The 45,115-nt window shown below is 69.3% G+C and carries 38 protein-coding genes and 1 pseudogene; 25 read left to right on the plus strand and 14 right to left on the minus strand.

What is annotated here, in order from left to right:
* Window positions 1–55: 55 nt before the first annotated feature.
* Both ILP86_RS15160 and ligD read left to right on the plus strand, forming a co-directional pair.
* Complete coding sequence (locus ILP86_RS15160; RefSeq protein WP_193762344.1) at window positions 56–1,294, plus strand: SseB family protein; 1,239 nt, start codon at window positions 56–58, stop codon at window positions 1,292–1,294.
* 86 nt (window positions 1,295–1,380) lie between these two features.
* Window positions 1,381–2,454 (plus strand): non-homologous end-joining DNA ligase, encoded by a 1,074-nt coding sequence (ligD, locus tag ILP86_RS15165; protein ID WP_193762345.1) that lies wholly within the window; start codon window positions 1,381–1,383, stop codon window positions 2,452–2,454.
* Window positions 2,455–2,507: 53 nt separating this feature from the next.
* Here the strand turns inward: ligD and ILP86_RS15170 are convergent, their stop codons facing one another.
* On the minus strand, window positions 2,508–3,551 hold the full coding sequence (locus tag ILP86_RS15170) for an ATP-dependent DNA ligase (RefSeq protein ID WP_193762346.1): 1,044 nt from the start codon (window positions 3,549–3,551) through the stop codon (window positions 2,508–2,510).
* A gap of 44 nt (window positions 3,552–3,595) precedes the next feature.
* Entirely contained in the window at window positions 3,596–5,047 is a 1,452-nt protein-coding gene (locus tag ILP86_RS15175) for an NAD(P)/FAD-dependent oxidoreductase (RefSeq protein ID WP_193762347.1), read from the minus strand.
* Between the two features lie 72 nt (window positions 5,048–5,119).
* Between ILP86_RS15175 and ILP86_RS15180 the strand changes: the two genes are divergently transcribed.
* A complete protein-coding gene (locus ILP86_RS15180) occupies window positions 5,120–5,608 on the plus strand; it encodes a hypothetical protein (RefSeq protein ID WP_193762348.1) in 489 nt (162 codons plus the stop codon).
* 2 nt (window positions 5,609–5,610) lie between these two features.
* Window positions 5,611–6,141 (plus strand): GNAT family N-acetyltransferase, encoded by a 531-nt coding sequence (locus ILP86_RS15185; protein WP_308431953.1) that lies wholly within the window; start codon window positions 5,611–5,613, stop codon window positions 6,139–6,141.
* On the opposite strand, the gene ILP86_RS15190 is transcribed toward ILP86_RS15185, so the two are convergent.
* A complete protein-coding gene (locus ILP86_RS15190) occupies window positions 6,126–6,923 on the minus strand; it encodes a helix-turn-helix domain-containing protein (RefSeq protein ID WP_127011899.1) in 798 nt (265 codons plus the stop codon). The genes ILP86_RS15185 and ILP86_RS15190 overlap by 16 nt on opposite strands.
* A 54-nt stretch (window positions 6,924–6,977) precedes the next feature.
* Here ILP86_RS15190 and ILP86_RS15195 point away from each other — a divergent pair, with 54 nt between their 5' ends.
* Window positions 6,978–8,267: an MFS transporter gene (locus ILP86_RS15195; protein WP_193762349.1), complete on the plus strand. Its 1,290-nt coding sequence runs from the start codon at window positions 6,978–6,980 to the stop codon at window positions 8,265–8,267.
* A 22-nt stretch (window positions 8,268–8,289) separates the two neighbouring features.
* Here ILP86_RS15195 and ILP86_RS15200 read toward each other — a convergent pair whose 3' ends face one another.
* Window positions 8,290–9,525: an acyl-CoA dehydrogenase family protein gene (locus ILP86_RS15200; RefSeq protein WP_193762350.1), complete on the minus strand. Its 1,236-nt coding sequence runs from the start codon at window positions 9,523–9,525 to the stop codon at window positions 8,290–8,292.
* Window positions 9,526–9,587: 62 nt separating this feature from the next.
* Window positions 9,588–10,250: a TetR/AcrR family transcriptional regulator gene (locus ILP86_RS15205; RefSeq protein WP_046748814.1), complete on the minus strand. Its 663-nt coding sequence runs from the start codon at window positions 10,248–10,250 to the stop codon at window positions 9,588–9,590.
* Window positions 10,251–10,310: 60 nt separating this feature from the next.
* Here ILP86_RS15205 and ILP86_RS15210 point away from each other — a divergent pair, with 60 nt between their 5' ends.
* The 3 genes from ILP86_RS15210 (at window position 10,311) to sucD (ending at window position 12,876) form a co-directional block, all read left to right on the plus strand.
* On the plus strand, window positions 10,311–10,664 hold the full coding sequence (locus ILP86_RS15210; protein WP_193762351.1) for a DUF2510 domain-containing protein: 354 nt from the start codon (window positions 10,311–10,313) through the stop codon (window positions 10,662–10,664).
* A 115-nt stretch (window positions 10,665–10,779) separates the two neighbouring features.
* A complete protein-coding gene (sucC, locus tag ILP86_RS15215; RefSeq protein WP_045263776.1) occupies window positions 10,780–11,946 on the plus strand; it encodes an ADP-forming succinate--CoA ligase subunit beta in 1,167 nt (388 codons plus the stop codon).
* 27 nt (window positions 11,947–11,973) lie between these two features.
* Window positions 11,974–12,876, plus strand: coding sequence for a succinate--CoA ligase subunit alpha (sucD, locus tag ILP86_RS15220; RefSeq protein WP_046748816.1), 903 nt, complete (start codon window positions 11,974–11,976; stop codon window positions 12,874–12,876).
* A 270-nt stretch (window positions 12,877–13,146) separates the two neighbouring features.
* On the opposite strand, the gene ILP86_RS15225 is transcribed toward sucD, so the two are convergent.
* Entirely contained in the window at window positions 13,147–13,725 is a 579-nt protein-coding gene (locus ILP86_RS15225) for a TetR/AcrR family transcriptional regulator (protein WP_046748817.1), read from the minus strand.
* A gap of 76 nt (window positions 13,726–13,801) precedes the next feature.
* On the opposite strand from ILP86_RS15225, the gene ILP86_RS15230 reads away from it, so the two are divergent.
* Window positions 13,802–14,203 carry a VOC family protein gene (locus ILP86_RS15230; protein ID WP_113681391.1) on the plus strand — a complete coding sequence of 134 codons (402 nt, stop codon included), beginning with the start codon at window positions 13,802–13,804 and terminating at the stop codon, window positions 14,201–14,203.
* Between the two features lie 148 nt (window positions 14,204–14,351).
* On the opposite strand, the gene ILP86_RS15235 is transcribed toward ILP86_RS15230, so the two are convergent.
* Window positions 14,352–15,827 (minus strand): NCS2 family permease, encoded by a 1,476-nt coding sequence (locus ILP86_RS15235; protein ID WP_046748819.1) that lies wholly within the window; start codon window positions 15,825–15,827, stop codon window positions 14,352–14,354.
* A 90-nt stretch (window positions 15,828–15,917) separates the two neighbouring features.
* On the opposite strand from ILP86_RS15235, the gene ILP86_RS15240 reads away from it, so the two are divergent.
* From ILP86_RS15240 to ILP86_RS15280, 10 genes and pseudogenes are all read left to right on the plus strand, one after another.
* Window positions 15,918–17,294 (plus strand): DUF6350 family protein, encoded by a 1,377-nt coding sequence (locus ILP86_RS15240; protein WP_061018552.1) that lies wholly within the window; start codon window positions 15,918–15,920, stop codon window positions 17,292–17,294.
* Between the two features lie 62 nt (window positions 17,295–17,356).
* Window positions 17,357–17,944 carry a phosphoribosylglycinamide formyltransferase gene (gene purN / locus ILP86_RS15245; RefSeq protein WP_193762352.1) on the plus strand — a complete coding sequence of 196 codons (588 nt, stop codon included), beginning with the start codon at window positions 17,357–17,359 and terminating at the stop codon, window positions 17,942–17,944.
* Between the two features lie 34 nt (window positions 17,945–17,978).
* The gene (gene purH / locus ILP86_RS15250; protein WP_193762353.1) at window positions 17,979–19,586 is read left to right on the plus strand and encodes a bifunctional phosphoribosylaminoimidazolecarboxamide formyltransferase/IMP cyclohydrolase; all 1,608 of its coding nucleotides are present in this window, start codon (window positions 17,979–17,981) and stop codon (window positions 19,584–19,586) included.
* A gap of 168 nt (window positions 19,587–19,754) precedes the next feature.
* Window positions 19,755–21,266 carry a DNA-3-methyladenine glycosylase 2 family protein gene (locus ILP86_RS15255; RefSeq protein WP_058632671.1) on the plus strand — a complete coding sequence of 504 codons (1,512 nt, stop codon included), beginning with the start codon at window positions 19,755–19,757 and terminating at the stop codon, window positions 21,264–21,266.
* Entirely contained in the window at window positions 21,263–21,760 is a 498-nt protein-coding gene (locus ILP86_RS15260) for a methylated-DNA--[protein]-cysteine S-methyltransferase (protein WP_046748824.1), read from the plus strand. Before ILP86_RS15255 ends, ILP86_RS15260 begins: the two co-directional genes overlap by 4 nt.
* Before the next feature lie 154 nt (window positions 21,761–21,914).
* Window positions 21,915–22,094, plus strand: a pseudogene (locus tag ILP86_RS20030) (membrane dipeptidase); the annotation flags it as partial.
* 58 nt (window positions 22,095–22,152) lie between these two features.
* Window positions 22,153–22,884, plus strand: coding sequence for a membrane dipeptidase (locus ILP86_RS15265; protein WP_308431955.1), 732 nt, complete (start codon window positions 22,153–22,155; stop codon window positions 22,882–22,884).
* 311 nt (window positions 22,885–23,195) lie between these two features.
* Complete coding sequence (locus ILP86_RS15270) at window positions 23,196–25,127, plus strand: ABC transporter ATP-binding protein (protein ID WP_193762354.1); 1,932 nt, start codon at window positions 23,196–23,198, stop codon at window positions 25,125–25,127.
* Window positions 25,124–26,938 (plus strand): ABC transporter ATP-binding protein, encoded by a 1,815-nt coding sequence (locus ILP86_RS15275; RefSeq protein WP_046748826.1) that lies wholly within the window; start codon window positions 25,124–25,126, stop codon window positions 26,936–26,938. The genes ILP86_RS15270 and ILP86_RS15275 overlap by 4 nt, the downstream gene beginning before the upstream one ends.
* 94 nt (window positions 26,939–27,032) lie before the next feature.
* The gene (locus ILP86_RS15280; RefSeq protein ID WP_058632673.1) at window positions 27,033–27,851 is read left to right on the plus strand and encodes a hypothetical protein; all 819 of its coding nucleotides are present in this window, start codon (window positions 27,033–27,035) and stop codon (window positions 27,849–27,851) included.
* Window positions 27,852–27,945: 94 nt separating this feature from the next.
* On the opposite strand, the gene ILP86_RS15285 is transcribed toward ILP86_RS15280, so the two are convergent.
* Window positions 27,946–28,404, minus strand: a complete 459-nt coding sequence (locus tag ILP86_RS15285) for an N-acetyltransferase (RefSeq protein WP_046748828.1) — start codon at window positions 28,402–28,404, stop codon at window positions 27,946–27,948.
* A 175-nt stretch (window positions 28,405–28,579) separates the two neighbouring features.
* Here ILP86_RS15285 and ILP86_RS15290 point away from each other — a divergent pair, with 175 nt between their 5' ends.
* The gene (locus ILP86_RS15290) at window positions 28,580–30,799 is read left to right on the plus strand and encodes an NADP-dependent isocitrate dehydrogenase (protein ID WP_058632675.1); all 2,220 of its coding nucleotides are present in this window, start codon (window positions 28,580–28,582) and stop codon (window positions 30,797–30,799) included.
* Window positions 30,800–30,883: 84 nt separating this feature from the next.
* Here ILP86_RS15290 and ILP86_RS15295 read toward each other — a convergent pair whose 3' ends face one another.
* Window positions 30,884–32,374, minus strand: a complete 1,491-nt coding sequence (locus ILP86_RS15295) for a L,D-transpeptidase family protein (protein WP_308431956.1) — start codon at window positions 32,372–32,374, stop codon at window positions 30,884–30,886.
* A gap of 108 nt (window positions 32,375–32,482) precedes the next feature.
* Complete coding sequence (locus ILP86_RS15300; RefSeq protein ID WP_193762356.1) at window positions 32,483–32,887, minus strand: RidA family protein; 405 nt, start codon at window positions 32,885–32,887, stop codon at window positions 32,483–32,485.
* A gap of 25 nt (window positions 32,888–32,912) precedes the next feature.
* Between ILP86_RS15300 and ILP86_RS15305 the strand changes: the two genes are divergently transcribed.
* From ILP86_RS15305 to nagB, 5 genes are all read left to right on the plus strand, one after another.
* Window positions 32,913–34,130 (plus strand): alanine racemase, encoded by a 1,218-nt coding sequence (locus tag ILP86_RS15305; RefSeq protein WP_227751282.1) that lies wholly within the window; start codon window positions 32,913–32,915, stop codon window positions 34,128–34,130.
* A complete protein-coding gene (locus tag ILP86_RS15310) occupies window positions 34,121–37,408 on the plus strand; it encodes a family 20 glycosylhydrolase (protein ID WP_193762357.1) in 3,288 nt (1,095 codons plus the stop codon). The genes ILP86_RS15305 and ILP86_RS15310 overlap by 10 nt, the downstream gene beginning before the upstream one ends.
* Before the next feature lie 79 nt (window positions 37,409–37,487).
* Entirely contained in the window at window positions 37,488–38,675 is a 1,188-nt protein-coding gene (locus ILP86_RS15315) for an ROK family transcriptional regulator (protein WP_058632679.1), read from the plus strand.
* Between the two features lie 43 nt (window positions 38,676–38,718).
* Window positions 38,719–39,684, plus strand: a complete 966-nt coding sequence (locus ILP86_RS15320) for an ROK family protein (RefSeq protein WP_171010998.1) — start codon at window positions 38,719–38,721, stop codon at window positions 39,682–39,684.
* Entirely contained in the window at window positions 39,677–40,456 is a 780-nt protein-coding gene (gene nagB, locus ILP86_RS15325; RefSeq protein WP_046748834.1) for a glucosamine-6-phosphate deaminase, read from the plus strand. Before ILP86_RS15320 ends, nagB begins: the two co-directional genes overlap by 8 nt.
* 28 nt (window positions 40,457–40,484) lie before the next feature.
* Here the strand turns inward: nagB and ILP86_RS15330 are convergent, their stop codons facing one another.
* The 4 genes from ILP86_RS15330 to ILP86_RS19810 are packed head-to-tail and all read right to left on the minus strand — an operon-like array spanning window position 40,485 to window position 44,719.
* The gene (locus ILP86_RS15330; RefSeq protein ID WP_046748835.1) at window positions 40,485–40,892 is read right to left on the minus strand and encodes an NUDIX domain-containing protein; all 408 of its coding nucleotides are present in this window, start codon (window positions 40,890–40,892) and stop codon (window positions 40,485–40,487) included.
* Window positions 40,885–42,249, minus strand: a complete 1,365-nt coding sequence (locus ILP86_RS15335; RefSeq protein WP_058632681.1) for an FAD-binding oxidoreductase — start codon at window positions 42,247–42,249, stop codon at window positions 40,885–40,887. The genes ILP86_RS15330 and ILP86_RS15335 overlap by 8 nt, the downstream gene beginning before the upstream one ends.
* A 10-nt stretch (window positions 42,250–42,259) precedes the next feature.
* Window positions 42,260–42,631 carry a YrdB family protein gene (locus tag ILP86_RS15340; protein WP_046748837.1) on the minus strand — a complete coding sequence of 124 codons (372 nt, stop codon included), beginning with the start codon at window positions 42,629–42,631 and terminating at the stop codon, window positions 42,260–42,262.
* Window positions 42,632–42,640: 9 nt separating this feature from the next.
* The gene (locus tag ILP86_RS19810) at window positions 42,641–44,719 is read right to left on the minus strand and encodes a sigma-70 family RNA polymerase sigma factor (RefSeq protein ID WP_193762358.1); all 2,079 of its coding nucleotides are present in this window, start codon (window positions 44,717–44,719) and stop codon (window positions 42,641–42,643) included.
* Window positions 44,720–45,115: the final 396 nt, after the last annotated feature.

Genomic DNA, 45,115 nt, shown 5'->3' on the forward strand with positions numbered 1-45,115 from the left:
GTCGGCGGAGCATCGGGAGGGAGCGCCGTGCGGATTGCCGGTTAGGCTGGCTCATATGGCCCTCTTCTCCCGCCGCAAGAAGTCCGGTGACGATGCCGTCGCCCCCACCGCCGAGGCCGTCGAGCCCCGCACAGCGCAGGGGGATGACCATCCCGCCGAGAGTGCGCTCTCCGAAGGCACGGCGTCAGAGAGCGCGACGTCCGACAGCGTGACGTCCGACAGCGTGACGTCGAACAGCGTGACGTCGGACAGCACCGTCGACGAGCAGCCCGCTGCGGCGCCGTCGATCGGGATCTCGGTGCAGGCGTTCCGAGGCGTCGGTGCGGAAGCGGGTCCTGAGGTCGAGCTGCCGTCCTCCGACGCGCCGTCGAACCCGCAGACGCCGCCCGCAGCTCCGGCCGCGCCGCAGACCCCGCCGCGTCCTGCCACCCGGCCCGAGGCGCCCGAGGAGCGGCGCCTGCCCCTCGCGTCCGCGCTGCCGCCGGAGCAGACCGAGACGGTCCCCGGCATGAAGGACAACGTCCTGCTGCGTGAAGCGCTCACCGAGATCGAAGCCGGCGCGACCAACGATCAGCTGCTCGGGGTCATGCGTCAGGCGCTCCAGGGGCACCTGTACATCCGCGTGAACGGCGACGCGCGTGCACAGATCAGCGAGGGCAAGGCCCTTTCGGTCGCGGTCGTCCGAGACAGCGAGGACCGCCAGTACATGCTGGCGTTCAGCTCGGCGGGCGCCGTGCGTGATTCCGTGCAGCTCGAGGCCGACCCCTCGTCGACCTCGGCGGTCGCTCAGCCGGTCACCTCGGTGCTGCAGCAGGTCGTGTCCGGTGACTTCGCCGGCCTCATCGTCGACAACGCCTCCGCTCCGCACCGCGTGGTCTTCCCGACCGAGCTCCTGCAGAAGACTCTCGAGCAGGCCGACGTCGACATGACGGTGAAGAGCATCCTCGCAGCCCCTCGCGAGCAGGACTCGGCCGTCAAGGTCGGGGAGGCACTCGCGACCACGCGGATGTGGGTCGCCGTCAACGACGGTTCCGGCGGCGGCCCCGTCGGCATCGCCGAAGCCCAGACGACGGACGGACGCCGATTCCTGCAGCTCTTCTCGCACCCGCTCGAGGTCATCGCCCTCGGCCGCGGCGACCGACCGCTCCCGTTCGCACCCGAGCAGCTCGCGAAGGTGCTCACCAGTCACTCCGACATCGCCGGGGTGATCGTCGACTCGGCCGGTCCCTCCATCGTCGTCGAACGGGATGCGCTCACGCCGGTCCTGGTCCTCGCCGTCGACCTCGGCGACTGACCCAGATCTGCTGACCTGATCCGGCCCCCGCGCGCTGCGGAGCGAGCGGGGTTCCGTCCGTCCTGGCTGCACCCTAGGGTCGGAACATGGCCTCAGAACGCGTGACCCTGACCGTCGCCGACCTCGACGGAGAGCGCGAGGTCGCGCTCTCCAGCCCGAATCGTGTGGTGTGGCCCGACCTCGGCATCACCAAGGCGGAACTGGCCGAGTACGTGCAGCTGGTCGTCGGCCCTTTCCTGGCCGCCAACGGCAACCGTCCGGTGTCGCTGGAACGGTTCCGTGACGGTATCGGCCCCTCCGGAGGGGCCAGAGCGGAGGGCTTCTTCTCGAAGAACCCGCCCAAGGGGACGCCGGATTTCGTCGATGCCGTGACGGTCACCTACAACAGCGGGCGTCGACACCCGCAGATCGTCCTGAACCGCGCCAGCGCGATCGTCTGGGCGGTCCAGATGAACACGATCGTGTTCCACCCGTGGGCATCGCTCGCCACCGACCCCGACGATCCCGTCGAACTGCGCATCGACCTCGACCCGCAGCCGGGCACCGACTTCGCAGACGCCGTGACAGCCGCCCACACGCTGCGCGAGGTGCTCCGCGAGGCCGGACTCGAGGCCTTCGCCAAGACGAGCGGCAACCGCGGGCTGCACGTGTTCGCGCCGATCGAACCGACTCACGAGTTCCTGGATGTGCGTCACGCGGTGATCGCCGCCGGACGCGAGCTCGAGCGGCGGATGCCCGAGCAGGTCACGACGAACTGGTGGAAGGAGGAGCGGGGCGAGCGCATCTTCGTCGACTTCAACCAGGCCAACCGCGACCGCACGATGGCGGGCGCCTACAGCCCGCGTGCCCTGCCGGGAGCGACCGTCTCGACACCGGTGGCGTGGGAGGAACTCGACGGCCTCGACCCGACGGCGTTCACCGTCCGGAGCATTCCGAAGCGCCTCGATGACATCGGCGATCCGTGGGCATCGCTGCAGGACAGCCCAGGACGCATCGACACGCTGCTGGAGTGGTGGGAGCGCGACAAGGAGAACGGGCTGGGCGAGCTGCCCTTCCCGCCGGAGTTCCCGAAGATGCCCGGCGAGCCCCCGCGGGTGCAGCCGAGCAAGAAGGTCGCGGCGAACTGGGACGACGACGGCACCCCGGCCGAGAAGGGCTGACCCCCGCCGTCGAGTCGGGGATCTCAGCGCACGACGGTTTCAGCTAGCGCTTTTCAGCTCAGGACGTCTGCGAGGTCGTAGCCCGCGACGGTCTCCAGCTGCTCGTAGGTGCACGAGCGGGCATCGCGATCGGGCCGCCAGCGCTCGAACTGCACGGTGTGACGGAAGCGAGCGCCTTCGAGCTGGTCGTATCGCACCTCGAGCACGCGCTCAGGACGCAACCGCACGAACGAGACATCCTTCGATCCGCTGAACCGCGATCGCTCGCCCTCCGCGGTCACGGCTTCGCCCGCCTCATCGCGCTCGACCAGCGGGGCGAGCTCCTCGACGAGTTCTTGCCGACGGGCATCGCTCCACGCCGCCACACCGCCGACCTGGCGAAGAGTCCCGTCCTCGTCGTACAGCCCGACCAGGAGGGAGCCGACGCCCGAGCCGGACTTGTGGACGCGGTAGCCGAGCGCGACCACGTCGGCTGTGCGGGCGTGCTTGATCTTGAAGAGCGTGCGCTTGCCGGGTGCGTAGGGCTGATCGAGCGGTTTCGCCACGACGCCGTCGAGTCCGGCTCCCTCGAACTCGGCCAGCCAGCGCACCGCGGCTTCGCGATCGCGGGTCGCGCGGGTGAGGTGCAGCGGGTGCTCGACGGTCTCCAGGAGCGTCTCGAGGCGCGCTCTCCTGGTCTCGAACGACTGGGTGAGCAGATCGTCCTCGCCGGCGGCGAGCAGATCGAAGGCGATGAACATCGCCGGTGTCTCGACGGCGAGCTTCGCCACGCGCGAGGCGGCGGGATGGATGCGCTGGCTCAGCGCCTCCCAGTCCAGTCGCTGCGATCCGTGCGGACCGGTGGCGACGACGATCTCCCCGTCGAGCAGACACGGTTCAGGCAGCAGCTGGGGGATCGCATCGACCAGTTCGGGGAAGTAGCGGGTCAGCGGTTTGGCGCCCCGCGAGCCGATCTCCACCGTCTCGCCGTCCCACGCGATGAGTCCGCGGAAGCCGTCCCACTTCGGTTCGTACAGCAGCCCACCCGGGGTCTTCGCGGGGTCGGGCACCGCGGGCACCGCTTTGGCGAGCATCGGCGCGGGGATGTCGTAGCGCATGCTCCCATCCTGGCTGCGCGTGATCGGCGAGGGAAGAGGGGCGGTCAGCCGAACAGGTCGGAGAGCGCCGCGGGTTCTCCCGCATCCCGCAGCGCGGTGCGAGCGGCGTGCCAACCGGCCATCCCGTTCACGGACGGACCGGGGGGCGTCGAGGCAGAGGCCAGATACACGCCGTGCATCGGGGTGCGCCACGGGGCGGGGGAGAGCACCGGGCGACGCAGCGCCTGACGGATGTCGAACACTCCGCCGGAGATGTCGCCGCCGATCTCGGTCGGGTTGATCGCCTCCCGCGACGACGCCGGCACCGCGTGGTGTGCCAGGATCAGGTCGCGGAAACCCGGGGCGTAGCGCTCCACCTGCGCGGTGATGAGCTCTGTGGGGTCGAGGTCGGAGCCCGGAGGGACGTGGATGTAGGCCCAGAACACGGCCTTCCCGGCGGGAGCACGGGAGTCGTCGAGGACAGAGGGCTGCACGGCGAGCACGTAGGGGCGATCGCTCACGTGGCCTGCGGCGACGGCGTTCTCACTCGCCCAGACCTCCGCGCGGGTGCCCCCCAGGTGCACGGTGGGGGCGCCGGCGACGTCGGGGTTCGTCCACGGAACCGGGCCGTCGAGGGCGAAGTCGACCTTCGCGGCACCCGGGCCGTAGCGATAGGAACGGACGGAGCGGGCGTAGCCTGCGGGGACGTCGGGGTGCGTGAGCGCGAGTCGCGGCGAGGTGTTGAGCAGCAGCAGGTCGCCGCGCTGCGGGTCGCCCCAGTTCAGCGTCGCGAGATCGGAGACGGGGGTGCTCGCCTCGATGGTGCCGCCGTGGTGTTCGAGGTCGGCGACCATGGCGTCGGCGATGCGCTGCGCACCACCGCGCGGATAGGGCCAGCCTCCCGCGTGACCGAGTGCGGCGAGCAGCAGCCCTGCGGCAGCGCCCGCCAGCGACGGCTGCGGGGAGTTCGCGTGCGCCACCACCCCCGACATCAGTGCGGCGGCCTCCTCCGTGCGGAACGCCGCGGCGGCCAGGGGCGTGCCCTGATCCAGCATCCGCAGGGCGTAGCGCACGGCGGTCACCGGATCGCGCGGGATCCGGAGCAGCTGATTGCCCGTGAAGTCGACGACCCCCTCGATGTGCCGGCTCAGAGGCCGCAGTCGGGACAGCCAGGCTCCGCCGTCGACGCCGAGCTGTGCCGCGGTGTGATCGATATCGCGCCATGCCACCGCCGCACGTCCGTCGTCGAGGGGATGCGCGTAGGACGCCTCCGGCCGGATCCACTCGATCCGCCGATCGAGACCGAACGCCTGGAAGAACGGAGAGGAGAGGGCAGCGGGGTGCACGGCGGAGCATACGTCGTGCTGGAAGCCGGGGAGCGTGGATTCGCGGGTACGGACCCCGCCGCCGATCGTGTCCGCGCCTTCGAGGACGCGCACCGTGTAGCCGGCACGAGCGAGCGACACCGCCGCCGCGAGGCCGTTCGGGCCGGATCCGATGATCGTCGCCTGAGCCATGACGTCAGTTTGGCACGTATACGAGGAGAAAACGGTCGGCCGCACCCCTCGCGGCGTGGGATCCTGGAAGGGATGAAAGAAGTACAGGGCCCGACCCCCGCAGGCACCTCCCGTCCATACCGTTCGCTCCCGGAGGCGCTGCGCGCGCACCGCATCGACCCGTCGAACCACGCGTTCATCACGGCGATCGTCGAGGCCATCGGGATCAGTTCGTTCATCGACCGCGGTCGATACATCGAGGCGATCCGTCGTGGCGAGGGAGCGTCCCTCCACATCGGCCGCACCTACACGAACGGCTTCGCGGAAGACGAGCGACTCATCGTCGGTTCCGCACCGTTGCGACTGCAGCCCAGCGAGGGGCGCCCGCCGTACTTCTACGTCAGTCACCCGAGCGAGTTCATCCCGCTGACTCCGCAGCGTGCGACGAAGCGTGCGACGACTCCTCGCGTCTCCGCCCCCCGCGCGGAGAAGGCGCCGAAGCCCGTCGAGGAGCGCGACTACGGCGTCTGCGACGTGTGCTTCATGGTGAAGACGCCGTCCGGCGGCTGCGGCTGCGACTGAGCGTGAGCGTCGCGCTCGGACCCGAGGCGGATCGACCGGTGATCCGGCTCGCCGACCTGTCCGGAGCCGATGCGCACGAGGTCGGCGCTGCGGTGCGGGCATATCTGCTGCAGACCGAGCGTGAGAAGAAGCAGGAAGGCGGCAGCGCGCCCGATCCCTCCGGAGCACTTCCCGAGCGCTACCGCCGCGAGATCGATGACCCCTCAGCGGCCTACGCGGGTCACCGCGTGCGTGTGGCCCAGCTCGGCGATCGCGTCGTCGGGGTCGTCGTGCTGTCCGTGAGCGACGACGTGGCCGAGATCAAGCGCTTGTGGGCGGTGCCGGAGGTGCGTGGCCGAGGCGTCGGGTCCGCACTGCTCGACGCCGCGCTCCACGACGCGCGCGACCTCGGCGCCGCGCGGGTGCGCCTGTCGGTCTGGGACTGGCGGGCCGGGCCGGTGCGCCTCTATGAATCGCGAGGCTTCGAACGCGTCCCGTCCTGGGACGAGCGTGCGCGCCTCGTGTGCATGGAGCTGTCTCACACCGCGGGCTGAGACTGTCGGTATCGGCCGGGGGTCATCCCGACGAGCGGCGTGAACTGCTCGATGAACTGGCTCGTCGTCGCCCAGCCGCACGCGGCAGCCGTCCCGGTGACCGAAGCTCCGTCCGCGAGCAGGACGAGTGCGCGGTGCACCCGCAGCTGGAGACGCCATTGCCGATAGCCCATCCCGGTCTCCTGCTGGAATAGGCGGCTCAGCGTCCGTTCGGCCGTACCGGTGCGCATGCCGAGCTCACCCAGCGGCACGGGGCGGGCGAGGTCATGCTCGACGATGCGCGCCGCCCTGCGCAGTCGCGGATCGCGGGGCTCCGGCAGATGCAGCGGCTGCTCCGGCGCCGTCACCGCCTCGTCGACGACGACATGACGCAGATGGTCCAGTGCGCTGGAGCTGCGGGGGCGGTCGGACGTCATCGCGAGCAGCGCCTCCCGCGCAAGAGGCGTGGCGACGAGAACGGCAGGAGCGGAGGGCAGGAGTGCTGCGAGTTCGTCGTCCAGGTGCACGATGCGCATGTCGGTGCGACCGTGCGCACGATGGCGATGCTCGGCGCCGGCGGGCACCCAGGCCATGCGCGTGGAGGGCGCGATCCAGGCTCCGTCGTCGGTGAGCAGGGAGAGCACACCGGAGGCGGCATGCACCAGATGTCCGAGCGGATGAGCATGACGCGGAGATGTCTCGGCGTGCGCGAACCGGTAGGCGCCCTCCAGGGGGAGAGTGGTCAGCGCGTCGAAATCGACCAGGTGCAGGTCGACCATTCGGGATTGGCGGGTATTCGACATCAGACTGCAGTGTACGTGTTTCCTGACGCACGGCGCGGATGCTGGACTCGAAGCATGACCACCATGCAGGAACCGTTCGACACCGCCCCGACCCCACTGACGCCGTCCGTTCGTCGTGGTGGAGTCCTCACCGGGATCTATGTCGGCGTCGGCCTGCTCCTGATCGCGCTGAACCTCCGCATGGGCGTCGCCTCGGTCGGGCCCGTGCTCCCCGCGATGGAGCGGAGCCTCGGGCTCCCGGCAGCCGCGGCAGGACTGCTGACCACGATCCCGGTGTTCGCGTTCGGCGCCTTCGCCTTCCTGACGCCGGCGCTGACGCGCTGGGTGGGCCTGCATCGGCTGCTCGCCCTGACCATGGTCGTCGTGGCGATCGGCATCGGCGTCCGCCTGCTTCCCTCACCCGTGGCGTTGTTCGGCGGCACTGTGCTGGTCGGCGCGGGCATCGCAGTGGCGAACGTGTGCATACCCGCTGTCATCAAGCAGGACTTCGCCCACCGCGTCGGGCTCATGATGGGGCTGTACTCGACCGCGCTCTTCCTCGGTGCTGCGGCGGCTGCGGCCCTCACGGTGCCCTTCATGACCGCTCTCGACGGTTCCTGGCGTGGTGCCCTCGCGGTCTGGGCGATTCCCGCCGTGCTCGCGCTGGTGGTGTGGCTGCCGTGGGCGTTGCGCGGGGTCTCGGGAGCGCCGGTCCGCTCGCCCGCGACAGGCGCTCCCGCGGATGCGATCGTCGAGCCTCGAGACGAGCCGCGGATGTCGGTTCTGCTGCGTGATCCCGTCGCCTGGGCGGTCACCGGATTCATGGGGTTGCAGAGTCTGAGCTACTACGCAGCCCTGACCTGGATCCCGACCATGCTGCAGGACGCCGGCGTGCCGGTGTCCGAGGCGGGACTGCTGCTGTCTTACTCGAGTCTCCCGGGGATCGCCGCCGCGCTGCTCGTGCCGACGATGCTGCGACACCTGCGGCCGAGCTGGCTTCCCGTCCTGCTCTCCGCACTCCTGTGCGCGGCAGGTCTGATCGGCCTTCTGGTCGCGCCGGGCGGAGCCGCGCCCTGGGTGTGGATGACCCTCCTCGGACTCGGTCAGGGTGCGGCCATCGCGCTGTCGCTGACCTACATCGTGCTGCGTGCCCCCGACGCACAGCACACCGCGCACCTGTCGACCATGGCCCAGGGGATCGGCTACCTGCTGGCAGGGCTCGGCCCGATCGGTCTTGGCGTGCTGCACGCTGCCGTCGGAGGGTGGGGCGTCCCCGTCGTGGCGCTGGTCCTGCTGCTCGGCGTCCAGGCCGTGGCCGGGGCGGCAGCGAGTCGCGAGCGCCACGTGCGCGCGCGGCGCAGGTGAACCGGTCCTCGCGGACGGAGGCTCAGGCGAAGGCGCTCATCCCCGTGATGTCGCGTCCGAGCAGCAGGGCCTGCACGCTCTCGGTGCCCTCGTAGGTGTGGATCGCCTCGATATCGGCCAGGTGCTGCATCACGCCGTTCTCGAGCAGGATGCCGTTGCCGCCGAGCAGGTCACGGGCGGTCGAGGCGATCCGGCGCGCGGCACGCGTGTTGTGGAACTTCGCCAGCGACGCCTGAGTCGGACGCAGCTCGCCGGCCGTCTCGAGGTCGGCCATGCGCCGGCAGTACAGCTGCATGGCTGTGAGGTCTTCGAGCATGTGGGTGAGGCGCTCCTGGACCATCTGGAACTTCGCCAGGGGCTTTCCGAACTGCACGCGCTGGGTCGCGTAGGCCAGCGCCGCTTCGTAGCAGGCTGTCGCGTGCCCCAGTGCCGACCAGGCGACACCGGAGCGGGTGGCGTAGAGCACGGTCGATGCGTCCTTGAAGCTCTTCGTCCCCGGCAGTACGGCATCGAGCGGCACCCGCACGTCGTCGAGCTCGATGTGGGCCTGGTGGATGGCGCGCAGCGAGGCCTTGCCGCGGATCACGGTGCCGGTGTAGCCGGGGGTGTCCTGCTCGACGAGGAAGCACCGGACGGCACCGTGATCGTCGGCGCCCTCGTCGTCGACACGCGCCCAGACGAACGTGACACCGCCGGAGGCGCCGTTGCCGATCCACTTCTTCGTGCCGCGGATGACCCAGCTCTCGCCGTCGCGGCGGGCGACCGTCTCCAGCGATACCGAGTCGGAGCCGTGATCAGGCTCGGTCAGAGCGAACGAACCGAGCACCGAACCGTCGGCGAGGGCCGTCAGCCATCGCTCCTGCTGCGTGGAGGAGCCGAACAGGGCCAGGGTGCGCAACGCGAGTCCGCCCTGCACTGCGAGGATCGTGCCCAGCGAGCCGTCACCGCGGGAGATCTCCATGTTCACGAGGCCTGCGGCGAGGGGCGACAGGCTCGTGAGCGACGGGTGCTGGACCCCGTCGACGACGAGGTCCATCTCGCCCATCCGGCGTGCGGCATCGAGCGGGTACTCGGCACGGTCCCAGGCATCCGCCATCTGCGGGGCGACCTCGTCGACGTAGGCCTTCGCGCGGTCCCACGCCTCCCGGTCGGCAGAGGGGATGTCGGTGAAGACCGCGTAGTAGTCGCTGTCCTGACGTCCGGTGATGTCGTACGACGAGACGCGCTCGCCGGGGAAGGGGGAGGCTGCAGTGCTCATGGGGCTCCTTCGTGGCACCAAGTATCGTACTCCTCGATACTGGGTTCCACGACCGGGACGCGTCAGTCGAGCTGGGACTGCAGCCTGCGGCTCACCTCTGCGATGGGCATGGAGCGGGGGAAGACGGCGACCACCATGTCATCCGGAGCGGACGCGGCCTCATCGGCCGCGACACCATAGCGCCGGCGCACATCGACCAGCGCCGTCTGGAGCGTGGACAGCGGCACCTTCTTGCGGCCGCGCAGCAGCTGGCGCAGCACGTGGTTGTGCACCGCTGTGACCAGAGCGGCGAAGCCGACCGCGTCGAGCGGATCGACGCCGGGAAGCGCGCTGCGCAGGTAGTCGTCGAACAGTCGTTCGTAGCGGAAGACCGTGATGATCTCGCGCTCGCGCAGCACGGGGACCTGGCGCACGATCTGGTAACGACGCCTGGCGAGTTCCGGGTCGCGGGCGAAGTGCGCGAAGACGGATTCGGAGGCGGCGCACACGGCACCCCATGGATCGTCATGACCCTCGTCGAGGAACTCCCTGAGCTGCTCAAGGAGCACCTCGTGATCCGCGAAGACGACGTCCTCCTTGCCGCCGAACTGACGGAAGAACGTCGAGCGGGAGACCCCGGCGGCCTTCGCGATCTGCTCCACCGAGGTCTGGTCGAACCCCTGGGCGTTGAAGAGTTCGAGCGCGGCGGCGACGACGCCGGTGCGCAGTTCTGCGGATTCGTGCATGGCGAAAGCCTAGACCGGAGCGCGCGGAGACGCCCAGGCATCGCCGTCATACTGAGGAGCGTGAGAGACGACGGGATCCCGGCCGGCTGGTTCGACACGCGGCGACATGGCACCCGGCGGTGGTGGGACGGGGTGCGGTGGACCGAGCACATCCGGGTGCGGGGGCGGGAGACCACCCTGGCGGACGACGGGGCCTCGGTGCGCCGCCAACTCCTGATGGTCGAGGTCGTGCTGGCCGTCGTCCTCGTGGTCGCGATCCTGGTCGCCTTCGTGGGCGGTCTGCCCGTGGTCGTCGTGCGTCCGCTGATCGTCGCGGTCGGTGCCGCGCTCGTGTTCACGCCGTTCGCGATCAGGCGTCAGCTCCGCTTGGCCGGCGTGCCGGTGCGACGAGTCGGCGTTCCCCCGCTGCGTTGAGGGAGGGCGGCCTCGCGGCCGCAGGAGCGCCCAGGCCGAGGTAGTAGGCTGGGGGACTGGTCGATGTCTCGACATCGAGAGAATTACCAGACAGCAGCCCAGTGAAGGAACCACAGTGGATCTGTACGAGTACCAGGCACGAGACGTTTTCGAAAAGTACGGAGTGCCGGTCCTCGCCGGCATCGTCGCGGACACCCCTGAAGAGGTGAGGGCGGCCGCCGAGAAGATCGGTGGAGTGGTCGTCGTCAAGGCTCAGGTGAAGACCGGCGGCCGTGGAAAGGCGGGCGGCGTCAAGGTCGCCAAGACGCCCGACGAGGCGTACGAGGCAGCGAAGGCCATCCTCGGCCTCGACATCAAGGGCCACGTCGTCAAGCGCGTCATGGTCGCGCAGGGTGCGCGTATCGCCGAGGAGTTCTACTTCTCCGTGCTGCTCGACCGTGCCAACCGCTCCTACCTGAGCCTGTGCTCGGTCGAGGGCGGCATGGAGATCGAAGAGCTCGCGGTCGAGCGCCCCGAGGCGCTCGCGCGCGTCGAGGTCAACCCGCTGACGGGCATCGACAAGGAGAAGGCCGTCGAGATCGCTCGTGCGGCCAACTTCCCCGAAGACCTCGTCGACAAGGTGTCCGACGTCTTCGTGAAGCTGTTCGACGTGTACAAGGGTGAGGACGCGACGCTGGTCGAGGTCAACCCGCTCGTGCGTACCGAAGAGGGCGACATCATCGCGCTCGACGGCAAGGTCACGCTCGACGACAACGCCTCCGAGATCCGCCACCCCGAGCACGAGGCGCTCGAGGACAAGGACGCCGCCGACCCGCTCGAGGCCAAGGCCAAGGAGTCGGGCCTGAACTACGTGAAGCTCGACGGCGAGGTCGGCATCATCGGCAACGGCGCGGGACTCGTCATGTCGACGCTCGACGTGGTCGCCTACGCCGGCGAGAACCACAACGGCGTGAAGCCCGCCAACTTCCTCGACATCGGTGGTGGAGCCTCGGCTGAGGTCATGGCCGCCGGCCTCGACGTCATCCTCGGCGACCCGCAGGTCAAGAGCGTGTTCGTCAACGTGTTCGGTGGCATCACGGCGTGCGACGCCGTCGCCAACGGCATCAAGGGCGCGCTCGAGACGCTCGGCGCCACGGCCTCCAAGCCGCTCGTCGTGCGTCTGGACGGCAACCGCGTCGACGAGGGTCGCGCGATCCTCGCCGAGTACGCGCATCCGCTTGTCACCCTGGCCGCAACCATGGACGAGGGCGCCGACAAGGCCGCCGAGCTCGCCAACGCCTGATCGCCTGAGACACAAGGAACCAGAGCTATGTCTATCTACCTCAACAAGGACTCCAAGGTCATCGTCCAGGGCATCACCGGCGGCGAGGGCACCAAGCACACCGCGCTGATGCTCAAGGCCGGCACCCAGGTCGTCGGTGGCGTCAACGCCCGCAAGGCCGGTACCACGGTCTCGCACACGGACAAGGACGGCAACGCCGTCGAGCTTCCCGTCTTCGGATCGGTCGCCGAGGCCATGAAGGAGACCGGCGCCGACGTGTCGATCGCCTTCGTCCCCGGCGCCTTCACGAAGGACGCGATGATCGAGGCCATCGACGCCGAGATCCCGCTGCTCGTCGTGATCACCGAGGGCGTGCCCGTCGGCGACTCGGCCGAGGCGTGGGCGTACGCGCAGAGCAAGGGCAACAAGACCCGCATCATCGGACCGAACTGCCCCGGCATCATCACCCCCGGTGAGGCGCTCGTCGGCATCACGCCCGCGAACATCACCGGCAAGGGTCCGATCGGCCTCGTGTCGAAGTCGGGCACCCTGACCTACCAGATGATGTTCGAGCTGCGCGACCTGGGCTTCTCGACCGCCATCGGCATCGGCGGCGACCCGGTCATCGGCACCACGCACATCGACGCGCTCGCCGCGTTCGAGGCCGACCCCGAGACCAAGGCGATCGTGATGATCGGCGAGATCGGCGGCGACGCCGAGGAGCGGGCGGCCGACTACATCAAGGCGAACGTCACCAAGCCCGTCGTCGGCTACGTCGCGGGCTTCACGGCCCCCGAGGGCAAGACCATGGGTCACGCGGGTGCGATCGTCTCCGGTTCCGCCGGTACCGCTCAGGCGAAGAAGGAGGCCCTCGAGGCCGCCGGCGTCAAGGTCGGCAAGACGCCGTCCGAGACGGCGGATCTGATGCGCGCGATCATCGAGTCGCTCTGATCTGAGTTACGCTTGATCTGAAGGCCCCGGGCTCCACCCCGGGGCCTTCTTTCATGCCCGGCCGCTTGACCGGCTGCATGACCCGATGCCACCTGCATGACCGAGGACCCCGTGTGGGTCATGCATCCGTGCGACGCTCATGCATCCGGGCGACGGTGCCGACAGCTGCCTCGAGAGGGGGCGTGATGGTCGTGTGGCATGTGCACGCAGCTCCTCCCGGTCGTCGAGCTTCCACCCTTGCGCGGTCGACGGTGGCCGCGCAAGCACCGCTCAGCTTCGGCTGGCAGCTGTGTCCAGAAGCGCGTCGAGTGCGCGGTGGGCCTGTTGTCGTGCCTCCGCGTCGTCCGGGCGAACGGCGAGCCAGAGGGCGAGTTCGTTCATGGCGCCGGACAGGGCTGCGGTCAGGGCGTCGAGGAGCGCGGGCGGGGCTCCTGCTTCACGCAGTCCAGTCCGCAGCTCGCGCTCCGGCCCCTCCGCGTCGAGGCGGCGCCACTCCTCCCAGCCGAGCACGGAGGGTCCGTCGATGAGGAGTACGCGCGCGGCCGTCCTGCCCGTGATGCCGTCGAGGTAGGCATGGCTCCCCTCGCGGAGTGCGGTCTCCGGGGTGCTGTCCCTCGTCGCGGCCACGATCGCCTCGGCGACGCTCTGCTGTTGGCGGGTGGCGACCGCGGCGAACAGTCCCGGCTTCGATGCGTAGTGGTGGTACACGGCCCCGCGGGTCACTCCGGCGGCGCGTGCGAGGTCATCGACGGAACAGGATGCGTAGCCGTGTTCGGCGAAGTGCGCGGTGGCGGTCTCGAGGATGCGTCGCGCCGTCTCGGCGGCGTCGGCAGCGGATGCTCGCGGCATGGGACTTCCTTTACGTGCGACTTGTATGTATTCTAGCCACCGATGTTACAAACACACTGTATGTAAAGGAGAGTTCATGGAGATCACGAGCTTCTACCCGGTTCTGATGGTCGATGACGTCGCCGCTGCCGCGCAGTTCTATCGTGAGGAACTGGGCTTCGAGACGACGTTCGAGGCGGACTGGTACGTGAGCCTGCGCGTCGAAGGAGGAGAGCTCGCGCTCCTCGACCGGGGTCACGAGACGATCCCCGATGGCTTCCGTGAGCCCGTCCGAGGTCTGCTGCTCAACGTCGAGGTCGTCGACGCGACGGCAGCGCACCGTCGGCTCGTGGGTGAGCACGGGTTGGTCGAGCGCCTCGCGCTTCGGGACGAGACCTTCGGGCAGCGTCACTTCATCGTCGAGGCGCCCGGGGGTGTGCTGATCGACGTGATCGAGCCCATCGCGCCGTCAGCGGAGTTCGCCGAGGCCTATTCCTGAGGCCCTGTCGGATGCATGATCGGCCGACACCTGCATGACCGAGGACCCCGTGTGGGCAATGCATCCGTGCGACGGTCATGCATCCGGGCGACGGTACCGAACAGAAAGAGGGGCGGATGCCGCAGCATCCGCCCCTCGTGTTCTCGCGTCAGATCCCGACGCCGAACAGCGCCTCGATGGGGCCTCTCGCGAAGAAGATCAGGAAGCCGGCGCCGACGACCCACAACAGCGGGCTGATGGTCTTCGCCTTGCCCGAGAACGCGTGGATGAGCACCCAGCTGACGAAGCCCGCTCCGATGCCGTTCGCGATCGAGTAGGTGAGCGGCATGACCGAGACGGTGAGGAACACCGGCAGCAGCACGCGGAAGTCGCTGAAGTCGATGTAGCGGATCTGCGCCATCATCATCGCACCCACGATGATCAGGGCCGCGGCCGCGATCTCGGTCGGGACGATGGAGGTCAGCGGGGTCAGGAACATCGCGATCAGGAACACGACACCTGTGACGACGTTCGCGAGTCCCGTGCGGGCTCCCTCGCCGATACCAGCACCCGACTCGATGAAGACGGTGCTGGAGGACGACGAGGTCGCACCACCGGCGATCGCGCCGACGCCCTCGACGACCAGTGCCGACTTGATGCGGGGGAAGTCTCCGTTGTCGTCGGCGAGGTTCGCCTCCTTCGCCAGGCCGGTCATGGTTCCCATGGCGTCGAAGAAGTTCGTGAAGAGCAGCGTGAAGACGATCATCACGATCGCGACCAGGCTGACCTTGCTCAGGTCGAAGCTGAAGTCGACGGCGCCGATCAGGCTGAGGTCCGGGATGCCGACGGGGGAGCCGTTCAGCGCCGGGACCGTGAGGCCCCAGCCGCCGGGGTTGACCACGTTGCCCTCGTCGTCGAAGCCGCGGGCGCCGATGTGCCAGATCGCCTCGACGATGACTGCGAGCACGGTGCCGCCGATGAGGCCGATGAGCATGCCGCCCTTGACCTTGAGGGCGACGAGGATGCCGGTGAGGAGCAGGGTGATCACGAACAGCAGGGTCGGCACGGTCGCGACCGAGCCGTTGACGCCGAGCCCGACCGGAGGGGACGAGGCGCCGGTCGCGGTGACGAAGCCCGAGTTGACGAAGCCGATGAAGGCGATGAACAGGCCGATGCCGACCGTGATGGCGATCTTCAGCTGGAAGGGCACGGCGTCGAAGATCGCCTTCCGCAGCCCGGTGGCCGCGAGCAGCACGATCACGACACCGTTGATCATCACGAGTGCCATCGCCTCGGGCCAGGTCACCTGCCCGACCACGGAGAACGCGACGAAGGCGTTGATGCCGAGTCCTGCGGCGAAACCGAAGGGCAGGCGCGTCACGAGACCGAACAGGATCGTCATGACGCCGGCGGTCAACGCGGTGGCGGCGCCGACGGCGTTGAAGCTGAGCATGTCTCCGGCGACGTCGGGCTTGCCGGAGAGGATGATCGGGTTGAGGATCACGATGTAGGCCATCGTGACGAACGTCACCAGACCTCCTCGGATCTCGGTGCCGATCGTGGATCCGCGCTTGCTGATCTCGAAGAAGCGGTCCAGGGAGTTCTTGGGCTCGGTGGGTGCCGGGGCGGGCGGGGCAGTTGTCATCGGGAAACCTCCGGAGAAACGCTATCGTGTCGCCGACCCCACGCGCGCCCCCGGGGCTTCGTCGGGAACTCGTCGTAGTCTCGAAGCGCTATGCAACGCCTCCTCGTCGCGCTCCTCGCCGCCTTCGACGCCGCCATCGCCGCGGCGGTCGGTCTCGTCGTGCTGCTCGCGCCGTTGACGCTGCTGTGGACTCTCGCCTTCGGGATCAGCGCCGACTGGGGTGCGCTCTGGCCGCTCACCGGCACGCTCTGGGAGTTCGGACACGGGGTGCCGCTGGCGGTGACGATTCCTGACGAGCTTCTGGTCGCCCTCGCGATCCCCGCCCAGGCCGCCTCGTTCGCGGTGTCGATCACCCCGCTGGCATTCCTGCTCTTCACACTGCTGTTCGCCGCGCGCTCCGGAGCCAGAGCCGCCACGGCGGGAACCTGGCTGCTCGGCGTGGTGTCCGGCACCGTGGTGTTCACCGCGATCTCCGCCGGTGTCGCGCTGACGGCGCGGCTGGATGCGGCGCAGACGCCCCTCCTGCTCGCGATCGCCCTTCCCGCGGCGGTCTACTTCGTCGGCGCGCTGTGCGGCGCCGTCCGGATCGCCTGGGAAGAGGGCGACGGCGGCATCCTCGACCGTCTGCACGATCGCATCGACGTCCGCGACGACTGGGCACCGGTCCCCGCCGCCGTCGTTCGAGGCGCGGCCTTCACCCTGATGGGCGTGGTCGGCGCTTCTGCTCTGGCCCTCGCGGTGGTGACGCTGTTCCGGGGAGGTGAAGTCGTCGCGCTGTTCCAGGCCTCGCGCGTCGACGCGCTGGGTGCGACGGTGATGACCCTGGCGCAGCTGGTGTACCTGCCGACCCTCATCGTCTGGGTCGCGTCCTGGCTCGCCGGCCCCGGGTTCGCCGTCGGCGTCGGCACCGCGGTGTCGCCTGCGGGCACCCAGCTGGGAGTCGTGCCCGGCATCCCCGTGTTCGGACTGCTGCCCGAGAACAGCTCGATGTGGATGCTGATCGTGGTGCTCGTCCCGATCGCCGCCGGAGCGTTCGCGGGGTGGGCGGTTCGCTCCCGTCTCGTCTGGGAGGGCACTCCGCTGGGAACGGCGCAGCGTGCCGTCATCGCGGTGGGGATCGCGGTCGTCACCGCCGGTATCGCCGGGATCGCCGCCGTGCTGGCGAGCGGGTCGATGGGACCGGGACGGCTGTCGGACGTCGGACCAGCGGCGCTGCCCTTCATGCTCGCCCTGGGCCTCGAGGTGCTCGTCGGCGCCGCGATCCTGCTCCTGTCCCCACGACATCGCGATGAACTGGCGGAGGAGCGCACCGATCGGTGGATAGCCGAGATGTCCGAGCTCGATCCGAGCGCAGCGTCCGTGGTCCCGGTGCCTGGCATCCCCTTCCCCCACACGCAGGCCTTCGATGACACGGCTCCGCTGGATGATGTCCGCGGTTTCACGCCGCCGAGGGACGACCGCGACTGACGGCTCGCGGTGTGCGTGCGACGCAGGCGGAACGAGCTTCGGCGCCCCGGTAGACTGGGCGCGTGCTCACGGTCGCCGTTCTCATCTCGGGCACCGGCTCGAATCTTCGCGCCCTCCTCGAGGCCGCTCGTCATCCCGATTTTCCCGCCAGGGTGATCGTGGTCGGCGCCGATCGCGAAGCCGAGGGGCTCGCCCATGCCGAGGAGTTCGGCGTCCCCAGTTTCACGGTGCCGTGGCATGAGCACGAGAGTCGCGAGGCGTGGGGTGCGGAACTCGCCGGCCAGCTCGCCGTCTGGAAGCCGGACCTCGTCGTGCTCAGCGGGCTCATGCGCCTGCTTCCGCCGTCGCTCGTCGCACAGTACTCGCCGCGCCTCATCAACACGCACCCGGCGTTCCTGCCCGAGTTCCCCGGCGCCCACGGCGTCCGCGACGCGCTCGCGGCCGGCGTCGCCGAGACCGGGGCCAGCGTGATCGTCGTCGACGACGGCGTCGACACCGGTCCGATCCTCGCCCAGGAGCGCGTCCCCATCCTCGACGGCGACACCGAGCACAGCCTGCACGCGCGCATCAAGCCCGTCGAGCGCCGACTGCTCATCGACGTGGTCCGCGGAATCGCCACCGGCGACCTCGTCCTCAGCTCTTCTTCCTGACCCCCACCCGACGCCCCGCACGAAGGAGCCCATCATGGCCGGCCCCCGCCACGACCCCACGCTCTACCGCGATCGCGACACCGTGCCGATCAGGCGCGCGCTCGTCTCGGTGAGCGACAAGACCGATCTGCTCCTGCTGGCTGCGGCTCTGGCTGAGGCGGGTATCGAGATCGTCTCGACGGGTTCGACGGCGTCGACCATCCGCGAGGCGGGATTCGAGGTCACCGACGTCGCCGCCGTGACCGGCGTCGCAGAGATGCTCGACGGTCGCGTCAAGACGCTGCACCCGAAGATCCACGGCGGCCTGCTCGCCGACCTGCGTCTCGAGGACCACGAGCGCCAGCTCGCCGACCTCGACATCACTCCCTTCGAGCTCGTGGTCGTGAACCTCTACCCGTTCATCGAGACCGTCGCCTCCGGCGCGGTCGGCGACGACGTGGTCGAGCAGATCGACATCGGCGGCCCCGCGATGGTACGCGCCGCGGCCAAGAACCACGCGAACGTGGCGATCGTCGTCTCGCCGCAGTCGTACCCCGGCATCATCGCGGCGGTCGGCGAGGGCGGCACCTCGTTGACACAGCGTCGTGAGCTCGCCGCCCGAGCATTCGCGCACACAGCGGCGTACGACACCGCGGTCGCCTCGTGGTTCGCCGAGGGGACGCTGCAGGACGACGGCGATCTGCCGACGCATCTCACGATCCAGGCTGAGCGGCTCGCGACGCTCCGCTACGGCGAGAACTCGCACCAGCGCGGCGCGATCTACACGCGCGCCGGTGGACACGGCATCGCCCAGGCCACGCAGCTGCAGGGCAAGGAGATGTCGTACAACAACTACGTCGACGCCGACGCCGCCCTGCGCGCGGCATACGACATGGTCAAGCCGGCTGTCGCCATCATCAAGCACGCCAACCCGTGCGGTATCGCGACCACGGCGCCGAACGCGCTCGACCCGATCGCCAGCGCCCACCTGCGTGCGCACGAGTGCGACCCCGTCTCGGCATACGGTGGTGTGATCGCGGCCAACGGCACGGTCACGCTGAAGATGGCCGAGAACCTCAAGGACATCTTCACCGAGGTCATCGTCGCGCCGTCGTTCGAACCCGCGGCGCTCGAGGTGTTCAAGGCGAAGAAGAACCTGCGCCTGCTGCAGCTGCCCGAGGACTGGCAGCAGGAGCGCATGGACGTGCGTCTCGTCTCCGGTGGGCTGCTGCTGCAGGATGCCGACCGGTTCCCCGACGACATCGTCTCCGTCGCGAAGAACTGGGAGCTGGTCTCGGGTGAGCGTCCGACCGACGAGGAGATGGAGAACCTCATCTTCGCGTGGAAGGCCTGCCGAGCGGTCAAGTCGAACGCGATCGTGCTCGCGAAGGACAACGCCACGGTGGGCGTGGGCATGGGCCAGGTCAACCGCGTCGACTCCTGCCGCCTCGCGGTCGAGCGGGCAGGGGACCGGGCGGCCGGATCCGTCGCTTCCTCCGACGCGTTCTTCCCCTTCGCCGACGGCGCTCAGGTGCTGATCGATGCCGGCGTCACGGCGATCGTGCAGCCGGGCGGTTCCGTGCGTGACGAGGAGGTCGTGGACGCGGCGCGCAAGGCCGGCGTCACGATGTTCTTCACCGGTGAGCGCCACTTCTTCCACTGAACGCGCGCCTGCGCATACCTCGAGACCCACTCTCCACGCCGAGACCCACACGCGCCCACTGCGGCGGCGATGGGTGTCGGCGAGGCGGGTGGGTCTCGGCGTTCGTGCCCGGACAGTCATGTCCGATTTCCGCCAGTCGTTGTCGGTGGGGCGTGACACAGTGGAGGCATGAGCTTCCCCGTGACGGACTTCGACGAGCGTTACCGTGCGATCAGCGCGCGCGACACCCGCTTCGACGGGCAGTTCGTGACGGCCGTCCGTTCGACCGGGATCTACTGCCGTCCGAGCTGCCCCGCGCGCACGCCCAAACCCCAGAACGTGACGTTCTATCCGACCAGCGCCGCAGCGCACGAGGCCGGGTATCGCGCCTGCAAGCGCTGCCTGCCCGAGGCCGCTCCCGGCTCGCCGGCGTGGGATATCCGCGGCGACACCGCCGCGCGAGCGATGCGGTTGATCTCCGACGGCGTCGTGGAACGGGAGGGCGTGCCGGGCCTGGCCGCGCGACTGGGCTATTCCGGTCGGCACCTCACGAGGCTGCTGACCACCGAACTCGGCGCCGGGCCGCTCGCACTGGCGCGGGCACACAGGGCGCACACCGCGCGCATGCTCCTCGTCGGCACCGACATGCCCATCTCGGATGTCGCGTTCTCCGCCGGGTTCGCCAGCATCCGACAGTGCAACGACACGATCCGCGAGGTCTTCGGCCTCACGCCGGGGGAGCTCAGGGCGCGGCGACGGCTTCCGGCGTCCGCGGCTCCCGGCTCGATCGACCTCGTGCTGCCCTATCGCGGTCCACTCGACGCGAGCGGCGTCTTCGCCTGGATGGCGGCGCGTGCGATCCCCGGCGTCGAAGAGACCACGGCGACGTCCTTCTCGCGTCACCTCCGCATGGCCGGTGGTCCCGCCTGGTTCGAGGTGCGTCAGGAGGAGGGTGAGCGCCTGCACCTGCGGGCACGCGTCGCGCGGCTGGGGGACCTGGCACCGCTGGTCTCGACCGTGCGACGCATCTTCGACCTCGATGCCGACCCGCTGGCGATCGACGAGGCGCTCTCGGAACACGACGAGATCGCGCCGCTCGTCGCGCGCACCCCCGGCATCCGCGTGCCGGGGTCGGCTGATCCGCATGAGATGCTCATCCGCGCCATGGTGGGGCAGCAGATCACCGTGGTCGCCGCCAGAACCGCGCTCACGGCACTCACCGAGGCGCTGGGGGAGCGCACCGAGAACGGACTGCTCTTCCCGACGATGACGGCGATCGCCGCCCATGGAGCCGAGGTGCTGCGAGGGCCGGCCGCCCGTATCCGCGCGATCACCGGCGCTGCGGCCGCTCTCGCCGACGGATCCCTGACGCTCACGGTCGGAGATGACGGCGTCGACCAGCGTGCTGCCCTGCTCGCGATGCCCGGCATCGGACCCTGGACAGCCGACTACGTGCGCATGCGTGTGCTCGGCGATCCGGATGTGCTGCTCCCGGGAGACGTCGCGCTGCGCGCCGGCGCGGCGGCCTCCGGCCTGCCGGGCGAGCCACGGGCGCTCACCGCCTGGGCCCTGCGCGCGGCACCATGGCGCAGCTATCTGAGCGCGCATCTGTGGCGCGCCGCTCCGGTGCGCCCCGTCGGGCCGCGGCGGGTCCCCGCAGCGCACCGTCCCACCGACATCACGACGAAGGAGAACTCATGACCGCCCTCATCCAGACCATCGAGACGCCGGACGGCGCCTTCACGATCCTCGCCGACGACCATCAGCGCGTGCTGGCCTCGGGCTGGACGTCCGACGTCGAGGCGATCCTCGGGCGGCTGTCGGCGGCGAACCGTCCGGAGGCGCTGCGCGATGGTGCGACGGACGCCGCGGACGCGGTGGTCGCCTATTACGCGGGCGACCTCTCGGCCATCGACGATGTCGCCGTGAAGCAGACCGGCACCGCACTCCAGCTCGCCGGCTGGTCGGCGCTCCGGGAGATCGAGCCGGGCGGGCCGCTGACCTACACCGGTTTCGCCTCACGCCTGGACAACCCCCGGGCCGTTCGGGCTGCGGCGTCCATCTGCGCCCGCAACGCCCCGGCGCTCTTCGTGCCCTGCCACCGGGTGCTGCGCACCGACGGGAGCCTCGGCGGTTTCGCGTGGGGCGTCGATGTCAAGGAGAGTCTGCTGGCCCGCGAGAGTGCCGCGGCGTGAGCCAGGAGCACCAGATCCGGCACCGGTGATGGTGCGCTACGACGAACCGTCCGTTCCGACGCGGCCATAGGCTCGAGCCGTGACCGCCATCGATGCCCTCGATCTCCACCGCCGCGCCGTCGTCGCCGATGCCCACAACGATCTGCTCTGCTCGGTGACGAGTCGTCCGCCCGCCGAGTGGTCGGACTACTTCCGGGCCCAGTGGCTGCCGCAGCTGCGCACGGGTGGTGTCGACCTGCAGGTCCTGCCCGTGTTCGTCGATGACGTCTACCGGCCGGAGGGCGCGCTGCGTCGTACGTTCCGCATGATCGAAGCCGCGCACCGGGTGGCGGAAGGAAACGCGGATGCGGTGGGGCTCTGCCTCGACGGGGACGACATCGACAGGGTGATCGGTGAGGGGGCGCATCGCGTTGGTGCTCGCTCTCGAGGGCATGCCCGGCATCGCCGACGATGTCGAGCTCCTCGAGACGGTGCATCGGCTCGGAGTGCGCGTCGGCTCGGTCGCCCACTTCGGTCGCAGCGCCTTCGCGGACGGAAGCGGAGAAGATGCCGCGGGCAGCCGGCTGACGCGCACGGGCGTCCAGGCGCTGGCCGAGATGGAGCGCATCGGCATGATCTTCGATGTCAGCCACCTCGGAGCGGGCGGCGTCGACCACGTGCTCGAGCTCGCCACGCGACCCGTCATGGCAACGCATTCGTCCGCCCGCGCCCTGTTCGATCACCACCGCAACCTCACCGATGCGCAGATCGCCGGAGTCGCGGAGACGGGGGGAGTCGTGTGCGTCAACTTCTTCGCCCCGTATCTGCATGCGAGCGACTACACGATCGACACCCTGATCGACCACTTCGAGCGGGTGGTGTCCGTCGCCGGGGTGGACCACGTCGGGATGGGACCAGACTTCGTCCGCGAGGTGCTCGCGGACACCACGGCCCCGTGCTGCGTGCAGACGACGATCGAGGGCGTCCCCGCCGATCGGTACCTTCCCGGGCTCGAGGGTCCGGAAGGGCTTCCGCTCGTCACCGAGGCTCTGCTGCGTCGCGGCTGGCGCGACGCCGATGTCCTGGCCGTGCTGGGCGGCAACCTGCAGCGCTTTCTCCGAACCGGGCTCGCTGTCCAGGGGTGAGCCACCCGAGCCACCTCGCCGCGGTCGCCGGGAAAGAGCAGGGCGAATCGGGAATGACTCTTGCTTTCAGCTGGTTCACAGCAATAGGCTGGTGGGCTGTCGCGCCAACCGGACGACATCGCCGAGCCCCTGAGGAGGACACCATGTTCACGATCGCCACCGCGCGGATCGCAGCTCTCGGCTCGACCCCGGCGCGTCCGCTCTCCTAGAGCCACCCCGCCCCTTCTCCGACGGATGCCGGACCCTGTGGGTCCGCTCTCGCATCCGTCCCCTTCCGCAACCGCTGTCCATACGAAACTCGTCTGAGAGACATGTCCTCCTCGCCTTCCGCGCAGAATCCCTCGCCTTCATCGACCCTTTCCACTCCGGCCGCACTGTGGCGCCTGAAGCCCTTCGTGAAGCCGGTCATCTGGCGGCTCGCCGGCGGTGCCGCCAGCGCGCTCATCGCCGCCGTCATCGCCCTGATGATCCCGATCGTCCTCGAGCAGATCATCAGCGGACCCGTCCGTTCGGGTGAGATCAGCGCCATCATCTGGGGTGCTGTCGCCGTGTTCGCGCTCGCCCTGGGCGAGGCCCTCATGGTATGGCTGCGACGTCAGTTCGTGCTCAACCCGGCCACGCAGGTCGAGTACAAGATGCGCACGGAGCTCTACTCGCGCCTGCAGACCCTCCCGGTGTCCTTCCACGACCGGTGGGGCTCAGGACAGCTGCTCAGCCGCATGATGCAGGACATCGGCCTCATCCGCCGCTGGCTCGCGTTCGGCCTCGTGCTACTGGTCGTCAACATCCTCACGATCATCATCGGCTCCGTGCTGCTGTTCCGGTGGCACTGGCTGCTGGGCACGATCTTCCTGGTCACGGCGATCCCGCTGTGGATCCGCGGCTACCTCTTCGAGAAGCGCTACGGCGCGCTCACCCGTCGCAGCCAGGATCAGGCCGGCGACCTCGCCACCAGCGTCGAGGAGAGCGTGCACGGCATCCGCGTGCTGAAGGCCTTCGGGCGCGGCAAGCACGCCCTCAGCCGCTTCAGCCGACAGGCCGAGACGCTGCGTGAGACCGAGATGAGCAAGGCCGGCGCGATCGCGTCGATCTGGTTCTGGCTCGACCTCATGCCGCAGATCGCGTTCGGCCTGAGCCTGATGTCCGGCATCTGGCTGATCTCGGTGGGGCAGATCGACGAGGCGCAGCTGTTCGCCTTCTTCGCGATGGCGGTCGTGCTCCGCTGGCCCATCGAGTCGATCGGCTTCCTGTTCTCGTTCATGCTCGACGCCCGCACGGCGACCGATCGCGTGTTCGACATCTTCTCCGAGACCAACACCATCACCGACCCGGAGAACCCGGTGCACATCGAGAACCCCCGCGGAGAGCTCACGTTCGAGAACGCGCACTTCCGTTATCAGGACGCCGGCGCGCACGAACGCGACCTGCTCGACGGCATCGACCTGGTGCTGCGACCGGGGGAGACCATGGCGCTGGTCGGGCTGACCGGCAGCGGCAAGACCACGCTCACCACGCTGCCCACGCGTCTGTACGACGTGACGGGAGGCAGGGTCACCCTCGACGGCGTCGACGTGCGCGAGCTGCCGCTGGCAGAGCTCCGTCAGCACATCGCCATGGCCTTCGAGGATGCGACGCTGTTCTCGGCGACGGTCCGGGAGAACGTGCTGCTCGGTCGTGCCGAGCTCGACGTGCACGGCGAAGAGGGCGAGCGTGTGCTGCGCGAAGCTCTCGACGTCGCTCAGGCCTCGTTCGTGGATTCCCTGCCCGACGGCGTCGAGACGGTGATCGGCGAGGAGGGGCTCAGCCTCTCCGGCGGTCAGCGCCAGCGGCTCGCCCTCGCCCGTGCGGTGGCGGCGAATCCGAAGGTGCTCGTGCTCGACGACCCGCTGTCGGCGCTCGACGTCGACACCGAGGCTCTCGTGGAGGAGGCGCTGCGGCACGTGCTCGCCGACACCACCGCCCTGATCGTGGCGCACCGCCCTTCGACCGTCGCGCTCGCCGATCGCGTCGCCCTGCTCGAAGCCGGTCGCGTGACGGCGGTGGGCACGCACTCCGAGCTGCTGAAGACCAGTCGGCACTACCGTCATGTCATCTCCAGCCTCGAGGCGGAGGAGGCGGCGCGCACCGGGACGATCCCGGTGATCCGCGATGAGCAGTCCGAGATCGATGAAGAGGTCCGTGCGGGCCTCGGGATGCAGGCCGCCGACGAAGACCCCATCAGCGAGAAGGAGGTGCAGCGATGAGCTCCGCCATCACCGGAACCAGGAACGAGGATCGTTCCGAGTACACCCGCGAGGAGAGCAGGGAGATCCGTCGTCGATCCCTCCGACTGCTCGGATCCCTGGTCAGCCCCTTGAAGCCGAGGATCGTGCTCGCCGCCGCGGTGCTGGTCGTGTCGACCGCGCTCCAGGTCGCCGGCCCCATCCTCATCAGCCTGGGCCTCGACCGAGCGCTGCCTGCGGTGATCGAGCGTGCCGACTGGATGCCGACGTTCATGATCGGAGGCATCTACCTGCTGGCCGGTGCCCTCGCTGCGGTGCTGATCGCCTGGTACGTGATCATCGCGGCCAAGCTCACGCAGGCGGTGCTGCTGGACCTGCGCAAGCGCATCTTCCTGCACACCCAGCGCCTGAGCCTGGAGTTCCACGAGTCGTACACCTCGGGGCGCATCATCTCCCGTCAGACCAGCGACCTCGACTCGATCAAGGAGCTGCTCGACGGTGGCCTGAACGAACTCGTCTCCGGCGTGCTCTTCGGGCTGTTCACCTTCATCGCGCTGTGCTTCTGGGACTGGCAGTCGGGCCTGATCCTGGCGATCGGTGGCGTGCCGCTGTTCTACCTGATGCGCTGGTTCTACTCGCGTTCGCAGCTCGTCTACCGCGAGTCGCGCGTGATCAGTGCGAAGGTGATCGTGCAGTTCGTCGAGACGATGACCGGCATCCGCGCCGTCAAGGCGTTCCGCAAGGAGCCGCGCAACGACAAGGCGTTCCAGGAGATCGCCGGCGACTACCGCGACGTCAACCGTCGCTCGATGCTGCTGTTCGGCACGTTCGAGCCCGGCCTGATGGGCGTCGCGGCCCTCGTGCTCGGCATCGTCGTGCTGTGGGGAGGCATCCGCGTCTCCGAGGGTGCGCTGACCGTGGGTGTGCTGCTGTCGGCAGTGCTCTACGTCCGCAACTTCTTCGCGCCGATGCAGGAGATCGCGATGTTCCTGAACTCCTATCAGTCGGCCACGGCCGCGCTGGAGAAGGTCTCGGGCGTGCTCGAGGAGGTGCCGACGGTTCCCGACCCCGAGAACCCCGTCGACCTGTGGGAGTCCCGTGGGCATGTCGAGTTCGACGAGGTGACCTTCGGATACAACGGAGAGAAGACGATCCTCCCGAACTTCTCCCTCGACATCCCGGCGGGGCAGACGATCGCCCTCGTCGGAACGACCGGCGCCGGGAAGTCGACGCTCGCCAAGCTCATCTCGCGCTTCTATGACCCCTCCCAAGGGCGGGTCACGCTCGACGGCGTCGATCTGCGGTCGCTGCACCCGAAGGACCTTCGCCGCGCGATCGTCATGGTCACGCAGGAGGCCTACCTGTTCAGCGGCACCGTCGCCGACAACATCGCGCTCGGCAAGCCGGATGCGACGCTCGACGAGATCAAGGCCGCGGCACGGGCCGTGGGCGCCGACGGGTTCATCTCGTCGCTGCCCGACGGATACGGCACCGATGTGAACAAGCGCGGTGGTCGGGTGTCGGCGGGGCAGCGTCAGCTCATCTCGTTCGCCCGGGCTTTCCTCGCCGACCCCGCGGTGCTGATCCTCGACGAGGCGACGGCTTCGCTGGACATCCCGTCCGAGCGCTTGATCCAGGATGCGTTGCAGACCCTCCTCAAGGACCGCACGGCGATCATCATCGCGCACCGCCTGTCGACGGTCGCGATCGCCGACAGGGTGCTGGTGATGGAGCACGGCCGCATCATCGAGGACGACACTCCCGCTGCCCTGATCGGCGGTACCGGCAAGTTCGCGCAGCTGCATGCGGCCTGGCAGGAGACTCTCGTCTGATCTGCCTCTTCCGGTCGCGATATGACAGCCGTCTGGCGCAGGTGAGCTGTCATATCGCGACCGGAAGTCGTGTGCGTCTGGGTAGCATCGAGGTATGGACCCCCTGCTGCTCGTCGCCGAGTGGTGGTGGATCGCGCCGACGGCAGTCGCCGCGGGAACGGTGGGTGTGATGGGAATGCGACGTCGCAACAGCACGGTGAGCGGACGCAGGCTCGCGGTCGATGCCGCCCGCCACGATCTGAGAGAGGCGCAGCTGGTCGCCGCCGAGCGGCGCACCGCGTGGAAGATCGCGCGCGCCGACCTGGCTCGCGTCACGGCGGAGCGGGCGGCCCAGCGAGCGACGCCCGAACAGGTGGCAGGGGCTCGGCGGATGCTGAAGGAGCGGGAGCGCGATGCGAAGGCCGCGTCGGCCGATGTGCGCGCGCGCCAGGTGCGGCTGAACGCGGCTCGCGCCGCCGTGCCTTCCGCGGCGGAGCCGCGCCCGATCGAGCGACTCCACGCCGCGCATGACGCGGTGACGGCACGCTGGATGCGTTACGAGACCGACCCCGCTCTGCAGATCTCCTATCCGGCGATGACCGACGTGAAGTCCGCGGAGACGGCCGCATACTTCCGTGCCGCCGGACACGCGACGGAGATGCGCCGCGCGGCCTCCGGACGCATCACCCCGGCTGAGTTCGCCGCCTATCGTGACGCTGTCGCCGAGCTCGAGCGGGCGTTCGAAGCCGCCGAACACGCCGCGAAGGTGCACGCGGGGGAGGCGCCGGCGACGCCGGCGTGGCAGGACGCCGCTCAAGACATGCTGAACCGTTCCGCCGAGGCCATCGATCGCGCTGCCGGAGCGGCCGCGGCCGCTCTCTCATCGTGGACGAGCCGGCGGAAACCCGGGGGCACCCCCGACGACCGTTCCTGAGAACCCGCCAGGGCTGTGAGAGCGCTCCCCCGAAGGGGAGTGAAGGGCGACGAGGTCTCGATGGGGGAGGGGATTCGAGACCCCGCCGCCCGGTCTAGGACGTGACCCGGATCTCGGCGATGACCTCGCCGTAGGCCGTCTCCCCGACGGGGGTGAAGCCGACGCGACGGAAGAAGGCCTCTGGGCCGTCCTCCCCGGCTTCGTAGATCACGTTGACGTGGTCGACTCCGCGTTCACGCGCCTCGTCGATGAGCGCCTCGACGGCGAAGCGGCCGACGCCGCGACCCTGGTCGTCCGCGTCGACGTTGATGCGCCACAGCACGGAGCGGAAGTGCTCCTCCGGGGCCTCGTCGTCGAAGTTGGCGCTGACGAAGCCGACGACCTCGTTGCGGTCCAGGATCACCCGCTGCCAGGAGGTCTGCGGGTTGATGACGGTCGCGGCGATCCCGTAGGAGACCGGAGCGAGGAACTGCTCCTGTCCGGGCTTGAGCGACAGGTTGTTCACGGCGACGATCGTCGCAGCGGAGAGTTCGACCATGCGCAGTTCGGACATGGACCCAGGCTAACCCCTCCGGAGAGGCGGGACACGTTTCCGACGAAGATTTCGCCCCTCTGTGGCCGTTCGTCGACATGGGGTGGTCGGCGGTCGCAGGCGCGGACCACAGGGCCAGACCGGCTCAGGTATCTTGGTATCGAGACAAATTTCCCCGCGAACGGAGTACCTCCCGGTGACCGACGACGCCATCATCTACACGTACACAGACGAGGCACCGGCGCTCGCCACCGCCTCGTTCCTCCCGATCATCCAGGCATATACCGGCCAGGCCGGCATCGAGGTCGAGACGCGCGACATCTCGCTGGCCGGACGCATCCTCGCCGCCTTCCCGCAGAAGCTCACTCCCGAGCAGCAGGTGGGTGACGCTCTCGCCGAGCTCGGTGGCCTCGCCACCCTCCCCGAGGCCAACATCATCAAGCTGCCGAACATCTCGGCGTCCATCCCGCAGCTGAAGGGTGCGATCGCCGAGCTGCAGAAGCAGGGCTTCGACATCCCTGACTTCCCGGACGAGCCGACCTCCCTGGAGGAGAAGGACGTCCGCGCCCGCTACGACCGCATCAAGGGCTCCGCAGTGAACCCCGTGCTGCGCGAGGGCAACAGCGACCGTCGCGCACCGCTCGCGGTGAAGAACTACGCCAAGAAGCACCCGCACCGCAACAAGCCTTTCGCGGACGGCTCGAAAACCCGCGTCGCGACCTTGGGCCACGACGACTTCAAGCACAACGAGCGCTCGTGGGTCGCGGCCCACGACGACGTCCTCTCGTTCCGTCACACGGCGCAGGACGGCACCGTCACGATCCTCAAGGAGGGCCTCAAGGTCCTCCCGCGTGAGATCATCGACGCCACGTTCCTCTCCGCGAAGGAGCTGGACGCGTTCCTCGCGGAGACGCTCGAGGCGGCCAAGGCCGACGACGTGCTCTACTCCGTGCACCTCAAGGCCACGATGATGAAGGTCAGCGACCCGATCATCTTCGGTCACGTCGTGAAGGCGTTCTTCAAGGACGTCTTCGACCAGTACGGCACGCAGCTCGCCGAAGCCGGACTCAGCGCGAACGACGGCCTCGGCTCGATCCTTGCAGGCCTGTCGAATGTCGCCGGTGGCGAGGAGATCGCTGCGGCGTTCGACAAGGCCATCGCCGAGGGGCCGCGCCTGTCGTACGTGAACTCCGACAAGGGGATCACCAACCTCCACGTGCCCAGCGATGTCATCGTCGACGCGTCGATGCCCGCCCTCGTCCGCAACGGTGGGAAGCTCTGGGGCAAGGACGGCGAGGAGGCCGACACGATCGCGGTCATCCCGGACTCGTCCTACGCGAGCGTCTACCAGGCCGTCATCGACGATGTGATCGCGAACGGCCCGCTCGACCCCGCCACGATCGGTACCGTCCCGAACGTGGGTCTCATGGCGCAGGCGGCCGAGGAATACGGCAGCCACGACAAGACCTTCGAGATCGCGGCGGACGGCATCGTCCAGGTGCTCGACAGCGAGGGCACCGTGCTCATCGAGCACGAGGTCGGCAAGGGCGACATCTGGCGCGCGACGCAGACCAAGCACATCCCCGTCATGGACTGGGTCAAGCTCGCCGTGACGCGTGCACGCGCGACCGGCGACCCCGCCGTGTTCTGGCTGGACGCGAACCGCTCGCACGACGCCCAGATCATCGCGAAGGTGCACCAGGGCCTCGCCACGCTCGACACCAAGGGCCTGACGATCACGATCCTCGCGCCGGAAGAGGCCACGCGGTACACGCTCGCCCGCATGCGTCACGGGCTCGACACCATCTCGGTGACCGGCAACGTGCTGCGTGACTACCTGACCGACCTGTTCCCGATCCTCGAGGTCGGCACGAGCGCCAAGATGCTCTCGATCGTGCCGCTGCTCGCCGGTGGTGGGCTGTTCGAGACGGGTGCCGGTGGTTCCGCTCCCAAGCACGTGCAGCAGCTGGTCGAGCAGAACTACCTGCGCTGGGACTCGCTGGGTGAGTTCTTCGCGCTGGCGGCTTCGCTCGAGCACTTCGCCGACCGCACGGGCAACGACAAGGCCCGCGTGCTTGCGGAGACGCTGGACGCCGCGACCGGAACCTTCCTCGAGGAGGACCGCTCGCCCGGTCGTGCGCTCGGCACGATCGACAACCGCGGCAGCCACTTCTACCTCGGCCTGTACTGGGCGAAGGAGCTGGCAGCGCAGACGAAGGATCCCGAGCTCGCTGCGGCCTTCGCGCCGATCGCCGAGAAGCTCGCCGCGAACGAGGAGGCCATCGTCTCCGAGCTCAACGCCGTGCAGGGACAGCCCGCGGAGATCGGCGGGTACTACCGTCCGGACGAGAAGCTGGTCGAGGCCGTCATGCGTCCGTCCACGACGTTGAACACGATCGTCGACGCCCTGCGCTGAGACGAGCGAAGGGGGCGGATGCTTCGGCATCCGCCCCCTTCTTCGTGTTCGGCCCGTCTGCCCGAGCGAGCGCGGAGCGCTTCGTCAGTAGTGGACGGAGACCTCGAGCCCCTTGGGGGACCAGTCGTAGACGTACTTGGCGAGGTCGATCGGCAGGTTGACGCAACCGTGGCTCATGCGCTGGCCGAAGTTGTTGTGCCAGTACGTGCCGTGGAAGCCGATGTTCGGAGCGAACCAGGTGATCCAGGGCACGTCCTTCGTGCAGTACGGGGCGCCCTCGTAGCAGCCCATGTCCTGGATACGCGTGTGCGCGAACACCTTGAAGTTGCCGGTGGGCGTCAGAGTCCCTGGCAGGCCGGTGGACACGGCCCACGAGTTCACGACAGCGCCGTTCTCGTAGAGGACGGCCCGCTGCGAACTGAGGTTGATGTCGATGCGGCGGAACAGGTTCACCGTCTCGAAGGGCGTCTCGGTGACCGAGAGCGCGAAGGCTCCGTTTCCGGCTGCCAGCTGCTCGGCGAACTGGTCCGCGATGCCTGACGTGTCTCCCAGCGCTCGACCGGTGGCACCCTCCTGCTCCGCACGGAGCACGGTGCCGGCGGAGTCGACGATGTTGGTCGCGTTGACCGGCGCGCGGTCGACGACGGAGGGGAGACTGTCCACGGTGGCCTGGATCGCCTGGGGGTCGGCCTTGATGCTCAGCTGTCCGTCGTCATCGACGACCGTGAGCCAGGAGGCGGCGACGGCGGGATCGACCGGGACGGTCCGCTCCTCGCCGACGTAGAAGCCGACGGTGGGAAGCATCGTGTTGAGAGCGGTGGCGGTGGCGGTGGCGTCGTCATCGGAGACGGCCGGCGCGGCTTCCGCGGCGTCTCCCGAGTACTCGAGCGCGCTGCGACCCTCTCCGACCGCTGCCGTGAAGGCGGCGTTGAGGTCGGCGAGGTCGATCCCTGTTCCGGCCTCTGCCGGTGTGATCACGAAGGTGCCGCTGGCGGCATCGAAGACGACACCGGCATCCACCGGGTCGTCGAAGCTGGTCGGCACGGCGCCACGCAGCGCGGCGTCCGCCTTCGCGGTGTCGAAGGCGATCTCTGCGGGGACGGGGTCGCCCATCCAGGCGCCGAGGTTCCACAGCGGGTGCTCCGCGAAAGCCTTGTCGGCGAGAGCGGTGGCGTCGACGTCCGCACCGAGGTCGGCGCCGGTGAGGACGGTGCCGTCTCCCGCGCCGGTGAGCGTGATCTCGGTCTGAGCGAGGCGGGCGTCGATAGCGTCGGCGGCGGCGCCAGGAGTCATCCAGCCGACCGGGATCCCGGCGACCGTGGTTCCCGGTGCGATCAGGATCATCGACGCGGCTCCGGCGCCGAGGGCGACGACTCCCAGCCCGAGGCCGATCCAGAGGCCGAGGCGACGTTTCTTGGGAGACGGTTCGATCGGAGCCCAGGCGAGCGGCTGGTCACCGGTGGTCGGCGGGACGGTCTCCGTGGGAGCGTCGGTCGGCGCGAGCACTGCAGTGGGCGCGGAGTCGTCTCCGCGCGCCTCGGCTGCTGCGCCCGGCGCAGAAATCAGATCGGTCACGAACTTCACCCCCCGGCTCTCAAACGTGTCCTGGCGTCCAATGGTACGGGATGGGAGGTAACGGGGAGGCAACGGTCCGTGATAACGTGCCTCCCCGCAACGCAGACGTCAGTCGATGATGGCGATGCCGTCGATCTCGACGAGCATCTCCTCGCGCGGAAGGCCGGTGAAGACCGTGGTGCGCGACGGCAGGACGCCGTTGGTCGTGTGAGCGGTCACGAAGGCGCCGTACGCGTCGTTCATGATCGGGAAGTCCTCGCGCTTGGTCAGGTAGACGCGCAGCATGACGACGTCGTCGAACGTCGCGCCGGACGCCTCGACGATCGCCTTCACGTTCTCGAGCGTGCGGGTGGTCTGGGCAGCGACGTCCCCGGGGTGCAGGTACTCGTTGGTCTGCGGGTCCACGGGTCCCTGGCCGGAGACCTGCACGAACGGGCCCTTGCGGATACCCTGCGAGAAGGTGTGGGCGGGGGCGGGGGCTGCGTCGGTGGAAACTCGGATCTTCGCGGTCATGCCGCCAGCCTAGTAGCATTGTTAGATGCCTCTACAAATTCCGGATCCCGTTCTCGGCACCTGGACGAAGGGCTTTCCTGCGCACGCAGCGGGACTCCGCCTCTCGCAGGTGGGGGATGCGGATCTGCATCTCTCCGACCTGGTGACGCCGGTGCTGACGGTGCACGAGGGCGCCCTCGCGCACAACGAGGAGACCGTCTTCGCATGGGCGAGGGAGCGCCGGGTGCTCCTCGCACCACACGGCAAGACCACGATGGCTCCGGCCCTCTGGCAGCGACTGCTCGACGCGGGGGCATGGGGGATCTCCGTGGCGACGCCCTGGCAGGCCGAAGTCGCCGTCGACGCGGGCGTCTCGATCGTGCTGATCGCGAACGCGGTCACCGATCTCACTGCGGTGCGTCGCCTGGGGGCACTGCTCGCAGCCGACCCCGACCTGCGCGTGCTGTGCTGGGCGGACTCTCTCGAGGGAGTGGCCATCCTCGCGCGGGGGATGCACGATGCCGCGCGTCCGCTCGATGTCTTGGTCGAACTCGGCGGCGCGCACGGCCGCACGGGCGCACGGAGCGTGGAGGAGGGCGAGCGGATCGGGAAGGCCGTCTCGGACGCATCCGGGCTGCGCCTCGCCGGCGTCGCGGGATACGAGGGGCCCTTCGGTCCCGATCGCTCCGATGCCTCGGTCGCCGCCGTCGACGCGTACCTGCAGACGCTCGTGGATCTGCACGCCCGACTGGAGTACCCGCACGGTCTCCGTCCGATTCTCAGCGCGGGAGGCAGCGCCTTCCCTGATCGGGCGGCCGCCGTCCTCGCAGCCGCCGGGGACGAGGTGGACGTCGTCCTGCGTTCGGGGGCGTTCCAGATCCACGACGACGGCTTCTACTCGCGCATGTCTCCGTTCGGACCGCTCGTCGGCACCGCGCCTCTGCGCTCGGGGATGCACGCCTGGTCGCGGGTGGTGTCGCAGCCCGAGGACGGCCTTGCGCTCCTCGACGCCGGACGGCGCGATGTGCCCTTCGACCTGGATCTGCCGATCCCGCAGGGGCTGCGGGGGGAGATCACGGCGCTGAACGATCAGCATGCGTTCCTGAGCCTCACGGGCGATGACACGGTCGCGGTGGGCGATGTCGTCCGTCTCGGGCTCTCCCACCCGTGCACCGCCTTCGACAAGTGGAGGGTCGTCGCCGTGATCGACGACCCCGATGCCGCCGATCCGCGCGTGATCGGGGCGGTGGCGACGTGCTTCTGAGTGCCGAGAAGGCCGCCGCCGGACAGGTGCGGGTGTACCGCGGAGCCACCGTCATCGACGGGACGGGGGCGCCCCGGTACGTGGCCGACGTCGCGGTGGAGGGCGCGAGGGTCGTCGCCATCCTCCCGGCCGGTGCGGTGAATCCTGAACTCGAGCTCCCCGAACTCGAACTTCCCGAGGGCGCCGTGGAGGTCGCGGCAGAGGGACTCGTCCTCGCGCCCGGATTCATCGACATGCACGCGCACAGCGAGCTCGCAGTGCTGAGCGGCGCGGCGCACGACGCCAAGATCCGCCAGGGTGTGACGACCGAGGTGCTCGGTCAGGACGGCCTGGGCTATGCGCCCCTCGACGATGCGGCGGCGGCGATCATCCCCGCGCAGATCGCCGGGTGGAACGGAACTCCGTCCGACGTGCCGTGGCGGACGATGGGCGACCTGCTCGCGGCGATCGACGCCGCAGCGGTCGCGAACGCCGCCGTCCTCGTCCCCCAGGGGAATCTGCGGATGATGGTCGTCGGCCACGAGAACCGTCGAGCGACCGCTGCGGAGCTCACCGCGATGGGGGAGATCCTGGGTCGCGCGCTGGACGCGGGAGCCTTCGGGATGTCGAGCGGCCTCACCTACACGCCGGGGATGTACGCGGACACGGCGGAGCTCGAAGCGCTGTGCCGCATCGTCGCCGAGCGAGGAGGCTACTGGGCGCCGCACACCCGGAGCTACGGGGGAGCGGCGCTGGAGGCCTACCGGGAGGCGCTCGACATCGGTCGGCGCACCGGGTGCCCCGTGCATCTCACACACGCGACGATGAACTTCGCCCCGAACCGCGGCCGCGCCGATGAGCTCCTGGCCCTGATCGACGAGGCGATCGAGGACGGCGTCGACGTGACGCTCGACACGTACCCGTATCTGCCCGGCGCCACGACGCTCTCCGCTCTGCTGCCGAGCAGGCTGGCGGAATCCGGCGACCTGCTCGCTGCCGTCTCCGCGCTCGACGAAGCGGGCAGGGAGGCCGTCCGCGTGGAACTGGAAGACGTCGGCTGCGACGGATTCCACGGCGAGAGGGCCGATTGGACGCAGATCCAGGTCTCCGGCACCGTGAACCCCGCCCTCTCGGGTCTGATCGGCCGCACGATCGCCGAGATCGCGACCACGACCGGTCGCCGTGCCGTCGATGTGGTGCTCGACACGATCGTGGAGGACGCCGCCGCCACCGGAATCCTCATGCACATCGGAGACGAGGAGAACGTCCGGACGATCATGCGTCACTCGCAGCACACGGGAGGCAGTGATGGGATCCTGATCGGGGCGCGGCCTCATCCGCGTGGGCGGGGTACGTTCCCGCGGTACCTCGGACACTACGTGCGCGAGCTCGGCATCCTCAGCTGGGAGGAGGCCGTCCGACACCTGTCGGGGACGCCGGCGCATCGGCTGGGACTCGACCGGGGTGACGCACCTCGGGGCGTCGTCCGGCGGGGAGCGACCGCCGACCTCGTGCTCTTCGACCCGGAGACGGTCGAGGCGGGGGCCACGTTCGACTCCCCCTTCGCACCGCCGCGCGGGATCATCGAGGTACTTGTCGGGGGAGTGCCGGTGGTGTCGGAGGGCGAGGCGACGGGGCGGACCCCCGGACGCGCACTGCGGATGCCGCCCCCGCCGCATCGCGCCACCGTGCCGCACATCGGTGCCCGCATCGATCCGGTCGCCCCCGGATTCGCGTGGACGGAGCGCACGCCGATCCTCTCGGCCCCTGAGCTCGTCGCCGCTGCCGCCCGGCTCGGCGGTCTCGCCGGCGCGGGCGACGCCGAACTCCCGCCGATCCGACTGATGGTCGACGAGAACCTCGGCGCTGAGGCCGCGGCGCGAGGACGTGTCGGTGACGAGGCCTTCCGGGTGAGCGTGAGTGCAGCCGGAGTCGAGATCAGAGGAGCGAGCCCCGCCGGCGTGTTCCGCGGTGCCACCACTCTGCGGCAGCTGCGGGATCCGGACGCCGCATCGGCCCACATCCCCGCCGGGGTGTGGGAGGGAGCGCCGGCGTACAGCTGGCGAGGGACGATGCTCGACGTCGCCAGGCACTTCCGGACCGTCGACGAGGTCCGTCGTCTGGTCGATCTCCTCGCCGATCATCACCTGAACGTGCTGCACCTTCATCTCACAGACGATCAGGGGTGGCGCTTCGAGGTGCCCGGCTTCCCTCGGCTCACGGAAGTGGGCGCGCGACGGGAAGCCACCCAGCTCGGACACGGCCCCTTGTCCACCGTGGAGCCGGGAGTGCACGAGGGCTTCTACACGACCGCGGAGCTGCGAGAGCTCGTCGCCTATGCGCGAGAACGTTTCGTGACCCTCGTGCCGGAGGTCGAGCTGCCCGGACACATCCAAGCGGGTCTCGCCGCGTATCCGGAGCTCGGCAACGTCGACGTCGGAGAGCCTGTGCTGTCTGCATGGGAGCGCTTCGGGGTCAATCCGCGCACCCTCGCCCCGACGGACGAGGCCCTGGCCTTCGGATTCGCCGCGATCGATGTTCTCTGCGATGCGTTCGACTCGGAGTGGATAGGCATCGGCGGTGACGAGGTGCCGGTGACCGAGTGGGAGCAGAGCGCCGCGGCGGCCGAGCGCATGCGACAACTCGGACTCGAGTCTGCACACGACGTGCAGCCGTGGTTCACGGAGCAGTTCGTCGCGCATGTCCGCGGACGAGGCCGCACGGCACTGGCCTGGGACGAGGTCCTCGAAGGCGACGTGCCCGAGGGCGTGCGCATCCTCGCGTGGCGGGGTCCCGCCGCCATGCGTGAGGCGCTGCGGCTCGGCATCGAGGTCGTCGCGTGCCCCGACCTCGAGGTCTACCTCGACTACCCGCAGTCGGAGTCGGAGGAGGAGCCGATCAGAGTGGGCCCGCCTCTCACGATCGAGCGCGCGTACTCCCTGCGTGTCGAAGACGGCGCTGTGGGCGGGCAGGCGAACGTGTGGAGCGAGCACCTGCCCACCAGGGACCGCGTCGACTTCGCGATGTTCCCTCGACTCGCCGCGATCGCGGAGCGTCTGTGGGACGGCGGGGAGCCGGGACCCTACGCCGACTTCGAGCGGCGTCTGCCGATGCACCTGCGCCGGCTCGCCGCAGCGGGGGTGCGGTATCGTCCCCTTGACGGGCCGGAGCCCGAGCAGCGCCGTCCCGGCGTGCCGGGCAAGCCGCTCACGATCGAGGCGCGGGAGCAGATCGTCGCCGGCCTGGTCGAGCGCCTCATCGGGCGCTCACGCACGGTCGTCGTCGACGATCGAAAGTAATGTAACGTTTCGGTAACCCTGCCAGCGCGTCCGCGGGCAGAGGTTGCGCAAATTTTGTTCGTAAGGTCTACTAACAAACATGTCCGTTTCGGATGAACAGCGTTCCGCATCGCCGTCAGAGTACGCCGGTGCGAATGCGCACGCCTTCGGCCCGGGGCGCCACCTGCGCTCGCGATCAAAGGTGCTGCCAGAGCATGCGCGCGGTCACAACCGTGCACTGGTGCTGCAGACGCTGTACCACTCGGGGGCGATGAGTCGCGCCGACCTCTCCCGGGAGACGGGCCTCACCCGTGTCACCATCTCCGACCTGGTCGCCGAGTTCATCGCCGACGGGATCGTCATCGAGATGGGCGTCCGTGAAGCGGTGGGGCCGGGCAAGCCGCCCATCCTCATCGACATCGATCGCTTCGGCCATCAGATCGTCGGCCTCGATCTCTCCGGCCCCGACGCCTTCACCGGGGCGGTGCTGAGCCTCGACGGAGACGTGCTGGAGCGGCGCGAGGTGCCGCGTCCGAAATCCCCCGACGGGGAGGCGGCATACGCGGCGCTGCGGGAACTCGCACAGACGCTGGTCGAGGCCTCGACTCAGCCGCTGCTGGGCGTCGGCATCGGCACCCCGGGTGTCGTGCGTCCCGACGGGCTCGTCCTGAGCTCTCCCAACCTCGGCTGGACGAACTTCCCGCTGGAGGCGAAGCTCGGCGTCGATCTCGACCTTCCGGTCCTCGCCCGCAACGACGCCAACGCGGCGGTGCTCGCCGAGTACACGTTCGGCGAGGCGAAGGCCGACTTCATGCTGATCAAGATCGGCAAGGGTGTCGGCGCCGGCCTCATCACCGGCAGCCAGCCTCTGCTGGGCAGCCGCTTCGCCGCGGGAGAGATCGGTCACGTCGTCGTCGGTACCGACGGGGGCCCTCGCTGCGCGTGCGGGAAGGACGGCTGTCTCGAGGCGTGGCTCAGCGTGAGTCGGCTCGAGGCGGCGATCGCCGCTGATCCCGAGGCACGCGATGAGATCCTCCGCGATGCCGGGACGCGGATGGCGATCGCGACCGCTCCGATCGTCGCTGCCCTCGACCTCTCCGAGGTGGTGATCTCCGGTCCGGCGGAGCTGCTCGACGGCATCTTGATCGAGGCCGCCATCGCGACGTTGCGCGCGCGCACCCTCGAGGGCGTGTTCGAAGACGTCGTCGTGCGTTTGACGCACCAGGAGGACATCGTCCTGCGCGGAGCTGCGGTCATGGTGCTCTCGGGACAGCTGGGAGTGTCGTGAACGTCATCTGCACCGTTGACGGCACGGCCGGGAGCAGCATCCGATGACGGGTGCGAGCACTGCCGACCGCGCCGGTCGGCCGATTCGAGTGGGCCTGGACGTCGGCGGCACGAAGATCGACGCGGTCGCCGTGGACCCCTCTGGGGCCATCCGCGGACGCCTGCGCCGACCGACGGGTTGGGGCGATGACGCGGTCGTCGAGAGCATCGTTACCGCCGTGAAGGCACTCGCGGAGGAGAACGGGTTCCCCCTTGCCGACGTCGGCTCCGTCGGGATCGGCATCCCCGGCCTCGTCGACGCCGAGACCGGCCGTGTCGACCACGCGGTCAACCTCGGCGTGGAGTCCCTGGACCTCGCCGTCAGGGCCGAACTCGCTCTCGGAGTCCCGTTCCGCGTGGAGAACGACGTGAAGGCCGCGGCCCTCGGCGCTGCGGTGCTGAGCGGAGTCGCCGGTTCCATGGCCTACCTGAATCTCGGGACCGGCGTCGCTGCCGGGATCGTGATCGACGGACGGATCTGGCGCGGCGCACGCGGAACCGCGGGGGAGGTCGGTCATCTCTCCGTCGATCCGCGAGGGCGCCTGTGCGGCTGCGGGCAGTACGGGTGCGTCGAGACGTTCTGCGGCGGAGGGGCGTTGGCCAAGGCCTGGGGCCGACCCGGCACTCTGCCCATCAGGGACATCTTCGATGCGGCGGACGCCGGGGATCCGCATGCTGTCTCCCTCCGTGACGACCTCTATCACGGGGCCGCCGCCGCAGTGCGTGTTCTCGTGCTCTCCGCCGACGTGGAGAGGGTGGTCATCGGGGGAGGGCTGACCGCTCTCGGCGACCGACTCGAGAACGGACTCCGCGCGGCCCTGCATGCCGGCGCGGAGGCCTCGCCGTTCATGCGGTCGCTCCGCCTGGATGAGAGAATCGAACTGCTTCCCGCGGGTTCCCCCGCTGCCGCATTCGGCGCCGCACTCGTCGGCGCCTCCACCACCGAGAAGGAGATCGTCCCGCATGGCTGAGGTCGTCATCGTCGAGAATGCCGAGGCCGCAGGCGCTTTGGTCGCCACCGAGATCGTGGAGCTGATCGCGCGTCGTCCCGACGCGGTCCTCGGCCTCGCAACGGGGTCGACCCCGTTGCCGGTCTACCAGGCGCTGCGCACGCAGCTCGCAGGCCGCGACGTCTCACAGGTGCGTGGTTTCGCCCTCGACGAGTACGTCGGCATCGACCCGGCGCACCCGGAGAGCTACCGCTCGGTCATCACCCGCGAGGTCGTCGAGCCGCTCGGTCTCGACCCCGCGCGCATCCACGTGCCGAACGGCGCGGAGGCCACCATCCAGCATGCGGGTGAGGACTACGACGCGGCCATCGCGGCTGCCGGTGGAGTCGACCTGCAGATCCTCGGGATCGGCACCGACGGGCACATCGGGTTCAACGAGCCCGGCTCCTCCTTCGCATCGCGTACGCGTGTGAAGACCCTCACGGAGCAGACGCGCGAGGACAACGCCCGCTTCTTCGAGTCGATCGACGACGTCCCGATGCACTGCATCACGCAGGGGCTCGGCACCATCCTGGAGGCGCGCCACCTCGTGCTGCTCGCCTTCGGCGAGGGCAAGGCAGAGGCTGTGGCCGGTGCAGTCGAGGGCCCGCTGTCGGCGATCCTGCCCGGATCGGCGATCCAACTGCACCCGCACGCGACGATCGTCGTCGACGAAGCGGCTGCGTCGCGTCTCGCGCTCGCCGACTACTACCGGTACACGTTCGCCAATAAGCCGGCCTGGCAGGGCATCTGAGACGTGCCTGATGCCTGCCCTGGTGAACTCAGTTCGCCGGGGCGGGCCAGGCGATCGGGAGCAGGTGCTCCAGGCTCAGCGGCGCCAGCGGGAGCGTTCCGACGTCTGCGGGCGTGATCCAGCGCAGCTCGGCGAGCTCGGCCTGGACGGCGACGGTCGCGGGATCGATGGAGGTCGCGAAGGCCTCGGCGACGACACGGTGACCCGGTTCGTTCGCTGCGGCGGAGACGAACGTGCCGAGAGGACGGAGCGCCGCTTCATCGAGCACCACCCCGAGCTCCTCCTCGATCTCGCGGATCAACGTCTGCGCCGGGGACTCGCCGGATTCCGGCTTGCCGCCGGGCTGCATGAACATGGTCGTTCCCTGCTTGCGGACCACGAGCACCCTCCCCGCTTCATCGACGATCACGGCCGCGCTCACGTGGATGTCAGGCATCGGGGCTGAAGACCTTCCCTGGGTTGAGGATGCCGAGAGGATCGAAGACCGCGGCGATCTGGCGCTGGAGTCGCCACTGGTCGTCGCCCAGTTCGTCGGCGAGCCAGCGGCGCTTGAGCACCCCGATGCCGTGCTCCCCGGTGAGGGTTCCTCCGAGGCGGATGGCGGCGCGGAACAGTTCGTCGGCGGCCGCCCACACATGCGGAGGCGTCTGCGTCCCTTCGAAGATGAAGTTCGGGTGCAGGTTGCCGTCGCCTGCGTGTGCCACCGTCGGGATGACGATGTCGTACTCGCGTTCGATGCGGGCGATCTCGTCGAACATCGCCGGCATGGCGCTCCGTGGTACCGAGACGTCTTCGATCAGCGTCGTCCCCAGCGAGGCCATCGCTGCATGCATCGAACGGCGCACCGCCAGGAGGCGCTCGCCCTCGTCGCGGTCGTGTGAGACGACAGTGAGGCCGTCATGGGCGCGCAGGATCGTGGCGATCGCCTCCGCTTCGGCCGCGGCGGCCGGACCATCGGTCTGGATGGTCAGCTGAGCTGTTCCCTGATGCGGGATGGGAAGAGCGAGGAGCGCGTGCACGGCGGCGAGGCTCGCGGCGTCCATCAGCTCCATGATGGCTGGCTGCACGCCGGCGGCTGTCACAGCGGCCGAGGCGGCGGCAGCGTGACGCACCCCCGAGAAGGTCGCGGCGATCGTGCAGGTCTCCCCGGGGACGAGCCTGCGGAGCTTGAGGGTCGCGCCCACGACGACGCCCAACGTGCCTTCCGAGCCGACCACCAACGCGGTGAGATCGAGCCCGGTCACTCCCTTGACGCTGCGGTGTCCGAGGTGCAGCAGGCGCCCGTCGGCGAGCACCAGGTCCACCCCCAGCACGGCGTCGCGAACCACCCCGTACTTGGCGCAGAGCAGCCCTCCGGCACCTGTCGCGATGTTCCCACCCACCGTGGAGATGTCGCGGCTGGCGGGGTCAGGTGGCCACCACAGCCCGTGAGCCGCGAGCACGGCGTTGAGGTCGGCGTTGAGGATGCCGGGTTCGACGACCGCGAGCAGATCGTCGGCACGGATCTCGTTGATCGCGGTCATCCTGCGCAGGGAGAGGACGATCTCGCCCGTACCGGCGTTCGCGGCACCGGCGAGACCCGTGCCGGCACCACGCACCACGACCGGTGTGCGGGTGGCGGTCGCGATGCGCATGGTCTGCTGCACGTGCTCGACCCGCTCCGCATGGATCACAGCGAGCGGTCTGCCGGCGGCAGCGTGCCCTGAGCGGTCGGCTCTGGCTTCCTCGAGCGTCGCCTCATCGGTGTCGACGAGCGCTCCGAGGGACTCCTCAAGGAGCGCGAGCACACTCATGAGGGAGATCTCACGACAACGCGCGCCGGCCGCTGAGCACACCGGCGACCACGGCGACGAGGGCGAAGGCGGTGCCGATGAGTGCCTGCCCCATCGACCACCAGGCGATCGTCACGCCGACGTAGATCAGCAGCTCGACCGCGGCGCGGAGGAACGGGTGCACGCGCAGCACAGGTCGCGGCGAGAGGAAGAGAGCCCACACCAGGATCACCAGTACCGGCGCGCCGATACCGATGACGATGTTCCACGGAAGATCCCAGCTCGCGAAGCCCCACAATGCCAGAGAGGCGACGGCGACGATGAGGACGACAGCGCGCACGATGTCGAGTGCGGTGACCACCGGACGGTCGACGCCGGGAACGGGAGCGGGATCCGAGGACATGGATCCAGTCTATTCGCCGGTGGGGGCTTCCTCAGCCGGTGCAACGGGCGCCTCCGTGAGCGCTGCTGCGGGCGTGGTCTCGGCCGGCGGAGTCTGGACGGGGGCCGTCTCGACCGGAGCGGGTGCTGCTTCGATCGGTGCCGGTGCTGCTTCGTCCGGTGTGGGTGTCGGGTCTGACGCGGGTGCCTCCGGCTCGGTAGCGACCGGAGCAGACTCGGACGGCACAGACGACGCGGAAACGTCGCTCGTCGTGGAGGGCTCCGCTGTGGTCGATTCGACCGGAACCACCTCACCCGGAGTCTCGGGGCGGTTGGGCTCGAGATCGAGGAGGGTGGTGACCGCGGAAGGGCCCGTGCCGGATGCGAGGACGTATCGGAACGTGACGGTCGTGAGGTCGGCGTCGATGAACTGCCAGAAGGTGGGACGGAGATCGATGACTCCGAAGCCGGACTCGTCGAGCAGGATGCTGTCGCCTCCGCCGGTGCTGTCGTCCAGGAGCGCCTCGACCCTCTGGCCGGCCACACCCGAGACCGGAATGCTGTAGTGGACCTGGAGTCCGTTGAACCAGATGGTGGCGGTCTGCCACGTAGGTGCCTCCGTGGGGACGACCGGACCCACGGGGTCGACCGGGTCCACCGGATCGACGGGGTCCACCGGGTCGACGGGGTCCACGGGATCTACGGGGTCCACAGGATCTACGGGGTCCACAGGGTCGACCGGGTCCACGGGATCGACAGGCGGGACGACGACCGGCGGAACGATGACCGGCGGGACCGTGACGGGCGGGACGGTGGCGGGCGGTACAGGAACGGGTGCGCCCGCCTGATCTGCGCCAGGCTGAGGTTCTGCGGCTGGCGGCGCTGGGGTCTCGTCGGGGACGGTGACCGGGGGTTCGATGACGACGGGCTCGTCGAGGTTCATCGTCTCGTCGGGTCCGACATCTGCAGAGATCGAGGACGGGTCCTCATCGCCGGCGTTCGGAAGCGACGTCGCGGGATCGGCACCGGCGAGCCCGGGGACGATCGCGGCGGCGGCGACGACACCGGCCACGACCAGAGCGGCGGATCCCACTCCCACCAGTGCACCGATACCGGTGAACATGCCACCTGCGGATCCGGCTCCTGATGAAGCGCCGGCCGTTCCACCCGCTGAGCCGCCGGCACCGGAACCAGAACCGGAACCGCCGGCCGCGGCGAGACCGGTTGCGGCATGCGTGGCGCCGGGGTCGCCGGCGAAGACGGCACCGGGAATGCTGGACGGCATCGCCGCCAGGGCGACGATCGGCGTGCCGGCGCCCTGGAGCGTGGCGAGGTACCCCGCGGCGCCCGTGACGCCGAGGACGAGTGGAAGCAGCACGAGGGCCAGACGCTTGGAGACGTCCTTCGCCTCGGCTGCGACGATCATGCACCGCGCGCACTCGTCCAGGTGCAGTTCGAGGCGCTTGTGATCGCGAGTGCTGAGGTTGCCGCGCGAGTACGCGCCCAGGTGCTCGATGGTCCACTGGCACTCTGAGCCGTCTTCGGCGCTGCGCAGATGGGCCTGGATCCACGCTTCACGCAGGCCTTCGCGGGCGCGGAAGGCCAACTGCGACACGGCGCCGGCCTTCATGCCGAGCAGCGGCCCGACTTCCTGCGGCTTCATCTGCTCGATCTCGGTGTACCAGAGCACCTCCTGCCAACGGGAGGGGAGGCTGCGGAACGCCTGAGCGGTGAGGCTGCGGTCGAGTGCCTCGCTCGCAGCCTGGTCGGTGCTGTCGGGGTCGGCGACGGTGTCGAGTTCGTCGATCGCCGTCTCGCGGCGCGCGCGCCCCCACCCTGCGGCCGTGTTGCGGATGCTCGTGAAGAGGTAGGCGCGGAACGAGCCGTTGGGGCCGCCGCCTTTGAGGATCGCCTGATAGATGCGCGTGTACGACTCCTGCACCAGATCGTCCGGGTCGATCGACGAGGTCACGGAGCGCGCGACGGAGAGTCCGGACGGATAGTGTCGGCGCCAGAGTTCACCGAACGCCCCCGTGTCTCCCGAGCGGGTGCGGAGGATCAGGTCGGCGTCGCCGATCGTTTCGTCGTGAGTCGTGTTCTCTTCGTGCACAATCATCCATCTGTCGCGGGGCGCAGCTGCGCCTCCACCGGAAGAGACGCAGAAGAGCGCCTCTCATCACGCGACTTCATTATTCTCTCGCGAATCTCCCAGGTAAGCCACCCTCCGTCGGAACTCCAAGCGGATGCCCGGCTTCGGGCACTGTCACCGCCCAGCGGGCGTGCGATGTGCGGGGCCGGAGATCGACGACGTCTTTTCGGGCTGTCGAAGTTTTTTTCGGGAAGTCGCGTAATGAATCGGGATGTGCCACGTCTCATCCCATGTAGACAGCCGTAGCGATCCCACCGGGGGGGCGGGATCCAGGCACTGGTGCGGGGGGTATTCGCGCCGGTCGGGCGGGTCGGGATCCTCGGGGGAGGAGAACCCGGCCGCCCGTCTCACGAGGGG

Source organism: Microbacterium sp. R1 (assembly GCF_015159725.1).
Taxonomy (GTDB): domain Bacteria; phylum Actinomycetota; class Actinomycetes; order Actinomycetales; family Microbacteriaceae; genus Microbacterium; species Microbacterium oxydans.

Bases quoted from the DNA above. Each gene is read 5' to 3' on its own strand.
- ILP86_RS15160 (WP_193762344.1), top strand. From the start codon at position 56: ATGGCCCTCTTCTCCCGCCGCAAGAAGTCCGGTGACGATGCCGTCGCC.
- ligD (WP_193762345.1), top strand. From the start codon at position 1,381: ATGGCCTCAGAACGCGTGACCCTGACCGTCGCCGACCTCGACGGAGAG.
- ILP86_RS15170 (WP_193762346.1), bottom strand. From the start codon at position 3,551: ATGCGCTACGACATCCCCGCGCCGATGCTCGCCAAAGCGGTGCCCGCG.
- ILP86_RS15175 (WP_193762347.1), bottom strand. From the start codon at position 5,047: ATGGCTCAGGCGACGATCATCGGATCCGGCCCGAACGGCCTCGCGGCG.
- ILP86_RS15180 (WP_193762348.1), top strand. From the start codon at position 5,120: ATGAAAGAAGTACAGGGCCCGACCCCCGCAGGCACCTCCCGTCCATAC.
- ILP86_RS15190 (WP_127011899.1), bottom strand. From the start codon at position 6,923: ATGTCGAATACCCGCCAATCCCGAATGGTCGACCTGCACCTGGTCGAT.
- ILP86_RS15195 (WP_193762349.1), top strand. From the start codon at position 6,978: ATGACCACCATGCAGGAACCGTTCGACACCGCCCCGACCCCACTGACG.
- ILP86_RS15200 (WP_193762350.1), bottom strand. From the start codon at position 9,525: ATGAGCACTGCAGCCTCCCCCTTCCCCGGCGAGCGCGTCTCGTCGTAC.
- ILP86_RS15205 (WP_046748814.1), bottom strand. From the start codon at position 10,250: ATGCACGAATCCGCAGAACTGCGCACCGGCGTCGTCGCCGCCGCGCTC.
- sucD (WP_046748816.1), top strand. From the start codon at position 11,974: ATGTCTATCTACCTCAACAAGGACTCCAAGGTCATCGTCCAGGGCATC.
- ILP86_RS15225 (WP_046748817.1), bottom strand. From the start codon at position 13,725: ATGCCGCGAGCATCCGCTGCCGACGCCGCCGAGACGGCGCGACGCATC.
- ILP86_RS15230 (WP_113681391.1), top strand. From the start codon at position 13,802: ATGGAGATCACGAGCTTCTACCCGGTTCTGATGGTCGATGACGTCGCC.
- ILP86_RS15235 (WP_046748819.1), bottom strand. From the start codon at position 15,827: ATGACAACTGCCCCGCCCGCCCCGGCACCCACCGAGCCCAAGAACTCC.
- ILP86_RS15240 (WP_061018552.1), top strand. From the start codon at position 15,918: ATGCAACGCCTCCTCGTCGCGCTCCTCGCCGCCTTCGACGCCGCCATC.
- purH (WP_193762353.1), top strand. From the start codon at position 17,979: ATGGCCGGCCCCCGCCACGACCCCACGCTCTACCGCGATCGCGACACC.
- ILP86_RS15255 (WP_058632671.1), top strand. From the start codon at position 19,755: ATGAGCTTCCCCGTGACGGACTTCGACGAGCGTTACCGTGCGATCAGC.
- ILP86_RS15260 (WP_046748824.1), top strand. From the start codon at position 21,263: ATGACCGCCCTCATCCAGACCATCGAGACGCCGGACGGCGCCTTCACG.
- ILP86_RS15270 (WP_193762354.1), top strand. From the start codon at position 23,196: ATGTCCTCCTCGCCTTCCGCGCAGAATCCCTCGCCTTCATCGACCCTT.
- ILP86_RS15275 (WP_046748826.1), top strand. From the start codon at position 25,124: ATGAGCTCCGCCATCACCGGAACCAGGAACGAGGATCGTTCCGAGTAC.
- ILP86_RS15280 (WP_058632673.1), top strand. From the start codon at position 27,033: ATGGACCCCCTGCTGCTCGTCGCCGAGTGGTGGTGGATCGCGCCGACG.
- ILP86_RS15285 (WP_046748828.1), bottom strand. From the start codon at position 28,404: ATGTCCGAACTGCGCATGGTCGAACTCTCCGCTGCGACGATCGTCGCC.
- ILP86_RS15300 (WP_193762356.1), bottom strand. From the start codon at position 32,887: ATGACCGCGAAGATCCGAGTTTCCACCGACGCAGCCCCCGCCCCCGCC.
- ILP86_RS15305 (WP_227751282.1), top strand. From the start codon at position 32,913: ATGCCTCTACAAATTCCGGATCCCGTTCTCGGCACCTGGACGAAGGGC.
- ILP86_RS15315 (WP_058632679.1), top strand. From the start codon at position 37,488: ATGTCCGTTTCGGATGAACAGCGTTCCGCATCGCCGTCAGAGTACGCC.
- ILP86_RS15320 (WP_171010998.1), top strand. From the start codon at position 38,719: ATGACGGGTGCGAGCACTGCCGACCGCGCCGGTCGGCCGATTCGAGTG.
- nagB (WP_046748834.1), top strand. From the start codon at position 39,677: ATGGCTGAGGTCGTCATCGTCGAGAATGCCGAGGCCGCAGGCGCTTTG.
- ILP86_RS15330 (WP_046748835.1), bottom strand. From the start codon at position 40,892: ATGCCTGACATCCACGTGAGCGCGGCCGTGATCGTCGATGAAGCGGGG.
- ILP86_RS15335 (WP_058632681.1), bottom strand. From the start codon at position 42,249: ATGAGTGTGCTCGCGCTCCTTGAGGAGTCCCTCGGAGCGCTCGTCGAC.
- ILP86_RS15340 (WP_046748837.1), bottom strand. From the start codon at position 42,631: ATGTCCTCGGATCCCGCTCCCGTTCCCGGCGTCGACCGTCCGGTGGTC.